The sequence below is a fragment of the Streptosporangium amethystogenes subsp. fukuiense genome (assembly GCF_042665875.1).
GTDB classification, from domain to species: Bacteria; Actinomycetota; Actinomycetes; order Streptosporangiales; family Streptosporangiaceae; genus Streptosporangium; species Streptosporangium fukuiense.
In genome coordinates this window covers 3,492,090-3,549,760 of sequence record NZ_JBHTEE010000001.1, presented here as the reverse complement: position 1 = coordinate 3,549,760, position 57,671 = coordinate 3,492,090, and the positions used below count along the sequence as shown (strand labels likewise).

Below are 57,671 nucleotides of genomic sequence, written 5' to 3'. Positions count from 1 at the left end.
GTGGAGGTGCGGCGGGAGTTCCGCGAGTTGGGCTTCGACTCCCTGACCGCGGTCGAGCTGCGCAACCGGCTGAACGGGGTGAGCGGGCTGCGCCTCCCGGCGACGCTGGTGTTCGACTACCCGACGCCGGCCACGCTGGCGGAGTTCCTGCTGGCCGAGCTGCTCGGTGAGGACGCCGACGTGGTCATCCCCGCGTCGGTGGTACCGGTCGCGGACGATCCGATCGTGATCGTGGGCATGGCATGCCGCTATCCGGGCGGGGTCACCTCGCCGGAGGATCTGTGGCGACTGGTCAGTGAAGGCGGGGACGCGATCTCTCCCTTCCCGACGACGCGCGGCTGGAGTCGTGGCTCCCTTGAGGGGGGTACCGAGGGCCGAGCCGTCAACTACGTGGAAGCGGGCGGCTTCCTGCACGAGGCCGGAGAGTTCGATCCGGGCTTCTTCGGGATCTCGCCGCGTGAGGCGCTGGCGATGGATCCGCAGCAGCGTCTGCTGCTGGAGACCACCTGGGAGGCGATCGAGCGCACCGGGATCGACCCGACCTCGCTGCGCGGCAGCCGTACGGGCGTGTTCGCCGGAGTCATGTACCACGACTATGCGACCAGCATGCCGTTCCCGGCGGACGTGGTGGGCTTCATGGGTACCGGCACCGCGGGAAGCGTGGCGACCGGGCGTATCTCCTACACGCTGGGCCTGGAGGGCCCGGCGGTGACGGTGGACACCGCCTGTTCGTCGTCCCTGGTCGCGCTGCACCTGGCCGCGCAGGCGCTGCGCGGCGGTGACTGCTCGCTGGCCCTGGCCGGTGGCGTGACCGTGATGGCCACTCCGAGCCCGTTCATCGACTTCACCGGGCAGGGCGGCCTGGCCGGCGACGGGCGGTGCAAGTCCTACTCGGACGCGGCCGACGGCGCGGGTTGGTCCGAGGGTGTGGGCATGCTGGTGCTGGAGCGGTTGTCGGACGCGCGCCGCAACGGCCATGAGGTGCTGGCGGTGGTGCGGGGTTCGGCGGTGAACCAGGACGGTGCGTCCAACGGGTTGACCGCGCCGAACGGTCCTTCGCAGCAGCGGGTGATCCGTCAGGCGCTGGCCGGTGCGAGGTTGTCGCCGTCGGAGGTGGACGCGGTCGAGGGGCACGGGACCGGCACGGTTCTGGGTGACCCGATCGAGGCTCAGGCGCTGCTGGCCACCTACGGTCAGGACCGGGATCGGCCGTTGCTGCTGGGGTCGATCAAGTCGAACCTCGGCCACACCCAGGCCGCCGCCGGTGCGGCGGGTGTGATCAAGATGATTATGGCGATGCGGCACGGGGTGCTGCCCAGGACGTTGCACGTGGACGCGCCGTCGTCGCATGTGGACTGGGCCTCGGGTGCGGTGGAGCTGCTGAGTGAGCCGGTGGAGTGGCCGGACACGGGTCGTCCGCGTCGGGCGGGGGTGTCGTCGTTCGGGATCAGCGGCACCAACGCGCATGTGATCATCGAGCAGCCCGAGGCCGCGACGGTGGCCCGTCCGCAGGACCGTGCACCGGACGCGGGCGTGGTTCCGGTGGTGGTGTCGGGTCGTACGGGCGAGGCGCTGCGGGCGCAGGCCGGGCGGCTGGTCTCGCACATGGAGGGGCGCGATGTCGCGCTGACCGATGTGGCGTTCTCGCTGGTGGTGTCGCGGTCGGTGTTCGAGCACCGTGCGGTGGTGGTCGGCGGGGATCGTGCGGGTCTGCTGGCGGGGGTGGTTGCGGTTGCCTCGGGTGAGTCGGTGCCCGGGGTGGTCGCAGGTGTGGCCGATGTGGTTGGGAAGTCGGTGTGGGTGTTCCCGGGTCAGGGGGCGCAGTGGGTGGGGATGGGGGCGGCTCTGCTGGAGGAGTCGGCGGTCTTCGCCGGGCGGATGGCGGAGTGCGCGGCGGCGTTGGAGCCGTTCGTGGACTGGTCGTTGCTGGAGGTGATCCGGCAGAGCGAGGGTGCTCCGTCGTTGGAGCGGGTGGATGTGGTGCAGCCGGTGTCGTTCGCGGTGATGGTGTCGCTGGCGGCGGTGTGGGAGTCGCTGGGGGTTCGTCCGGACGCGGTGGTGGGGCATTCGCAGGGTGAGATCGCCGCCGCGGTGGTGGCCGGTGGCCTGTCGTTGTCCGACGGTGCCCGGGTGGTGGCGTTGCGCAGCCGTCTGATCGCCGAGCGGTTGGCTGGGGGTGGGGCGATGGCGTCGGTGGCGTTGCCGGCCGAGCGGGTGGCGGAGTCTGTGGCGGCCTGGGATGGGCGGGTGTCGGTGGCGGCGGTGAACGGCCCGAACTCGGTGGTGGTGGCCGGTGAGGTCGCGGCGGTGGAGGAGCTGGTCGAGCGGCTGACCGCTGAGAACGTGCGGGTGCGGCGGATCGCGGTGGATTACGCCTCGCATTCGGCGCAGGTGGATCTGATCGGTGATGAGCTGGCCCAGGTCCTGGCGGGGGTGGAGCCGGGGCCGGTGCGGGTGCCGATGCTGTCGACAGTGACCGGCGAGTGGGTGGAGGGTCCGGAGCTGGACGCGGGGTACTGGTGTGAGAACCTGCGGCGCACGGTGGCCTTCGCTCCGGCGGTCGGGCAGCTGCTGGAGCAGCGGTATCGGGTGTTCGTGGAGGTGAGTCCGCACCCCGTACTGACGGTCGGGGTCCAGGAGTGCGTGGACGAGACCGACGCCACCACCGTGGTCGCCGGGACGTTGCGCCGCGAGGACGGTGGCCTGGAGCGGGTGCTGGTCTCGGCGGCCGAGCTGTTCGTCCGCGGCGTGGCGGTGGACTGGCAGGCTCTGTTCTCTGGCGCGCGCCGGGTGGAACTGCCCACCTACGCCTTCCAGCACCGGTGGTTCTGGCCCGAGAGCACCGGCTCCGGTGCGGGGAATGTGGCGGCGGCGGGATTGGCCGCGACGGATCATCCGCTGCTGGGTGCCGCGGTGGGTCTGGCCGACTTCGACGGGGTGGTGCTGACCGGGCGGCTGGCGCTCTCGTCGCATCCGTGGCTGGCCGATCACTCGGTGGCCGGCATGGTGTTCTTCCCGGGGACGGGGTTCCTTGAGCTGGCGATCCGGGCCGGTGACCAGGTCGGTTGTGAAGTGGTCGAAGAGCTGACCCTGGCCGCTCCGCTGGTGCTGGGCGAGGACGATGCGGTCGTGGTGCAGATCGCGGTGGGGGCGCCGGAGGAGGCCGGCCGGCGTGTTGTGAACGTCTATTCCCGGCCGGCGCAGGCCGGTGATGATGTGTCGTGGGTGCGGCACGCCACCGGTACGCTCGCCACGGGCAGCCGGGTCGCCGCACCGTTCGACACGGCGGCATGGCCTCCGGCCGGCGCGACCGCGATCGAGCTGGACGGCCTCTATGACGAGCTGGCCACCCGAGGGCTGGGGTACGGGCCGGTCTTCCAGGGCCTGCGGGCCGTATGGCAGCACGATGGGGAGATCCTCGCCGAGGTCGCGCTGCCCGAGCAGGCGGCGTCGAACGCGGGCTCGTTCGGGTTGCATCCGGCTCTGCTGGACGCCGCGCTGCACGCGGTGAGCTTCGCCGGCCTGGACGTGGTCGAGGGGGGCTTGCTGCCGTTCTCCTGGGAAGAGGTGTGCCTGCACGCCGGTGGGGCGGCACTGCTGCGGGTGCGGCTGACCAGGACGGGTGCCGACTCGGTCTCGCTGACGGCGGTGGATCAGGAGGGGGCGCCGGTGCTGTCGGCACGCTCGCTGATCGTGCGTCCCTTCACACCCGACCAGTTCTCCAGTGCGGACGGCAGCCGTGGAGTGGAGCGGAATTCCCTCTTCGGACTGGACTGGAGCTCGCTGCCGGAGATGCCGGACACGAAGGCCGATGCGAGCGTGGTCGAGCTGACCGGAGAGCTCGCCTCGCTGGATCCGGTACCGGACGTGGTCATGGCCACCGTGGGATCGGCCGATGCCGAGAACGTGGTGGAGTCGACGCACGAGCTGGTCGCGCATGTCCTGGGCCTGCTGCAGCGGTGGCTGGCCGATGAGCGGTTCGAGGCTTCGCGGCTGGTGTTCGTCACCCGGGGTGCGGTCGAGGCGCGGGAAGGCGATGTGGTCGCCGATCTGGCGGCCGCGGCGGTGTGGGGTCTGGTGCGGTCGGCGCAGTGGGAGAACCCGGGCCGGTTCGTGCTGGTCGATGTCGACGGTGAGCTTTCCTCGTCCGTGCTGGCCGGGGTCCTGGCCTCTGGTGAGCCGCAGGCGGCGGTGCGTGAGGGCGGAGTGTGGGTTCCGCGTCTGGCGCGGGTGGCACCGGCGGAGGAGACCGAGCGGCCGTGGGAGCCCGAGGGCACGGTGTTGATCACCGGCGGGACCGGTGGTCTGGGAGGCAGTCTGGCCCGGCATCTGGTGGCCGGGCGAGGTGTGCGGCATCTGCTGCTGACCAGCCGGCGGGGCCCGGATGCCCCGGGCGCGCTGGAGTTGCGGGCCGAGCTGATCGCGCACGGCGTCGAGGTCACGGTCGCCGCCTGTGACATGGCGGACCGGGACGCGGTGGCGGCCCTGCTGGCCGGGATCGACACCGAGCACCCGCTGACCGCGGTCATCCACACCGCCGGTGTGCTGGAAGACTCGACGATTCCGACCCTGACCCTGGAGCGGCTCGGCAGGGTCCTGCGTCCGAAGGTGGACGCGGCCTGGCATCTGCACGAGCTCACCCGGGACCTGGACCTCGCGGCGTTCATCACCTACTCATCCCTGTCGGGCGTCATGGGAGCGCCCGGGCAGGGTAACTACGCGGCCGCGAACACATTCCTCAACGCCTTGGCGCAGGCGCGCCGGGCAGAGGGGCTGCCCGCACAGTCGCTGGCCTGGGGGGCCTGGACCCAGGACACCGGAATGACCGGCACGCTGAGCGACGCCGACATGCGGCGGATCACCCGTACGGGCATGCCGCCGCTCTCGGTGGAGCAAGGACTGGCACTGTTCGACGCCGCCGGACGGGTGGCCCGGTCGGTGGTGATCCCGCTCCGGTTGGAGCTCGCTGTGCTGCGTGCCCACGGCGAGGTGCCGGCGCTGTTGCGCGGGCTGGTGCGAGGTGGGCGCCGGTCGGCGGCGTCGGGCTCGGTGGTGGCCGCGACGTTGCTGCAGCGGTTGGCTCCGCTGGGGGCGGCCGAGCGCGCCGAGGTCCTGGTGGACCTGGTGCGTACCGAGGTGGCCATGGTCTTGGGCCATGCCTCGTCCGACACGGTGGAGGTGCGCCGGGAGTTCCGCGAACTGGGCTTTGACTCCCTCACCGCCGTCGAGTTGCGCAACCGGCTGAACACGGTGACCGGGCTGCGGCTGCCGTCCACGCTGGTGTTCGACTACCCCACGCCGAGCACGCTGGCGGACTTCCTGCTGGCCGAGCTGCTCGGCGAGCACGCCGACGCGATCATTCCCGCGCCCGCCATGCCCCTGAACGACGATCCCATCGTGATCGTGGGCATGGCCTGCCACTTCCCGGGTGAGGTGGACTCTCCTGAGGATCTGTGGCGGCTGGTCTCCGAGGGCGGGGACGCGATCGGTGAGTTCCCGACCACGCGTGGCTGGGATCTGGGGGCGCTGTACAACCCGGATCCGGAGAAGCGGGGCACCAGCTACGTGCGCGAGGGTGGTTTCCTGGAGGGTGCCACGCAGTTCGACCCTGGGTTCTTCGGGATCTCGCCGCGTGAGGCGCTGGCGATGGACCCGCAGCAGCGTCTGCTGCTGGAGACCTCGTGGGAGGCGATCGAGCGGACGGGTGTGGACCCGACCTCGCTGCGCGGTAGCCGTACCGGCGTGTTCGCCGGCATCTTCTACCACGACTACGGGATGGGTGCCCAGTTCCCGCCGGAGGCGATGGGCTTCATCGGCACCGGCACCGCGGGAAGCGTCGCGACCGGGCGTATCTCCTACACGCTGGGTCTGGAGGGCCCGGCGGTGACGGTGGACACCGCCTGTTCGTCGTCGCTGGTCGCGCTGCACATGGCGGCGCAGGCACTGCGTACGGGTGACTGCGATCTGGCGCTGGCCGGTGGCGCGACCGTGATGGCCACCCCGGTGGCGTTCATCGACTTCAGCGCACAGGGCGGGCTGGCGCCTGATGGCCGATCCAAGGCGTTCTCCGATGCCGCGGACGGCACCAGCTACTCCGAGGGTGTGGGCATGCTGGTGCTGGAGCGGCTGTCGGACGCGCGCCGCAACGGCCACGAGGTGCTCGCGGTCGTGCGCGGTTCCGCGGTGAACCAGGACGGTGCGTCCAATGGCCTGACCGCGCCGAACGGTCCTTCGCAGCAGCGGGTGATCCGTCAGGCGCTCGCCGGGGCGAGGCTGTCACCGTCCGAGGTGGACGCGGTCGAGGCGCACGGCACGGGGACGACGCTGGGTGACCCGATCGAGGCGCAGGCACTCCTGGCCACCTACGGCAAGGATCGGGACGAGGACCGTCCGCTGCTGCTGGGGTCGATCAAGTCGAACCTGGGGCACACGCAGGCGGCGGCGGGTGTGGCGGGTGTGATCAAGATGGTCATGGCGATGCGGCACGGGGTGCTGCCCAGGACGTTGCACGTGGACGCGCCGTCCTCGCACGTGGACTGGGCCTCGGGTGCGGTGGAGCTGCTGACCGAGCAGGTCGAGTGGCCGCGGACGGATCGTCCGCGTCGGGCGGGGGTGTCGTCGTTCGGGATCAGCGGCACCAACGCGCATGTGATCATCGAGCAGCCCGAGGCCGCGACGGTGGCCCGTCCGCAGGACCGTGCACCGGACGCGGGCGTGGTTCCGGTGGTGGTGTCGGGTCGTACGGGCGAGGCGCTGCGGGCCCAGGCCGGGCGGCTGGTCTCGCACATGGAGAGCCGCGATGTCGCGCTGACCGATGTGGCGTTCTCGCTGGTGGCGTCGCGGTCGGTGTTCGAGCATCGTGCGGTGGTGGTCGGTGCCGGCCGTGAGGGGTTGCCGGCGGGGTTGGGTGCGGTGGCTTCGGGTGAGCCCATGGCGGGTGTGGTGCGGGGTGTGGCCGATGTGGACGGTCGGATGGTGTGGGTGTTCCCGGGTCAGGGGGCGCAGTGGGTGGGGATGGGGGCGGCTCTGCTGGAGGAGTCGGCGGTCTTCGCGGGGCGGATGGCGGAGTGCGCGGCGGCGTTGGAGCCGTTCGTGGACTGGTCGCTGCTGGAGGTGGTCCGTCAGGTGGAGGGTGCTCCGTCGCTGGAGCGGGTGGATGTGGTGCAGCCGGTGTCGTTCGCGGTGATGGTGTCGCTGGCGGCGGTGTGGGAGTCGCTGGGGGTTCGTCCGGACGCGGTGGTGGGGCATTCGCAGGGTGAGATCGCCGCCGCGGTGGTGGCCGGTGGCCTGTCGTTGTCCGACGGTGCCCGAGTGGTGGCGTTGCGCAGCCGTCTGATCGCCGAGCGGTTGGCTGGGGGTGGGGCGATGGCGTCGGTGGCGTTGCCGGTGGAGCGGGTGCGGGCCGCTTTGCTGGAGGGGGTGTCGGTGGCGGCGGTGAACGGCCCGAACTCGGTGGTGGTGGCCGGTGAGGTCGCGGCGGTGGAGGAGCTGGTCGAGCGTCTTGCCGCCGAGGGGGTGCGGGTGCGGCGGATCGCGGTGGATTACGCCTCGCATTCGGCGCAGGTGGATCTGATCGCCGAGGAGTTGGCCCAGGTGTTGGCGGCGGTGGCGCCGGGTGCGGTGCGGGTGCCGATGCTGTCGACGGTGACGGGTCAGTGGGTGGAGGGTCCGGAGCTGGACGCGGGGTACTGGTGTGAGAACCTACGGCGCACGGTGGCTTTCGCTCCGGCGGTCGGTCGGTTGCTGGAGCAGCGGTATCGGGTGTTCGTCGAGGTGAGTTCGCATCCGGTGCTGACGGTCGGTATCGGCGAGTGTGTGGAGGAGACCGACGCCACCACTGTGATCGCCGGGACGCTGCGCCGCGACGAGGGCGGTCTGGAGCGGGTGCTGGTCTCGGCGGCCGAGCTGTTCGTGCGCGGTGTGCTGGTGAACTGGCAGGCCGTCTTCTCGGGCGCGCGCCGGGTCGATCTGCCCACGTACGCCTTCCAGCACCAGCGGTACTGGCCGAACGCGCGGCAGGGTGGGGACGCCCGAGGGCTGGGCCTGGCCGCGACGGATCACCCGTTGCTGGGCGCGACAGTGGGCCTGGCCGATTCCGACGGTGTGCTGCTGACCGGCCGTCTGTCGCTCTCGTCGCAGTCGTGGCTGGCCGATCATGTGGTGGCGGGTTCGGTGGTGGTGCCGGGTTCGGCGTTCGTGGAGCTGGCGGTGCGTGCCGGTGACCAGGTCGACTGTGACGTGGTGGAGGGTTTGACGCTGGACGCGCCGTTGGTGCTGGGCGAGAACGACGCGGTCGCGGTGCAGGTCTGGGTCGGCGCCTCTCAGGAATCGGGTCGTCGGACGGTGAACGTCTACGCCCGGTCGGCCGAGGCGGCCGACGATGTGCCGTGGGTGCGGTACGCGACCGGCACGCTCGCGGCCGGTGTCGGGGAGGTCGTGCCGTTCGACGCGGCGGTGTGGCCGCCGGCCGGGGCGACCGCGATCGAGCTGGACGGGTTGTACGAGGAACTGGCCGAGGACGGTTTCGCCTACGGCCCGGCGTTCCAAGGGCTGCGGGCGGCGTGGCGGCGCGACGACGAGGTGTTCGCCGAGCTGAGGCTGTCGGAGCAGACCGGTGGGGCCGCTTCGTTCGGGCTGCATCCGGCGTTGCTGGACGCGGCGCTGCACGCGGTGCCGTTCGCCGGGCTGGAGCCGGTGGAAGGTGGCCGTTTGCCGTCTTCGTGGGGACAGGTGTGCCTGCACGCGGCCGGCGCCTCGGTACTGCGGGTGCGGCTGGCCAGGACGGGGCCGGACACGGTTTCGCTGAACGCGGTGGACGCGGCAGGGGAGCCGGTGCTGTCGGCGCGGTCGGTGGTGTTGCGACCGGTCTCGACCGAGCTGCTGGAAGCCGCCTCCGATGACCGCGGAGCCGGTCGGGACGCGTTGTTCCGAGTGGAGTGGGTGCCCGCGGCCGCCTTGCCGGAGACCGGCGGGGTATCGGTGGGAGTGCTCGGCCTGGACACGTTGGGTGTCGCCTCCGCGTTGCGGACGGCCGGGGAGGCCGGCGGCCTTCCGGTGCCGGTGCACGCGGAGCTGTCGTCGCTGGCGGAGGCGGGTACGGTGCCGGCCGTGGTGGTGGCCGAGATGGTCCCTGATCCGGAGGGCGGGGTGGTGGAGTCGGCGCACGCGCTGACCGCCCGCGTTCTGGACATGCTGCAGGGCTGGCTGGCCGATGACCGGTTCGCCGATTCGCGGCTGGTGTTCCTCACCCGAGGCGCGATCGCGATCGATGCCGCCGTGGAGGATGAGGCGGGTCCGGACCCGGTCGTGGCCGCGGCGTGCGGGCTTGTCCGCAGCGCCCAGTCGGAGAACCCGGGCCGGTTCGGGTTGGTCGACGTGGACGGACAGGAGTCCTCGCTGCCGTTCTTGCTCGACGTGCTGCCAGGGGTGTCGGCGTCGGGTGAGCCGCGGGTGGCCTTGCGCGGAGGCGAGGTGTGGGTGCCGCGTCTGGCGCGGGTGGCGTTCGGCTCCGGTGCAGGCCCCGACTCTGAGCGTGTCTCCGCCCTCCCGTCCGACTCGGTCTCCGGTTCCGGTTCCGGCGGGGACAGCCGGGTCTGGAACCCGGAGGGCACGGTGTTGATCACCGGTGGTACCGGTGGTCTGGGCGCGCTGTTCGCGCGGCATGTGGTGGCCGAGCGGGGTGTGCGGCGTCTGCTGCTGACCAGCCGGAGGGGGCTGGACGCTCCCGGCGCGGTGGAGTTGCGGGCCGAGCTGATCGCGCACGGGGTCGAGGTCACGGTCGCGGCGTGTGACATGGCGGATCGGGATGCGGTGGCGGCCCTGCTGGCCGGGGTGGATGCCGAGCATCCGCTGACCGCGGTGATCCACACCGCCGGTGTGCTGGCCGACGGCACGATCCCGTCGCTGACGCCCGAGCGGCTGGACACCGTGCTGCGGCCCAAGGTCGATGCCGCCTGGTACCTGCACGAGTTCACCAGGGACCTGGACCTCGCGGCGTTCGTGGTGTTCTCCTCCATGGCGGAGGTGATGGGCAACGCCGGGCAGGGTAACTACGCGGCGGCGAACGCGTTCATGGACGCGCTGGTTCAGGCGCGTCGGGCCATGGGACTGTCGGGGCTGTCGCTGGCCTGGGGTTTGTGGGCGCAGGAGAGCGGGATGACCGGTGGGCTGGGGGCGATAGATCTGCAGCGGATGGCGCGGGCGGGGATGCCGGCGTTGTCGGCCGGGCAGGGGCTCGCGTTGTTCGAGTCGGCCGCCGTGTCGGATCACGCGGCGGTGGTGGCCGCGCGGCTGGAGCTGTCGGTGCTGCGCACGTTCCCCGAGGTGCCGCATCTGATGCGTGGTCTGGTGCGTGCGGGGCGTCGTCTGGCGGTCTCCGCGTCGGCGAGTGGGGACGCGGAGCTGGTACGGCGGTTGGCGGGGTTGGGCGAGGCCGAGCGGGTGCGGCTGGTGGTGGAGTTGGTGCGGGTTCAGGCTGCGGCGGTGCTGGGTCATGCCTCGGGAGAGGCCGTCCAGCCCGGCCGTGAGTTCCGCGAGTTGGGCTTCGACTCTCTTACCGCCGTCGAGCTGCGTAACCGGCTCAACGCGGTCACCGGGCTGCGGCTGCCGGCGACACTGGTGTTCGACTACCCGACGCCGACCGTGCTGGCGCGGTTCCTGGTGTCGGAACTGCTCGGCCGGCAGGACCAGGCCGCCGGGTCGGGTGTGGTGGCCGGGCCGAGGACGTCGGTGGCGGATGATCCGATCGTGATCGTGGGGATGAGCTGCAGGTTCCCCGGCGGGGTGAACTCGCCGGAAGAGCTGTGGCGGTTGCTGTCCGAGGGCGAGGACGCGATCTCGCCCTTCCCCGCCGATCGAGGCTGGGATCTGGAGATGCTGTCGGCGGCGGGCTCCAACGGTCAGGGTGGTAGCGCGACCGGTCAGGGCGGGTTCCTGGCGGATGCGGCCGGATTTGACGCCGGATTCTTCGGGATCTCGCCGCGTGAGGCGCTGGCGATGGACCCGCAGCAGCGGCTGCTGCTGGAGGGGGTGTGGGAGGCGGTCGAGCGGGCCGGTATCGACCCGGTCTCGCTGAAGGGCAGCTCCACCGGGGTGTTCGTGGGCACCAACGGCCAGGACTACGCGAGCCTGGTGATGAACGCGCAGGCGGATGTTCAGGGTCACGCCATCACCGGCATGGCGGCCAGCGTGCTGTCGGGTCGCCTGTCCTACACGCTGGGTCTGGAGGGCCCGGCGGTGACGGTGGACACCGCCTGCTCGTCGTCGCTGGTGGCGTTGCACATGGCGGCGCAGGCGCTGCGTTCGGGCGAGTGCGGCCTGGCGCTGGCAGGTGGTGTCACGGTGATGACCACCCCGCTCGGGTTCATCGGCTTCAGCGCCCAGGGAGGGCTGGCGCCCGATGGCCGGTGCAAGGCGTTCTCCGACGGCGCGGACGGCACCAGCTGGTCCGAGGGCCTGGGAGTGCTGGTGCTGGAGCGGTTGTCGGACGCGCGCCGCAACGGCCATGAGGTGCTGGCGGTGGTGCGGGGTTCGGCGGTCAACCAGGACGGTGCGTCCAACGGGTTGACCGCGCCGAACGGTCCTTCGCAGCAGCGGGTGATCCGCCAGGCGCTGGCCGGCGCGGGCTTGTCGCCGTCCGAGGTGGACGCGGTCGAGGCGCACGGCACCGGCACCAGGCTGGGTGACCCGATCGAGGCCCAGGCGCTGCTGGCCACCTACGGGCAGAACCGTGAGGCCGACCGGCCGCTGCTGCTGGGCGCGATCAAGTCGAACCTCGGTCACACGCAGGCGGCCGCGGGTGTGGCCGGTGTGATCAAGATGGTGATGGCTCTCCGGAACGGGGTCCTGCCTCGGACGTTGCACGTGGACGCGCCGTCGTCGCATGTGGACTGGGCCTCGGGTGCGGTGGAGTTGCTGACCGAGGCGACGGAGTGGCCGAGGAACGGTCGTCCGCGTCGGGCGGGGGTGTCGTCGTTCGGAATCAGTGGCACCAACGCGCACGTGATCCTGGAGCAGGGGCCGGAGGCCGCTGAGACGGAGTCGCGGGGCGAGGAGCGGGCGCCGGCCGCGGGTGTGCTGCCGGTGCTGGTGTCGGCCCGTACGGCGCAGGCGTTGCGGGCGCAGGCCGGGCGGCTGGCCTCGCACGTGGGGGATCGCAGTGAGGTGGCACTGGCCGACACCGCGTTCTCGCTGGCCACGATGCGGTCGGTGTTCGAGCATCGGGCGGTGGTGCTGGCCGCCGACCGTGATGGGGTGCTGGCCGGGCTGGAGGCTCTGGCCGAGGGCCGGCCGAGCGCGGGTGTGGTGCGCGGCGCGGCGGGAGCGGAGCCGAGGCTCGCGGTGCTGTTCACCGGTCAGGGCAGCCAGCGGGCCGGGATGGGCCGGGAGTTGTACGGCCGGTTCCCGGTGTTCGCGGCGGCGTTGGACGAGGTGCTCGCCGAGCTGGAGCCGATGCTGGAGGGGTCGCTGCGCGAGGTGCTGTTCGCCGAGCCGGGGTCGGCCGGGGCGGAGGCGCTGGATCGGACCGGGTGGGCGCAGCCGGCGCTGTTCGCGGTGGAGACCGCCTTGTTCCGGTTGGTGTCCTCGTGGGGGGTGCGGCCGAACGTGCTGGCCGGGCACTCGGTCGGGGAGATCACGGCGGCGCATGTGGCGGGGGTGTTGTCGCTGAGTGACGCGTGCGCGTTGGTGGCGGGTCGGGCGCGGTTGATGCAGGCGCTGCCGCAAGGTGGGGCGATGGTGTCGGTGCGGACCTCCGAGGAGGAGGTCGCAGAGCTGCTGGCCGGGCACGAGGACCAGGTGTCGATCGCGGCGGTGAACGGTCCGGCCTCGGTGGTGATCGCCGGGGTCGAGGAGCCGGTGCTCGCGATCGTCGCGGCGCTGGAGGAGCGTGGGGTTCGGGCGAAGCGGCTGCGGGTGTCGCACGCGTTCCACTCGCCGTTGATGGAGCCGATGCTGGAGGACTTCCGTGCCCTGGCGAGCAGGCTCACCTACCGTGTGCCGAGGATCCCGATCGTGTCCACGCTGACCGGGCGGGCGGCCGAAGCCGAGCGGCTGTGTTCGCCGGACTACTGGGTGGACCAGGTGCGAGGCGCGGTCCGTTTCGCCGACGGCGTCCGCACCCTGCACTCCCAGGGGGTGCGGGCCTACCTGGAGCTCGGCCCCGACGGCGTGCTGACCGCCATGGCCCAGGACACGCTCGCGGCCGACCCGGGCCAGAGCGGAACGGACCAGAGTTCGGACTCCGGCGCGGACGTGGTGCTGGTGCCGGTTCTGCGCGGGGACCGGGACGAGCACGAGGCCGCTACCGAGGCGCTGGCTCGCCTGCATGTGCACGGCGTACCGGTGGACTGGCGGGCGGTGCTGCCGCGCGGACGCCGGGTCGACCTGCCCACCTACCCCTTCGAGCACCGGCGGTTCTGGCCGGAGAGCGGTGCCCCCGCCAAGGGGGCCGCCGTGGCCGACCCGGTGGACGCGGAGTTCTGGGCCACCATCGAGCGTGAGGACCTTCAGTCCCTCGCGGCCAGGCTGGACGTGGAGCAGGAGACGCTCGGCGCGGTACTGCCGGCGCTGACGTCGTGGCGCCGGGCCCGGCGCGAGACGTCCGTCGCGGACTCCTGGCGATACCGCGTCATCTGGAAGCCGCTGACCAGCGTCTCGGCCGCCGTCGTGCCGGGCACCTGGCTGGTCGTGGTCCCCGCGGAGCTGGCCGGCGATGCCTGGGCGGAGTCCGTGGTCCAGATGGCAGGGGCGGCGGCCATCCGGCTGGACGTATCCGGCCAGGACCGGGCCGCGCTCGCCGAGCGGGTACGCGAGAGCCTCGGCGCCGACACGGAGCCGGCCGGGGTGGTATCGCTGCTGGCGCTGCGTGAGGCCACGGAGCCGAACGTCTCGGACGGCTCGGCGCTGACGGTGACCCTGCTGCAGGCGCTGGGCGATGCCGGTGTCGAGGCGCCGCTGTGGTGCGTCACGAAGGGCGCGGTCTCGCTCGGGCGGTCCGACACGGCGCCGAGCCCGGCCCAGGCGGCCGTGTGGGGCCTCGGCCGGGTGGCCGCGCTGGAGCACCCCCAGCGCTGGGGCGGACTGATCGACCTTCCCCAGACGCTGGACCAGCGGGTGGTGACCTGGCTGGCGGGCGTCCTCACCGTGCCCGGCTCCGAGGATCAGGTGGTGATCCGCTCGACCGGCGTCTACGGTCGCAGGCTGGCCCACGCTCCTTACCGTGGCACTGACGCCACGCCGCGACCGCGCGGCACGGTCCTGATCACCGGTGGCACCGGCGCGCTCGGTGCTCATGTGGCCCGAGGGCTGGCCGCCCAGGGTGTCGAACATCTCGTACTGACCAGCAGGCGGGGCGCGGAAGCCGGCGGTGCGGCCGAGCTGCGCGACGAGCTGACCGCGCTGGGCGCCCGGGTGAGCATCGTGGCATGCGACGTGGCCGACACGGACGCGCTCGCGGCCGTGCTGGCCGATATCCCGGCCGAGTACCCGCTGACCGGGGTGGTCCACGCCGCCGGCGTCAGCCCGGCGAACAGCCTGGACGGGCTGGCCGCCGCCGAACTGGCAGAGGTGATGCGGGCGAAGGTCGTCGGCGCGCTGAATCTCGACGCGCTGCTGGGCGACCGCGAACTCGACTTCTTCGTGCTGTTCTCCTCGATCGCCGCGGTGTGGGGCAGCGGTGGCCAGGCGGCCTACGCCGCCGCCAACGCCTCCCTCGACGCTCTCGCCGACCGGCGGCGGGCGCGCGGAGCCGCGGCGACCTCGGTCGCCTGGGGCCCGTGGGCCGGGGACGGCATGGCCGCCGCTGACGGGGCACAGGACTACCTGTCCAGGCGCGGTGTGCGGGCTATGGCGCCGGGAGCGGCCGTCACCGCGCTGTGGCGGGCGGTCGCCCACCGGGACACGACGGTGGCGGTCGCCGACATCGCATGGGAGCAGTTCGCCCCGACGTTCACCGCCGCACGGCAGAGCGCTCTGCTCGGCGATCTGCCGGAGGTGCTGAGCCTGGTCGAGGCGGGCCTCAGCCTCCGGGAGGACGAGCAGTCGGCCGCCTCCGCCCTGCGGACGCGGCTGCGTGAGCTGCCGGCGGGCGAGCGGTCGCAGGTCCTGCGCGACATGGTCCGCGAGCAGATCGCCGTGGTGCTGCGGCACTCCGGCGCGGATGCGGTCGAGGTCGAGCGGGCCTTCAAGGACCTCGGGTTCGACTCGCTGACCGCGGTCGAACTTCGCAACGCGCTCCGCGCCGCGACCGGTTTGAGCCTGCCGGCGACGATGGTGTTCGACTACCCGACGCCGGCCGTCCTGGCGGACTTCCTGCTGGCCGAGTTGCTGGGCGAGCAGGCGAACGCGGGGGTGCCGTCGGCGGTGCTGCCGGTGGCGGACGATCCGATCGTGATCGTGTCGATGGCCTGCCGCTATCCGGGCGGGGTGAGCTCTCCGGAGGATCTGTGGCGGCTGGTCGCCGAGGATCGGGACGCCATCACCCCGCTGCCACGGGACCGGGGCTGGCAGACGCGTGGCGAGCTGGACTTCCAAGGTGGATTCCTCCTCGACGCGGCCGACTTCGACCCGGGGTTCTTCGGGATCTCGCCGCGTGAGGCGCTGGCGATGGACCCGCAGCAGCGGCTGCTGCTGGAGACGTCCTGGGAGGCGATCGAGCGGGCCGGGATCGACCCGACCTCGCTGCGCGGTAGCCGTACCGGCGTGTTCGCCGGGGTGATCTACCACGACTACGGGACGAGCGCCGAGTTCCCGCCGGACGTGATGACCTTCGTCAGCAACGGCAGCGCCGGGAGCGTCGTCACCGGCCGGGTCTCGTACGCGCTGGGGCTGGAGGGCCCGGCGGTGACGGTGGACACGGCGTGTTCGTCGTCGCTGGTGGCGATGCACATGGCCGCGCAGGCCCTGCGATCGGGTGAATGCAGCCTGGCCTTGGCCGGCGGCGTGACGGTGATGGCGTCGCCGTTGGTGTTCGTCGATTTCAGCGGTCAGGGCGGGTTGTCGCCTGACGGCCGGTGCAAGGCGTTCTCCGACGCCGCGGACGGTACGACCTGGTCCGAGGGCGTGGGCATGCTGGTGCTGGAGCGGCTGTCGGACGCACGGCGCAACGGTCACCAGGTCCTGGCGGTCCTGCGTGGGTCGGCGATCAACCAGGACGGCGCGTCCAACGGTCTGACCGCGCCGAACGGCCCGTCGCAACAGCGGGTGATCCGCCAGGCGCTGGCCGCCTCCGGGCTGTCGTCGGCCGAGGTGGACATGGTCGAGGCGCACGGTACGGGCACGACGTTGGGCGACCCGATCGAGGCGCAGGCGCTGCTGGCCACCTACGGTAAGGAGCGAGATGAGGACCGTCCGCTGCTGCTGGGGTCGATCAAGTCCAACATCGGTCACACGCAGGCCGCGGCCGGTGTCGCGGGTGTGATCAAGGTGGTCATGGCGATGCGGCACGGGATCCTGCCCAGGACGCTGCATGTGGATACGCCGTCGTCGCACGTGGACTGGGCATCGGGTGCGGTGGAGCTGCTGGCCGAGCCGGTCGAGTGGCCGCGGAACGGTCACCCGCGCCGGGCCGGGGTGTCGTCGTTCGGGGTCAGCGGAACGAACGCGCACATGATCCTGGAGCAGGGTTCCGAGGCGCCGCAGGCCGAACCGCGCGCGGAGTACATGGCGCCGGCGACAAGCGTGGTGCCGTGGGTGATCTCGGGCAAGACCGGTCAGGCGCTGCACGATCAGGCTCGTCGTCTGGGTGCGCACCTGGAGGCGCACGGCGGGCTTGACCCGGCGGATGTGGGGTCGTCGCTGGTGTCGTCGCGGTCGGTGTTCGAGCACCGGGCGGTGGTGGTCGGGCGTAAGCGGGAGGGGTTGCTGGCGGGGTTGGGCGCGGTGGCTTCCGGTGAGTCGGTGCCCGGGGTGGTGTCCGGGGTGGCGGACATCGACGGTAGGTCGGTGTGGGTGTTCCCGGGTCAGGGGGCGCAGTGGGCGGGGATGGGGGCGGCTCTGCTGGAGGAGTCGGCGGTGTTCGCGGGGCGGATGGCGGAGTGTGCGGCGGCGTTGGAGCCGTTCGTGGACTGGTCGGGGTGGTCGTTGCTGGATGTGGTGCGGGGTGTGGAGGGTGCTCCGGGGTTGGAGCGGGTGGATGTGGTGCAGCCGGTGTCGTTCGCGGTGATGGTGTCGCTGGCGGCGGTGTGGGAGTCGCTGGGGTTGCGTCCGGATGCGGTGGTGGGGCATTCGCAGGGTGAGATCGCGGCGGCGGTGGTGGCCGGGGCGTTGTCGGTGCAGGACGGGGCGCGGGTGGTGGCGTTGCGCAGCCGGTTGATCGCCGAGCGGTTGTCGGGGCGCGGGGTGATGTTGTCGGTGATGGCGCCGGTGGAGTGGGTGCGTGCGGCGCTGGCCGAGGAGGGTCTGCTGGATCGGGTGGCGATCGCGGCGGTCAACGGTCCTCGGGTGGTCACCGTGGCCGGTGATGGGGAGGCTGTGCGGGTGCTGGAGCGGCGGCTGTCGGCAGAAGGCTTGATGCGCTGGCAGTTGGCCGGTGCGGACTTCGCCGCGCATTCGCCGCAGGTGGAGCGGTTCCGTGAGGATCTGCTGGTGGATCTGGCGGGGGTGGAGGCGCGGGTGGCGCGGGTGGCGATGTTGTCGACGGTGACCGGGCGGTGGTTGGACGGTACGGAGTTGGATGCCGGTTACTGGTATGAGAACGTGCGGCGGACGGTGGGGTTCGCGTCGGCGGTCGAGCGGTTGCTGGCGGAGCGGTATCGGGTGTTCGTCGAGGTGGGTCCGCATCCGTTGTTGACGTTGGGGATCGAGCAGGCGGTGGACGCGGCGGGGGTGGCCGCGGTGGTGGCGGGGACGTTGCGTCGTGACGAGGGTGGTTTGGAGCGGGTGCTGGTCTCGGCGGCCGAGCTGTTCGTCCGTGGGGTGAAGGTGGACTGGCGGCAGGTGCTGACCGGCGGTCGACGGGTCGACCTGCCCACCTACGCCTTCCAGCACCAGAGGTTCTGGCCGGGCCCGAGGCAGGGTGGTGACGCTCGTGCACTGGGGCAGGCGGCGACGGGGCATCCGTTGCTGGGGGCGGCGGTGGGGTTGGCCGACTCGGACGGCGTGCTGCTGACCGGGCGTCTGTCGCTCGCGTCGCATTCGTGGCTCGCCGATCACGCGGTGGCCGGTACGGCGCTGTTCGCCGGCACCGGGTTCCTTGAGCTGGCGATCCGGGCGGCGGACCAGGTCGGCTGCGACCGGGTGGAAGAACTCACCCTGGCCGCCCCGCTGGTGCTCGGTGCGGACGATGCCGTCACAGTCCAGGTGGCGGTGAGCGCACCCGACGAGACAGGCCGCAGGAACCTGACGATCTACGCCCGGTCGGCCGACGCGCTGGACCAGCCCTGGGTGCGGCACGCGACCGGTGTTCTCGCCACGGGTGCTTCGCCTGCCGAGCCGTTCGATGTGGCGGTGTGGCCGCCGGCCGGCGCGTTCATGATCGAGCTGGACGGGCTGTACGAGGAGTTGGCGGAGGAGGGCTTGGGGTACGGTCCGGCGTTCCAGGGGTTGCGGGCGGCTTGGCGGGGTTCTGAGGGTGAGATCTTCGCTGAGGTGAGTCTGCCCGAGCAGGTCAGCGGGGCGGGTGCGTTCGGGTTGCATCCGGCGCTGCTGGACGCGGCGATGCATGCGGTGGGTTTCGCCGGGCTGGATGCGGTGGATCGTGGCCGGGTGCCGTTGTCGTGGGCTGAGGTGTGCCTGCACGCGTCCGGTGCTTCGGTGTTGCGGGTGCGGTTGGTGCGGTCGGGTGGCGATTCGGTGTCGCTGACGGCGGTGGATGGGGCGGGTGCGCCGGTGGTCTCGGCGGGGTCGGTGGTGGTGCGACCGGTTCCGGCTGACTGGCTCGCGGTTGTTTCCGCTGGTCGTGCTGCTGGGCGGGATGCGTTGTTCGGGGTGGAGTGGGTTGCGGTGGGTGGTCTGCCGGTGGTTGAGCCGGTGCCGGTAGCGGTGCTGGGCGTGGACGCGTTGGGGGTCGCGGCGGCATTTGAGGTTGTTGGGGAGGTGGTCGGGGAGCCTGCGCCGGTGTATGCGGATCTGGTGTCGCTGGTGGAGGCGGGTCCGGTACCGGGTGTGGTGGTGGCACAGGTGGTGTCGGATCCTGCCGCGGGTGTGGTGGAGTCGGCGCATACCTTGACCACTCGCGTTCTGGGCCTGTTGCAGGGGTGGCTGGCCGATGACCGGTTGGCTGATTCCCGTCTGGTCGTCGTCACTCGGGGTGCGGTCGCGGCGGACGATGGTGAGACGGTCACTGATCTGGCGGCTGCGGCGGTGGGGGGTCTGGTTCGTAGCGCGCAGTCGGAGAATCCGGGCCGGTTCGTCCTGGTCGACGTGGATGTGGTCGGCGGGCACTCGGTCGCCCGCCGTGACGGCGGCGATGGTGTGGAGCTGGGCCGGTCGGTGCCGGCGGCCACGGTAGTGGCCTCGATGCTGGCTTCGGTGCTGGTGTCGGGTGAGCCGCAGGCGGCGGTCCGTGGGGGCGAGATGTTGGTGCCGCGGCTGGTACGGGCGATCGTGCGCGATGCCGCCTCCGATACCTCCGCGGATGTCACCGATGATGTCATCGCCGATGACGGTGGCCGGGTCTGGGATCCGGAGGGGACGGTGTTGATCACCGGTGGGACCGGTGGTCTGGGCGGGTTGTTCGCGCGGCATGTGGTGGCCGAGCGTGGGGTGCGGCGTCTGCTGCTGACCAGCCGGCGGGGCCTGGAAGCGCCCGGCGCGGTGGAGTTGCGGGCGGAGCTGATCGCGCACGGTGCGGAGGTCGAGATCGTCGCGTGTGATGTGTCCGATCGGGAGCAGGTGGCGGGGCTGCTGGCCGGGGTGGATGCCGACCATCCGCTGACCGCGGTCATTCACACCGCCGGTGTGCTGGCCGACGGCACGATCCCGTCGCTGACCCCCGAGGGGCTGGAGGCGGTGCTGCGGCCGAAGGTGGACGCGGCCTGGCACCTGCACGAGCTCACCCAGGACCTGGATCTCGCCGGCTTTGTGGTGTTCTCCTCGTTCGCCGGGGTGATAGGCAACGCCGGGCAGGGCAACTACGCGGCGGCGAACACGTTCTTGGACGCGCTGGTTCAGTCGCGGCGTGCCGCGGGTCTTTCGGGTCTGTCACTGGCCTGGGCGCTGTGGGCGCAGGAGACCGGGATGAGCAGCTCGTTGAGCGAGATCGACCTGCGGCGGATGGCGCGGGCCGGGATGCCGGCGCTGTCGGCCGAGCAGGGGCTGGCCGCGTTCGAGACATGCCTCGCGTTGGATCGCCCGGTGGTGGCGGTGGCCCGACTGGATCTGTCGGTGTTGCGGGCGGTTCCCGAGGTGCCGCACCTGCTGCGAGGTCTGGTGCGCGCGGGCCGCCGCCTGGCCGCTTCCGCGTCGGCCGGCGGGGACGCGGAGTTGGTGCGGCGGCTGGCGGGGCTGGAGCAGGCCGAGCAGGTGCGGCTGGTACTCGAGCTGGTGCGGGCACAGGCCGCGGTGGTGCTGGGGCACGCGTCGGCGGAGACGGTCCAGGTGCGGCGGGAGTTCCGCGAGCTGGGCTTCGACTCCCTCACCGCCGTCGAGCTGCGTAACCGGCTCAATGCCGTCACCGGGTTGCGGCTGCCCGCGACACTGGTGTTCGACTATCCGACACCGACGGTGCTGGCGGAGTTCGTACTCTCGGAGCTGCTGGGCCGGCAGGACCTGGCCGTCATGCCGGGTGTGGTGGCCGGGCCGAGGGGGTCGGTGGCGGACGATCCGATCGTGATCGTGAGCATGAGCTGCAGGTTCCCCGGCGGGGTGGACTCTCCGGAGGATCTGTGGCGGTTGCTGGTCGACGGTGAGGACGCGATCTCGCCGGTCCCGGCCGATCGGGGCTGGGATCTGGGGATGCTGTCCGGGACGAGCCTCAATGTCCAGGGCGGGTTCCTGGCGGACGCGGTGGGATTTGACGCGGGCTTCTTCCGGATCTCGCCGCGTGAGGCGCTGGCGATGGACCCGCAGCAGCGGCTGCTGCTGGAGACGTCCTGGGAGGCGGTCGAGCGGGCGGGGATCGACCCGGCCTCGCTGAAGGGCAGCTCGACCGGCGTTTTCGTGGGTACCAGCGGCCAGGATTACGCGAGCCTGATCGTGAGTGCCCAGGCGGATGTGGGAGGTCATGGCGTCACGGGTCTGGCGGCCAGTGTGCTGTCGGGTCGCCTGTCCTACACGCTGGGGCTGGAGGGTCCGGCGGTGACGGTGGACACCGCCTGCTCGTCGTCGCTGGTGGCGTTGCACATGGCGGCGCAGGCGCTGCGTTCGGGTGAGTGTGATCTCGCGCTGGCCGGTGGAGTGACCGTGATGACCACCTCGCTGGGATTCATCGGTTTCAGCGCGCAGGGTGGGCTGTCGCCTGACGGCCGGTGCAAGGCGTTCTCCGACGCCGCGGACGGCACCAGCTGGGGCGAGGGCATCGGCGTGCTGATGCTGGAACGGCTGTCGGACGCGCGCCGCAACGGCCACGAGGTGCTCGCGGTCGTGCGTGGGTCCGCGGTGAACCAGGACGGTGCGTCCAATGGTCTGACGGCGCCGAACGGTCCGTCTCAGCAGCGGGTGATCCGCCAGGCGCTCGCCAGTGCCGGGCTGTCGCCCGCGGAGGTTGACGCGGTGGAGGCGCACGGTACCGGCACCCGGCTGGGCGACCCGATCGAGGCACAGGCACTGCTGGCCACCTACGGTCAGGAGCGGAACGAGGAACGGCCGCTTCTGCTCGGGGCCGTCAAGTCGAACATCGGTCACACCCAGGCGGCGGCCGGTGTGGCGGGTGTGATCAAGATGGTCATGGCGATGCGGCATGGGGTGCTGCCCAGGACGTTGCATGTGGATGAGCCGTCGTCGCATGTGGACTGGGCGTCGGGTGCGGTGGAGTTGCTGACCGAGGCGACGGAGTGGCCGAGGAACGGTCGTCCGCGTCGGGCGGGGGTGTCGTCGTTCGGGATCAGTGGCACCAACGCGCATGTGATCCTGGAGCAGGGGCCGGAGGCTCCGCCGATCGAGGTGGGAACGGCGGCGCCGGACGAGGCGCCGGCCGCGGGTGTGGTGCCGGTGCTGGTGTCGGCCCGTACGGCGGAGGCGTTGCGGGCGCAGGCCGGGCGGTTGGTCTCGCACCTGGAGGAAAGCGGTGCCGCGCTGGTCGATGTGGCGTTCTCGCTGGCCACGATGCGGTCGGCGTTCGAGCATCGGGCGGTGGTGCTGGCCGCCGACCGTGACGGTGCGCTGGCCGGGCTGGAGGCTCTGGCCGAGGACCGTTCGAGCGCGGGTGTGGTGCGCGGGGTGGCGGCGGAGCCGAGGCTCGCGGTGTTGTTCACCGGTCAGGGCAGCCAGCGGGCCGGGATGGGCCGGGAGTTGTACGGCCGTTTCCCGGTGTTCGCGACGGCGTTGGACGAGGTGATCGCGGAGCTGGACCCGCTGCTTGGCGGGTCGCTGCGCGAGGTGCTGTTCGCCGAGCCGGGGTCGGCCGGGGCGGAGGCGCTGGATCGGACCGGGTGGGCGCAGCCGGCGCTGTTCGCGGTGGAGACGGCGTTGTTCCGGTTGGTGTCCTCGTGGGGGGTGCGGCCGGACGTGCTGGCCGGCCACTCGGTCGGGGAGATCACGGCGGCGCATGTGGCGGGGGTGTTGTCGCTGAGTGACGCGTGCGCGCTGGTGGCGGCGCGGGCGCGACTGATGCAGGCGCTGCCGCAAGGTGGGGCGATGGTGTCGGTGCAGACCTCTGAGGAGGGGGTCGCAGAGCTGCTGGCCGGACGCGAGAACGAGGTGTCGATCGCGGCGGTGAACGGTCCGTCCTCGGTGGTGCTCTCCGGGGTGGAGGAGGCGGTTCTTGAGGTCGCCGCCACGCTGGAGGAGCAGGGGGTCAAGTCGCGGCGGTTGCGGGTGTCACACGCCTTCCACTCGCCGCTGATGGACCCGATGCTGGCGGACTTCCGTGCCCTGGCGAGCAGGCTCACCTACGGCCCGCCGCGGATCCCCGTGGTGTCCACCCTCACCGGGGAGCAGGCGACGGCCGAGCAGCTGGGCTCGCCGGACTACTGGGTGGAGCAGGTCCGAGGCGCGGTCCGCTTCGCCGACGGCGTCCGCACCCTGCACTCCCAGGGCGTGCGGGCCTATCTGGAGCTCGGCCCCGACGGCGTGCTGACCGCCATGGCCGCCGGCACGCTGGAGGCGGACGCGTACGGCGCTGACGCGGTGCTGGTACCGGCGCTGCGCAGGGATCGTGATGAGCACCTGGCGGTGCTGGCGGCGCTGGCCGAGCTGCACGCGAACGGGGTTCCGGTCGACTGGCGGGCGGTAATGCCGGGTGGACGCCGGGTCGACCTGCCCACCTATCCCTTCGAGCATCGGCGGTACTGGCCCGAGACCTCCGGTCCTCGCGTGGGGAACGTGGCGGCCGCGGGGCTCGCGTCCACGGGGCATCCGCTGCTGGGTGCGGCCGTGGGGCTGGCGGATTCGGATGGGGCGTTGTTGACGGGGCGCCTGTCGCTCGCGTCGCATGCGTGGCTGGCCGATCACGTGGTGGCGGGTTCGGCGGTGGTGCCGGGTTCGGCGTTCGTGGAGATGGCGATCCGGGCCGGTGACCAGGTCGGTTGCGACCTGGTGGAGGAGCTGGTCCTGGACGCGCCATTGGTGCTGGGTGCGGCTGACGCGGTCGCGGTGCAGGTGTGGGTGGGGGCCGCGGAGGAGTCGGGGCGCCGGACGGTGAGTGTGTACGGTCGTCCGGTCGCGGCCGATGACGCTCAGCCGTGGGTGCGGTACGCGACCGGCACGCTCGCGACCGGTGTCGCGGAGGTCGCGCCGTTCGACGTGGCGGTGTGGCCGCCGGCCGGGGCGTCCGTGATCGAGCTGGAGGGGCTGTACGAGGAGTTGGCCGAGGACGGGTTCGTCTACGGTCCGGTGTTCCAGGGGTTGCGGGCGGCGTGGCGGGGTGCTGATGGTGAGGTGTTCGCCGAGGTGGCGTTGCCCGAGCAGGCGGTTTCGGGGGCGGAGGCGTTCGGGGTGCATCCGGCGTTGCTGGATGCGGCGTTGCATGGGGTGGCGTTCGCGGGGCTGGGTGGTTCCGGTGGTGGTCTGTCGGCGTTCTCCTGGGGTGGGGTGTGCCTTCGGGCGGTCGGGGCGTCGGTGGTGCGGGTGCGGTTGGTGAAGGTGGGTGAGGACGCGGTGTCGTTGAGTGTGGTGGACGCGGCCGGGGAGGCGGTGGTGGCGGCGCGGTCGGTCGTGGTGCGGCCGGTTTCCGCTGAGCGGTTGGCGCTCTCCGATGGTGCGAGTGCGGGGGGGAGGTTGTTGTTCGGGGTTGAGTGGGTGTCGATGGGGGGTGTGGCGCAGGCGGGTCAGGTGCCGTCGACTCCGGTGGCGGTGCTGGGGGCGGACAGGTCGGGTGTCGCTTCGGCGTCGCAAGTGGCCGGGGAGGCGGGTGGCCTTCTGGTGCCGGTGCACGCGGAGCTGTCGTCGCTGGCGGAAGCGGGAGCGGTGCCGGCCGTTGTGATGATGGAGGCACTTTCGGATCCGGAGGGCGGGGTGGTGGAGTCGGCGCACGCGCTCACCGCGCACGTCCTGAACCTGCTGCAGGAATGGCTCGCCGACGACCGGTTCGCCGATTCCCGTCTGGTGGTCCTCACCCGGGGCGCGGTCGCGGTGGGCGACGAGGAGGCGGCTACCGATCTGGCGGGTGCGGCGGTGGGGGGTCTGATTCGTAGCGCCCAGGCGGAGAACCCCGGCCGGTTCGTCCTGCTCGACGTGGATGACCGGGAGACCTCGTTCGCGATCTTGTCTGACATCCTGTCCGAGGTTCCGGCCTCGGGCGAGCCGCAGGTGGCGGTGCGCGATGGTGAGGTGTGGGTGCCGCGCCTGGCGCGGGTGACGCCGGGATCCGACCTCGCCGATGACGGTGGCCGGGTCTGGGATCCGGAGGGGACGGTGTTGATCACCGGTGGGACCGGTGGTCTGGGCGGGTTGTTCGCGCGGCATGTGGTGGCCGAGCGGGGGGTGCGGCGTCTGCTGCTGACCAGCCGGCGGGGCCTGGACGCGCCCGGCGCGGTGGAGTTGCGGGCGGAGCTGATCGCGCACGGTGCGGAGGTCGAGATCGTCGCGTGTGATGTGTCCGATCGGGAGCAGGTGGCGGGGCTGCTGGCCGGGGTGGATGCCGATCATCCGCTGACGGCGGTGGTTCACACCGCCGGTGTGCTGGCCGACGGCACGATTCCTTCGCTGACGGTGGAAGGCCTGGAGGCGGTGCTGCGGCCGAAGGTGGACGCGGCCTGGCATCTGCACGAGCTCACCCAGGACCTGGATCTCGCGGCGTTCGTGCTGTTCTCCTCGATGGCAGGTGTCGTGGGAGCTCCAGGGCAGGGTAACTACGCGGCGGCGAACACCTTCTTGGACGCGCTGGCGGAGGCGCGCCAGGCCAAGGGGCTGGCGGCGTTGTCGCTGGCCTGGGGGGCCTGGGCGCAGGACGCGGGGATGACCGGCACACTGAGTGAGATCGAGATGCGGCGGATCAACCGGACAGGAATGCCTCCGCTGTCGGCCGAGCAGGGGCTGGCGATGTTCGAGACGGCCGCCGCGTCGGACCGTCCGATGGTGGTGGCGGTGCCGCTGGACCTGTCGGTGTTGCGGACGGTTCCCGAGGTGCCGCACCTGCTGCGAGGGCTGGTGCGCGCGGGCCGCCGGTCGGCGGTCGCCACCCAGACGGGCGGTGTCGCCGATGTCGTCGAGCGGCTGGCGGGGCTGGAGCAGGCCGAGCAGATTCAGCTGGTGCTCGAACTGGTGCGGGCACAGGCCGCAGTGGTGCTGGGGCACGCGTCGATGGACGCGATCCAGGCGGGACGGGAGTTCCGCGAGCTGGGCTTCGACTCCCTCACCACGGTGGAACTGCGCAACCGGCTCAACGCGGCGACGGGGCTGCGGCTGCCGGCGACCCTCGTCTTCGACTACCCCACCCCCGCCATCCTCGCCGAACACCTCCTGGCGGAAATCGCTCCGGGAGAGAGCAAGGCCACGGAGCTGTCACTACTGGCCGATCTCAACCGGTTCGAGACCGCTCTTTCCGATACCGCGCTCGACGAGCTCGCCAGGAACGGCATCGTCACCCGGTTGCGGCAGCTGCTGGCGAAGATGAGCGAGAGCGGCACGGAAACTAGTGAAATCGCTGTCACCGACATGCTCGAATCGGCGAGTACCAAGGACATCCTTGGCTTCATCGAAAGCGAACTGGGCCGCCTCAAAGACCTGTGATCTCCCGGCTCGTGCGCGAACACCCTGGAGGGCTTCTCCCATGTCGGAAGACCTGAAGCTCGTCGAGTACCTCAAGTCGGTCGCCACCGACCTGCACGAGACTCGGCGGCGGCTCGAAGAGGTGGAGTCGGGCAAGCGCGAGCCGATCGCCATCGTGTCGATGTCGTGCCGCTTTCCAGGTGGGGTCGGCTCTCCAGAGGATCTGTGGCGGTTGCTGGCCGATGGTGGGGACGCGATCTCCTCGTTCCCCACCGATCGAGGCTGGGATCAGGGGATGTGGTCAGGGCTGGGATTCGACGGGGAGACCCAGGGCGGGTTCCTTGCGGATGCGGCGGGGTTTGATGCGGGGTTCTTCGGGATCTCGCCGCGTGAGGCGCTGGCGATGGACCCGCAGCAGCGGCTGCTGCTGGAGACGTCCTGGGAGGCGGTCGAGCGGGCGGGGATCGACCCGGTCTCGCTGAAGGGCAGCCACACCGGGGTGTTCGTGGGCACCAACGGCCAGGACTACATGAATCTGATCATGAGTAATCAGATGGACACGCAGGGCCATGGCGTCACGGGTCTGGCGGCCAGTGTGCTGTCGGGTCGCCTGTCCTACACGCTGGGGCTGGAGGGTCCGGCGGTGACGGTGGACACCGCCTGCTCGTCCTCGCTGGTGACGTTGCATCTCGCGGCGCAGGCGCTGCGGCAGGGGGAGTGCTCGCTGGCCCTGGCCGGTGGTATCACGGTGATGACGTCGCCGATGGTGTTCGTCGGTTTCAGCGCGCAGGGCGGAATGGCGCCCGACGGGCGGTGCAAGGCGTTCTCCGACGAGGCGGACGGCACCAGCTGGTCCGAGGGTGTGGGCATGCTGGTGCTGGAGCGGTTGTCGGACGCTCAGCGCAACGGTCACCAGGTCCTGGCGGTTCTGCGCGGGTCCGCGGTGAACCAGGACGGTGCGTCGAACGGGTTGACGGCGCCGAACGGTCCGTCGCAGCAGCGGGTGATCCGCCAGGCTTTGGCCGGCGCGGGGCTCTCGGTGTCCGAGGTGGACGCGGTGGAGGCGCACGGTACGGGGACGGTCCTGGGTGACCCGATCGAGGCGCAGGCGCTGCTGGCGACGTACGGCCAGGACCGGGACGAGGGCCGCCCGTTGCTGCTGGGGTCGATCAAGTCGAACCTCGGTCACACCCAGGCGGCGGCCGGTGTGGCGGGTGTGATCAAGATGGTCATGGCGATGCGGCATGGGGTGCTGCCTCGGACGTTGCATGTGGATGAGCCGTCGTCGCACGTGGACTGGGCGTCGGGTGCGGTGGAGTTGCTGACCGAGGCGACGGAGTGGCCGAGGAACGGTCGTCCGCGTCGGGCGGGGGTGTCGTCGTTCGGAATCAGTGGCACCAACGCGCACGTGATCCTGGAGCAGGGGCCGGAGGCTCCGCCGATCGAGGCGGGAACGGCGGCGCCGGACGAGGCGCCGGCCGCGGGTGTGGTGCCGGTGCTGGTGTCGGCCCGTACGGCGGAGGCGTTGCGGGCGCAGGCCGGGCGGTTGGTCTCGCACCTGGAGGAAAGCGGTGCCGCGCTGGTCGATGTGGCGTTCTCGCTGGCCACGATGCGGTCGGCGTTCGAGCATCGGGCGGTGATGCTGGCCGCCGACCGTGATGGGGTGCTGGCCGGGCTGGGGGCGCTGGCCGAGGACCTACCGGGGGCCGGTGTGGTGCGCGGGGTGGCAGCGACGCAGCAGCTCGCGGTGTTGTTCACCGGTCAGGGCAGCCAGCGGGTGGGGATGGGCCGGGAGTTGTACGACCGTTTCCCGGTGTTCGCGGCGGCGTTGGACGAGGTGGTCGCGGAGCTGGACCCGCTGCTTGGCGGGTCGTTGCGTGAGGTGTTGTTCGCCGAGCCGGGGTCGGCCAAGGCGGAGGCGGAGGCGCTGGATCAGACGGGGTGGGCGCAGCCCGCGCTGTTCGCGGTGGAGACCGCCCTGTTCCGGTTGGTGTCCTCGTGGGGGGTGCGGCCGAACGTGCTGGCCGGCCACTCGATCGGAGAGATCACCGCGGCGCATGTGGCGGGGGTGCTGTCGCTGAAGGACGCGTGTGTGCTGGTGGCGGCGCGGGCCAGGCTGATGCAGGCGCTGCCTGCCGGTGGGGCGATGGTGTCGGTGCGGGCGTCGGAGGATGAGGTCGCCGAGCTGCTGGCGGGGCGCGAGGACCAGGTGTCGATCGCGGCGGTGAACGGTCCGTCCTCGGTGGTGGTCTCCGGGGTGGAGGAGGCGGTGCTGGAAGTGGCCGCCGCTCTGGAGGAGCGGGGGGTTCGGGCGAAGCGGTTGCGGGTGTCGCACGCGTTCCATTCGCCGTTGATGGAGCCGATGCTGGAGAGCTTCCGTGCCCTGGCGAGCAGGCTCACCTACGGCCCGCCGAGGATCCCGATCGTGTCCACCCTGACCGGGGAGGTGGCCTCGGCCGAGCAGGTGTGCTCGCCGGACTATTGGGTGGACCAGGTCCGTGGCACGGTCCGCTTCGCCGACGGGGTCCGCGCCCTGCACGCGCGGGGCGTGCGAACCTATCTGGAACTCGGCCCCGACGGAGTTCTCACCGCCATGGCCGCCGGCACTCTGGACGCCGACCGTGACGTGGATGAGTACGACACAGGCGTGGTGCTGGTGCCGATGCTGCGCGGGGATCGGGACGAGCGGATGGCGGTGATGACGGCGCTGGCCGAGCTGCACGTGCACGGGGTACCGGTCGACTGGCGGACGGTGCTGCCGGGCGGGCGCCGGGTCGACCTGCCCACCTACGCCTTCGAGCACCAGTGGTTCTGGCCCTGGAGCAGCGGGTCCGGTACGGGGAACGTGGCGGCGGCGGGGTCTGGCCGCAGCCGGGACATCCCGCTGCTGGGCGCGGCAGTCGGGCTGGCCGATTCCGACGGGGTGCTGCTGACCGGGTCGCCTGTCGCTCTCGTCGCATCCCGTGGCTGGCCGATCACGCGGTGGCCGGGATGGTGATCTTTCCGGGTACCGGGTTCCTTGAGCTGGCGATCCGGGCGGGTGATCAGGTCGGTTGTGACGTGGTGGAGGAGTTGACGCTGGCCGCGCCGTTGGTGCTGGGTGCGGATGACGCGGTTGTGGTGCAGATCGCGGTGGGTGCGCCGGAGGAGAGTGGTCGGCGTGTTGTGAACGTCTATTCCCGGTCGGCGTCGGCCGGTGAGGATGTGCCGTGGGTGCGGCATGCCACCGGCACGCTCGCCACGGGTGGCGGGGTCGCCGTGCCGTTCGACGCGTCGGTGTGGCCTCCGGCGGGTGCGACCGCGATCGAGCTGGACGGGTTTTATGACGAGCTGGCCGATCGGGGGTCTGGGTCTACGGTCCGGTGTTCCAGGGGCTGCGGGCGGTATGGCACGGTGCCGGCGGGAGGTGTTCGCCGAGGTCGCGCTGCCCGAGCAGGCGGCGTCGGGTGCGGGCTCGTTCGGGGTGCATCCGGCGTTGCTGGACGCGGCGTTGCACGCGGTGGGCCTTCTGCCGGTTGGACGCTGCGGCGGGTACGCGGTTGCCGTTCTCCTGGGGAGAGGTGAGCCTGCACGCCGCCGGGGCGGCGATGTTGCGGGTCCGGCTGGTGCCGGCCGCTGCCGATGCGGTGTCGCTGGTGGCGGTGGACGCCGCCGGGGAGCCGGTGGTGTCGGCGCGGTCGCTGGTGTTGCGTCCGTTCTCGCCTGAGCAGCTGGTTGGCGCCGGTGGTGGCCGTGGTGTGGAGCGGGACTCTCTTTTCGGGGTGGACTGGATCTCGCTGCCGGAGGTGGCGGGTGCGGAGTCCGGTGTGGGGGTGGTCGAGCTGAGCGGAGAGCGTCGCGCTCGCTGGATGCGGTGCCGGAGGTGGTGACGTTCGCCGTCGGTTCGTTCGAGGACAGCGGTGTGGTGGAGTCGACGCACGCGGTGGTCGCGCGTGTCCTGGGGTTGTTGCAGGGGTGGTTGGCCGATGAGCGGTTCGAGGCTTCGCGGCTGGTGTTCGTCACCCGGGGTGCGGTCGAGGCGCGGGAAGGCGATGTGGTCGCCGATCTGGCGGCCGCGGCGGTGTGGGGGTCTGGTGCGGTCGGCGCAGTGGGAGAACCCGGGCCGGTTCGTGCTGGTCGATGTCGACGGTGAGCTTTCCTCGCCCGTGCTGGCCGGGGTCCTGGCCTCTGGTGAGCCGCAGGCGGCGGTGCGTGAGGGTGGGGTGCGGGTTCCGCGTCTGGCGCGGGTGGCGCCCGGGGAGGAGGCCGGAGGGGCGTGGGAGCCTGAGGGGACGGTGTTGATCACTGGTGGGACGGGTGGTCTGGGTGGGCATCTGGCTCGGCATGTGGTGGCCGAGCGTGGGGTGCGGCATCTGCTGCTGGCCGGCCGCCGAGGGTTGGACGCCCCGGGTGCGGTGGAGTTGCGGGCGGAGCTGATCGCGCACGGTGTCGAGGTCGAGATCGTCGCGTGTGATGTGGCCGACCGGGATCAGGTGGCGGCGCTGCTGGCCGGGATCGATGCCGACCATCCGCTGACCGCGGTCGTTCACACCGCGGGTGTGCTGGCCGATGGGACGATTCCGTCGTTGACGCCGGAGCGGCTGGACGCGGTGTTGCGGCCGAAGGTGGATGCGGCCTGGCATCTGCACGAGCTGACCCGGGGCCTGGATCTGGCGGCGTTCGTGGTGTTCTCCTCGCTGGCCGGGGTGATGGGTGCGGCGGGGCAGGGCAACTACGCGGCGGCGAACACGTTCTTGGACGCGCTGGCTCAGTTGCGGCGGGCCGAGGGGTTGCCCGCGTTGTCGTTGGCGTGGGGGGCCTGGACCCAGGAGACCGGATTGACCGGCACGCTGAGTGACGCCGACATGCGGCGGATCACCCGTACGGGTATGCCGATGCTGTCGGTGGAGCAGGGTTTGGCGTTGTTCGAGGCGGCGGTCGCGCTTGAGCATGCGGTGCTGGTTCCGGTCAGGCTGGATCTGCCGTCGATGCGTGGTTTTGGCGAGGTGCCGGCGTTGTTGCGCGGGCTGGTGCGGGGTGGGCGGCGGTCGGCGGCGTCGGGTTCGGTGGTGGCGACGTTGCTGGGGCGGCTGGCTCCGCTCACAGCGGCCGAGCGTGTCGAAGTCCTGGTCGATCTGGTGCGCATCGAGGCGGCCGTGGTCTTGGGACATGCTTCACCCGACGCGGTGGAGGTGCGCCGGGAGTTCCGCGAGCTGGGCTTCGACTCCCTTACCGCCGTTGAGCTGCGCAACCGGCTGAATGTGGTGACCGGGTTGCGGTTGCCGTCCACGCTGGTGTTCGACTACCCGACACCGGCCGTGCTGGCGGACTTCCTGCTGGCCGAGCTGCTCGGCGAGCAGGCCGACGTGATCATCCCCGCGTCCGTGGTGCCGGTGGCGGACGATCCGATCGTGATCGTGGGCATGGCCTGCCGTTATCCGGGCGGGGTCGAATCGCCGGGGGATCTGTGGCGGTTGGTGGCCGAAGGCGGGGACGGGATCGGTGAGTTCCCGACCACGCGAGGCTGGGATCTCGGGGCGCTGTACAACCCGGATAGGGAGAGCCCGGGCACCAGCTATGTGCTCGAGGGCGGTTTCCTGGAGAGCGCCACACAGTTCGACCCGGGGTTCTTCGGGATCTCGCCGCGTGAGGCGCTGGCGATGGACCCGCAGCAGAGACTGCTGCTGGAGACGTCCTGGGAGGCCTTCGAGCGGGCCGGAATCGACCCGACTTCCCTGCGAGGCAGCCATACGGGTGTGTTCGCCGGTGTGATGTATGGCGACTACGGGATGAGCGTCGACCTCCCGCCGGAGGCGATGGGCTTCATCGGCACCGGTACGGCGGGCAGCGTCGCGACCGGCCGGATCTCTTACACGCTGGGGTTGGAGGGGCCGGCGGTGACGGTGGACACGGCGTGTTCGTCGTCGCTGGTGGCGACGCATATGGCGGCGCAGGCGCTGCGTTCGGGTGAGTGTGATCTGGCGTTGGCGGGTGGGGTGACGGTGATGGCCACGCCGGGGGTGTTCATTGGTTTCAGTGCGCAGGGTGGGCTGGCCGGCGATGGCCGGTGCAAGTCCTTCGCTGACGCGGCGGACGGCACGAGCTATTCCGAGGGCGTGGGCATGCTGGTGCTGGAGCGGCTGTCGGACGCGCGCCGCAACGGCCATGAGGTGCTGGCGGTGGTGCGCGGCTCGGCGATCAACCAGGACGGTGCGTCGAACGGCCTGACCGCGCCGAACGGTCCCTCGCAGCAGCGGGTGATCCGCCAGGCGCTGGCCGTCGCCGGTTTGTCGCCGGTCGAGGTTGACGCGGTGGAGGCGCACGGCACCGGCACCCGGCTGGGTGACCCGATCGAGGCGCAGGCGCTGCTGGCGACGTACGGCCAGGACCGGCCGGAGGACCGTCCGCTGCTGCTGGGGTCGATCAAGTCGAACCTCGGTCACACGCAGGCGGCGGCCGGTGTGGCGGGTGTGATCAAGATGGTCATGGCTCTCCGGCACGGGGTCCTGCCCAGGACGCTGCACGTGGACGAGCCGTCGTCGCACGTGGACTGGGCGTCGGGTGCGGTGGAGCTGCTGACCGAGACCACGCCCTGGCCTCAGACGGATCGTCCGCGTCGGGCGGGGGTGTCGTCGTTCGGGATCAGTGGCACCAACGCGCACGTGATCCTGGAGCAGGGGCCGGAGGCTCCGCCGATCGAGGCGGGAACGGCGGCGCCGGACGAGGCGCCGGCCGCGGGGGTGGTGCCGGTGCTGGTGTCGGCCCGTACGGCGGAGGCGTTGCGGGCGCAGGCCGGGCGGTTGGTCTCGCACCTGGAGGAAAGCGGTGCCGCGCTGGTCGATGTTGCGTTCTCGCTGGCCACGATGCGGTCGGTGTTCGAGCATCGGGCGGTGGTGCTGGCCGATGGCCGTGATGGGGTGCTGGCCGGGCTGGGTGCGCTGGCCGAGGACCTACCGGGGGCCGGTGTGGTGTGCGGGGTGGCCGCGACGCAGCAGCTCGCGGTGTTGTTCACCGGTCAGGGTAGCCAGCGGGCCGGGATGGGCCGGGAGTTGTACGGCCGTTTCCCGGTGTTCGCGACGGCGTTGGACGAGGTGATCGCGGAGCTGGACCCGCTGCTGGAGAGGTTTGACCGGGAGCCGATCGAGGGGACGGACAGCGAGGCGGCTGAGCGGGCGGGGCGTTACCGGGGTCGTTCGTTGCGTGAGGTGTTGTTCGCCGAGCCGGGGTCGGCCAAGGCGGAGGCGGAGGCGCTGGATCAGACGGGGTGGGCGCAGCCCGCGCTGTTCGCGGTGGAGACGGCGCTGTTCCGGTTGGTGTCCTCGTGGGGGGTGCGGCCGAACGTGCTGGCCGGCCACTCGATCGGGGAGATCACCGCCGCCCATGTGGCGGGGGTGCTGTCGCTGAGTGACGCGTGCGCGTTGGTGGCGGGTCGGGCGCGGTTGATGCAGGCGCTGCCGCAAGGTGGGGCGATGGTGTCGGTGCGGACCTCCGAGGAGGAGGTCGTCGAGCTGCTGGCCGGGCGTGAGAAGGAGGTGTCGATCGCCGCCGTCAACGGTCCGGCCTCGGTGGTGGTCTCCGGGGTGGAGGAGGCGGTGCTGGAAGTGGCCGCCGCTCTGGAGGAGCGGGGGGTTCGGGCGAAGCGGTTGCGGGTGTCGCACGCGTTCCATTCGCCGTTGATGGAGCCGATGCTGGAGAGCTTCCGTGCCCTGGCGAGCAGGCTCACCTACGGCCCGCCGAGGATCCCGATCGTGTCCACCCTGACCGGGGAGGTGGCCTCGGCCGAGCAGGTGTGCTCGCCGGACTACTGGGTGGACCAGGTCCGTGGCGCGGTCCGCTTCGCCGACGGGGTCCGCGCCCTGCACGCGCGGGGCGTGCGGGCGTATTTGGAGCTGGGCCCTGACGGGGTGCTGAGTGCCATGGCCGCCGATACCTTGGCCGCCGGCGCGGAGGTGCCCGGGTCGGATGCGGTGTTCGTGCCGATGTTGCGTAAGGACCGCGACGAGCGGATCGTGTCCATGACGGCGCTGGCCGAGCTGTATGTGCGTGGGGTGCCGGTGGAGTGGCGTGCGGTGCTGCCGGGTGGGCGCCGGGTCGATCTGCCGACCTACGCTTTCCAGCACCGGTCGTTCTGGCCGAACCCCAGGCAGAGCGGTGATGCCCGTGTTCTGGGCCTGGCCGCGACGAGGCATCCGCTGCTGGGTGCGACGGTCGGGCTGGCCGATTCCGATGGGGTGGTGCTGACCGGGCGTATCTCGCTGCGGACCCATTCGTGGCTGGCCGATCACATGGTGGCCGGGATGGTGTTCTTCCCGGGGACCGGGTTCCTGGAGCTGGCGATTCAGGCGGGGGATCAGGCCGGTTGTGATCTGGTGGAGGAGTTGACGCTGGCGGCTCCGCTGGTGCTGGGTGCGGATGACGCGGTTGTGGTTCAGATCGCGGTGGGGGCGCCGGAGGAGACCGGTCGGCGTGCTTTGGGGGTCTATTCCCGGCCGGCGCAGGCCGGGGAGGAGGTGCCGTGGGTGCGGCACGCGACCGGCACGCTGGCCATGGGTGGCCGGGCCGCCGCGTCGTTCGATGCGACGGTGTGGCCACCGGTCGGGGCGACCGCGATCGAGCTGGACGGGTTGTACGAGGAGCTGGCCGTTCGGGGGTTGGGTTACGGTCCGGTGTTCCAGGGGTTGCGGGCGGCCTGGCACGGTGCCGGTGGTGAGGTGTTCGCCGAGGTCGCGCTGCCCGAGCAGGTGACGTCGAGTGCGGGTTCGTTCGGGGTGCATCCGGCGTTGCTGGACGCGGCGCTGCATGGTGTGGCCTTTGTGGGGCTGGACGATGCCGAGGGCGGCCGGTTGCCGTTCTCCTGGCAGGAGGTGAGCCTGCACGCGGGTGGTGCGGCGGTGTTGCGGGTCCGGCTGGCCAAGGTGGGCGAGGATTCGGCGTCGCTGGTCGCGGTGGATGCGGCCGGAGAGCCGGTGGTGTCGGCGCGGTCGCTGGTGTTGCGCCCGTTCTCGCCCGACCAACTTGTCGGCGGTGGTCGTGGTGTGGAGCGGGATTCGTTGTTCGGGCTGGAGTGGACCGCGCTGGCGGAGGTGCCGGACGTGGAGAGCGGTGCGAGTGTGGTCGAGCTGAGCGGGGATCTCGCCGCGCTGGAGTCGGTGCCGGACGTGGTGACGTTCACGATCGGTTCCTCCGAGAGCACCGGCGTGGTGGGGGCGACTCACGAGCTGGTCGCTCATGCCCTCGGCCTGTTGCAGGGGTGGTTGGCCGATGAGCGGTTTGAGGCTTCGCGTCTGGTGTTCGTGACCAGGGGTGCGGTCGAGGCGCGGGAAGGCGATGTGGTCGCTGATCTGGCGGCCGCGGCGGTGTGGGGTCTGGTGCGGTCGGCGCAGTGGGAGAACCCGGGCCGGTTCGTGCTGGTCGATGTGGACGCGGAGTTGTCCTCGTCGTCGCTGGCTGCGGTGCTGGCCGGTGGGGAGCCGCAGGCGGCGGTCCGTGAGGGTGGGGTGCGGGTGCCTCGTCTGGCCCGGGTGGCACCGGCCGAGGAGGCGGGGCGGCCGTGGGATCCGGACGGGACGGTGCTGATCACCGGTGGCACCGGCGGCCTGGGCGCGGAGGTTGCCCGGCATCTGGTGGCCCGGCGCGGGATGCGGCATCTGCTGCTGGCCGGCCGCCGAGGGTTGGACGCCCCGGGTGCGGTGGAGTTGCGGGCGGAGCTGATCGCGCACGGTGTCGAGGTCGAGATCGTCGCGTGTGATGTGGCCGACCGGGATCAGGTGGCGGCGCTGCTGGCCGGGATCGATGCCGACCATCCGCTGACCGCGGTCGTTCACACCGCGGGTGTGCTGGCCGATGGGACGATTCCGTCGTTGACGCCGGAGCGGCTGGACGCGGTGTTGCGGCCGAAGGTGGATGCGGCCTGGCATCTGCACGAGCTGACCCGGGGCCTGGATCTGGCGGCGTTCGTGGTGTTCTCCTCGCTGGCCGGGGTGATGGGTGCGGCGGGGCAGGGCAACTACGCGGCGGCGAACACGTTCTTGGACGCGCTGGCTCAGTTGCGGCGGGCCGAGGGGTTGCCCGCGTTGTCGTTGGCGTGGGGGGCCTGGACCCAGGAGACCGGATTGACCGGCACGCTGAGTGACGCCGACATGCGGCGGATCACCCGTACGGGTATGCCGATGCTGTCGGTGGAGCAGGGTTTGGCGTTGTTCGAGGCGGCGGTCGCGCTTGAGCATGCGGTGCTGGTTCCGGTCAGGCTGGATCTGCCGTCGATGCGTGGTTTTGGCGAGGTGCCGGCGTTGTTGCGCGGGCTGGTGCGGGGTGGGCGGCGGTCGGCGGCGTCGGGTTCGGTGGTGGCGACGTTGCTGGGGCGGCTGGCTCCGCTCACAGCGGCCGAGCGTGTCGAAGTCCTGGTGGACCTGGTGCGCATCGAGGTGGCCATGGTGCTGGGGCATGCCTCGCCGGAGACGGTGGAGGTGCGGCGGGAGTTCCGCGAGCTGGGCTTCGACTCCCTCACCGCGGTTGAGCTGCGCAACCGGCTGACCGCGGCGACCGGGTTGCGGCTGCCGGCGACACTGGTGTTCGACTACCCGACACCGGCCGTGCTGGCGGACTTCCTGCTGGCCGAGCTGCTCGGCGAGAACGCCGATGTGGTGGCTCCCACCGAGGTCCGGCCGGTGGCCGATGACCCCATCGTGATCGTGGGCATGGCCTGCCGTTATCCGGGTGGGGTCGAATCGCCGGAGGATCTGTGGCGGTTGGTGGCCGAGGGCGGGGACGGGATCTCGCCGTTCCCGACGACGCGAGGCTGGGATCTGGCGACCTTCTACAGCTCGGATCGGGAGAGTCAGGGCATCAACTATGTGCGCGAGGGCGGGTTCCTGCACGAGGCCGGGGAGTTCGACCCGGGGTTCTTTGGGATCTCGCCGCGTGAGGCGCTCGCGATGGACCCGCAACAGAGACTGCTGCTGGAGACGTCCTGGGAGGCCTTCGAGCGGGCCGGGATCGACCCGACCTCCTTGCGGGGCAGCCACACGGGGGTGTTCGCCGGACTGATGTACCACGACTACGCGACGAGCGCCGATCTCCCGCTGGAGGCGATGGGCTTCATCAGCACCGGTACGTCGGGCAGTGTCGCGACCGGCCGGGTCTCGTACGCGCTGGGCTTGGAGGGCCCGGCGGTGACGGTGGACACCGCGTGTTCGTCGTCGCTGGTGGCGATGCACATGGCGGCGCAGGCGCTGCGTTCGGGTGAGTGCACTCTGGCGCTGGCCGGTGGTGTGACCGTGATGGCCACCCCGGGAGCGTTCATCGGTTTCAGCGCACAAGGTGCGATGGCCGATGATGGCCGGTGCAAGTCCTATGCGGACGCGGCGGACGGGGTGAGCTGGTCCGAGGGTGTGGGCATGCTGGTGCTGGAGCGGCTGTCGGACGCGCGCCGCAACGGCCATGAGGTGTTGGCGGTGGTGCGCGGCTCGGCGGTGAACCAGGACGGTGCGTCGAACGGGTTGACGGCGCCGAACGGTCCGTCTCAGCGGCGGGTGATCCGCCAGGCGCTCGCCGTCGCGGGCTTGAACCCGGTCGAGGTGGACGCGGTGGAGGGTCACGGGACCGGTACCACGTTGGGTGACCCGATCGAGGCGCAGGCGCTGCTGGCCACCTACGGTCAGGACCGGGATCGGCCGTTGCTGCTGGGGTCGATCAAGTCGAACATCGGCCACACCCAGGCCGCCGCGGGTGTGGCGGGTGTGATCAAGATGGTCATGGCGATGCGGCACGGGGTGCTACCCAGGACGTTGCACGTGGATGCGCCGTCGTCGCATGTGGACTGGTCCATGGGTGCGGTGGAGGTGCTGGCCGAGGCCAGGGTGTGGCCGGAGGCCGGCCGTCCGCGTCGGGCGGGAGTGTCGTCGTTCGGGATCAGCGGCACCAACGCGCACGTGATCCTGGAGCAGGGGCCGGAGCCTGCTGAGGCGGAGCCGCGTGACCAGGGCCAGGCGCCGGGGGTGGTGCCGTGGGTGGTGTCGGGCAAGTCCGAGGAGTCGTTGCGTGGGCAGGCACGCCGTCTGGGCGCGCACCTCGATGTAGTCAGCGATCTCGACCCGGTGGATGTGGGCTTCTCGCTGGTGTCGTCGCGGTCGGTGTTCGACCACCGTGCGGTGGTGGTCGGCGGGGATCGTGCGGGTCTGCTGGCGGGGCTGGCCGTGGTCGGCTCGGATGAGCCGGTGCCCGGTGTGGTCCAGGGTGTGGCGGATGTCGAGGGCAGGACGGTTTTCCTGTTCCCTGGTCAGGGGGCGCAGTGGGCGGGGATGGGGGCGGCTCTGCTGGAGGAGTCGGCGGTGTTCGCGGGGCGGATGGCGGAGTGTGCGGCGGCGTTGGAGCCGTTCGTGGAGTGGTCGTTGCTGGAGGTGGTCCGGCAGAGCGAGGGTGCTCCGTCGTTGGAGCGGGTGGATGTGGTGCAGCCGGTGTCGTTCGCGGTGATGGTGTCGCTGGCGGCGGTGTGGGAGTCGCTGGGGGTTCGTCCGGATGCGGTGGTGGGGCATTCGCAGGGTGAGATCGCGGCGGCGGTGGTGGCCGGGGCGTTGTCGGTGCAGGACGGGGCGCGGGTGGTGGCGTTGCGCAGCCGGTTGATCGCCGAGCGGTTGTCCGGGCACGGGGTGATGTTGTCGGTGATGGCGCCGGTGGAGTGGGTGCGTGCGGCGCTGGCCGAGGAGGGCCTGCTGGATCGGGTGGCGATCGCGGCGGTCAACGGTCCTCGGGTGGTCACCGTGGCCGGTGACGGGGAGGCTGTGCGGGTGCTGGAGCGGCGGCTGTCGGCAGAAGGCGTGATGCGCTGGCAGTTGGCCGGTGCGGACTTCGCCGCGCATTCGCCGCAGGTGGAGCGGTTCCGTGAGGATCTGCTGGTGGATCTGGCGGGGATGGAGCCGCGGGTGGCGCGGGTGGCGATGTTGTCGACGGCGACCGGGCGGTGGTTGGACGGTACGGAGTTGGATGCCGGTTACTGGTATGAGAACGTGCGGCGGACGGTGGGGTTCGCGTCGGCGGTCGAGCGGTTGCTGGCGGAGCGGTATCGGGTGTTCGTCGAGGTGGGTCCGCATCCGTTGTTGACGTTGGGGATCGAGCAGGCGGTGGACGCGGCGGGGGTGGCCGCGGTGGTGGCGGGGACGTTGCGTCGTGACGAGGGTGGTTTGGAGCGGGTGCTGGTCTCGGCGGCCGAGCTGTTCGTCCGTGGGGTGAAGGTGGACTGGCGGCAGGTGCTGACCGGCGGTCGACGGGTCGACCTGCCCACCTACGCCTTCCAGCATCAGTGGTTCTGGCCGAATGCACGGCAGAGCGGGGACGCTCGGATGCTGGGGCAGGCGGCGACGGGGCATCCGTTGCTGGGGGCGGCGGTGGAATTGGCCGACTCGGACGGCGTGCTGCTGACCGGCCGCGTGTCGGTGAGTGCGCAGCCGTGGCTGGCCGATCATGTGGTGGCGGGTTCGGTGCTGGTGCCGGGGTCGGTGTTCGTGGAGCTGGCGGTGCGGGCGGGTGACCAGGTCGGCTGTGACCTGGTGGAGGAGTTGACGCTGGACGCTCCGCTGGTGCTGGGCGAGGACGACGCGGTCGTGGTTCAGATCGCGGTGGGCGCGCCGGAGGAGACCGGTCGCCGAACCTTGAGTGTGTACGGCCGTTCGGCGGACGCGGCCGACGAGGTGCCGTGGGTGCGGTACGCGACCGGTACGCTCGCGGCCGGTGTCGGGGAGGTCGTGCCGTTCGACGCGGCGGTGTGGCCGCCGGCCGGGGCGACCGCGATCGAGCTGGAGGGGTTGTACGAGGAACTGGCCGAGGACGGTTTCGCCTACGGTCCGGTCTTCCAGGGGTTGCGGGCGGCCTGGCGGCGTGATGACGAGGTGTTCGCCGAGCTGAGCCTGCCGGAGCGGGCCGGTGACGCGGCTCTGTTCGGGTTGCACCCGGCACTGCTGGACGCGGCGTTGCACGTGGTGCCGTTCGCCGGGCTGGACGATGCCGCGGGCGGCCGGTTGCCACTGTCCTGGGCTGGGGTGTGCCTGCACGCGGGCGGGGCGTCGGTGCTGCGGGTACGGCTGGCCAGGGCGGGCGGCGATGCGTTGTCGCTGAGCGCGATGGACGCGGCAGGGGAGCCGGTGCTGTCGGCTCGGTCGGTGGTGCTGCGGCCGATGGCCGCCGAGCACCTGGCCGGCTCCGCCCCTCGTGGGGCCGGACGGGACGCGCTGTTCCGGGTGGAGTGGCCTGCCGTGACCGGCCTGCCGCAGGCCGACCAGCTACCGGCGGCCGTGCTCGGCTTGGACTCCCTGGGTCTTGCCCCCGCGTTGCGGGCAGCCGGCGATCCGGCCACGGAGCCTGGCGGGCACCTGGTGCCGGTGCACGCGGATCTGGCGTCGCTGGTCGAGGCGGGTCCGGTCCCGGCGGTGGTGGTGACGGAGGTGGCCTCCGACCCGGCGGCCGGGGTGGTGGGGGCGGCGCACGCGCTGACCGCCCACGTGCTGGATCTGCTGCAGCGGTGGCTGGCGGATGAGCGGTACGCCGATTCGCGCTTGGTGTTCGTCACCCGGGGCGCGGTCGCGACCGATGACGGTGAGGTGGTGGCCGACCTTCCAGCCGCTGGGGTGTGGGGCCTGGTCCGCAGTGCCCAGTCGGAGAACCCGGGCCGGTTCGTGCTGGTCGACGTGGATGATCAGGAGTCCTCGCGGCAGGCTCTGCTCGGGGTGCCGGCCTCGGGTGAGCCGCAGGCGGCGGTACGCGAGGGTGAGATGCGGGTTCCGCGGATGGTGCGGGTGGCACCCGGATCTGACGTTGGCGACGTGGCGGGCCGGGTCTGGGATCCGGAGGGCACGGTGTTGATCACCGGTGGGACCGGTGGTCTGGGCGCGCTGTTCGCGCGGCATGTGGTGGCCGAGCGGGGTGTGCGGCGTCTGCTGCTGACCAGCCGGAGGGGGCTGGACGCCCCGGGTGCGGTGGAGTTGCGGGCCGAGCTGATCGCGTACGGGGTCGAGGTCACGGTCGCGGCGTGTGACATGGCGGATCGGGATGCGGTGGCGGCCCTGCTGGCCGGGGTGGATGCCGAGCATCCGCTGACCGCGGTGATCCACACCGCCGGTGTGCTGGCCGACGGCACGATCCCGTCGCTGACGCCCGAGCGGCTGGACACCGTGCTGCGGCCCAAGGTCGATGCCGCCTGGCATCTGCACGAGCTGACCCAGGGCCTGGACCTGGCCGGGTTCGTCATGTTCTCCTCGCTTGCCGCGGTGATGGGCAACGCCGGGCAGGGTAACTACGCGGCGGCGAACGCGTTCATGGACGCGCTGGTTCAGGCGCGTCGGGCCATGGGGCTGTCGGGGCTGTCGCTGGCCTGGGGTTTGTGGGCGCAGGAGAGCGGGATGACCGGTGGGCTGGGGGTGATAGATCTGCAGCGGATGGCGCGGGCGGGGATGCCGGCGTTGTCGGCCGGGCAGGGGCTCGCGTTGTTCGAGTCGGCCGCCGTGTCGGATCACGCGGCGGTGGTGGCCGCGCGGCTGGAGCTGTCGGTGCTGCGCACGTTCCCCGAGGTGCCGCATCTGATGCGTGGTCTGGTGCGTGCGGGGCGTCGTCTGGCGGTCTCCGCGTCGGCGAGTGGGGACGCGGAGCTGGTACGGCGGTTGGCGGGGTTGGGCGAGGCCGAGCGGGTGCGGCTGGTGGTGGAGTTGGTGCGGGTTCAGGCTGCGGTGGTGCTGGGTCATGCCTCGGGAGAGGCCGTCCAGCCCGGCCGTGAGTTCCGCGAGTTGGGCTTCGACTCTCTTACCGCCGTCGAGCTGCGTAACCGGCTCAACGCGGTCACCGGGCTGCGGCTGCCGGCGACCGTCATCTTCGACCACCCCACCCCGGCCAGCCTCGCCGAGCGCCTTCTGGAGGAGATCGCGCCCGGAGCGAACACCGTGGTGGAGCTGTCGTTGCTGGCCGATCTCGACCGGTTCGAGACCGCGCTTTCCGGCTACGCGCTCGACGGTCTCGCCCGGAACGGCATCGCGACCCGGCTGCGGCACCTGCTGGTGAAGGTGAGCGAGAGCGGTACGGAAACTAGTGAAATCGCTGTCGCAGGCATGCTCGAATCGGCGAGTACCGAGGAAATTCTCAGCTTCATCGACAACGAACTGGGCCGCTCGAAAGATCTGTGATTCGAGCCCGCGTCTGAACAATGTGAAGGGCCACTCTCATGTCCGAAGACCGGAAGCTCGTCGAGTACCTGAAGTGGGTCACCGCCGATCTGCACGAGACCCGTCGGCGGCTCGAAGAGGTGGAGTCGGGCAGGCACGAGCCGATCGCCATCGTGTCGATGTCATGCCGCTTCCCAGGTGGGGTCGGCTCTCCTGAGGATCTGTGGCGGCTGCTGTCCGAGGGACAGGACGCGATCTCTTCGTTCCCGGCCGATCGGGGCTGGGAGGTGGAGGCGATGTCGGCGATGGGTATTGTGTGTCAGGGCGGGTTCCTGGCGGATATGGCCGGGTTTGATGCGGGGTTCTTCGGGATCTCGCCGCGTGAGGCGATGGCGACGGATCCGCAGCAGCGGCTGCTGCTGGAGACCACCTGGGAGGCGGTCGAGCGGGCGGGGATCGACCCGGTCTCGCTGAAGGGCAGCCACACCGGGGTGTTCGTGGGCACCAACGGCCAGGACTACATGAACCTGCTCATGAGCAATCAGGTGGATACGCAGGGCTATGGTGTCACGGGTCTGGCGGCCAGCGTGTTGTCGGGCCGCCTGTCCTACACGCTGGGGCTGGAGGGTCCGGCGGTGACGGTGGACACCGCCTGCTCGTCCTCGCTGGTGGCGTTGCACATGGCGGCACAGGCGCTGCGGCAGGGGGAGTGCTCGCTGGCGCTGGCCGGCGGCGTCACGGTGATGACGTCGCCGTTGGCGTTCGTCGGGTTCAACGGGCAGGGCGGAATGGCGCCCGACGGGCGGTGCAAGGCGTTCTCCGACACCGCGGACGGCACCAATTGGGGCGAGGGTGTCGGCGTGCTCGTGCTGGAGCGGCTGTCGGACGCGCGCCGCAACGGCCACCAGGTGCTGGCGGTGGTTCGAGGTTCGGCGGTCAACCAGGACGGTGCGTCCAACGGGTTGACCGCGCCGAACGGTCCCTCGCAGCAACGGGTGATCCGCCAGGCGCTGGTCAGCGCCGGTTTGTCGTCGGCCGAGGTGGACGCGGTCGAGGCGCACGGGACCGGCACGGTTCTGGGTGACCCGATCGAGGCGCAGGCGCTGCTGGCGACCTATGGCAAGGATCGACCGGAGGACCGGCCGCTGCTGCTGGGGTCGATCAAATCGAATCTCGGTCACACCCAGGCCGCCGCGGGCGTGGCCGGTGTGATCAAGATGGTGCTGGCGATGCGGAACGGCATGCTGCCCAAGACGCTACATGTCGATACTCCCTCCTCGCACGTGGACTGGTCGGCCGGCGCGGTGGAGTTGCTGACCGAGTCGGCGGAGTGGCCGGAGACCGGTCGTCCGCGCCGGGCGGGTGTGTCGTCGTTCGGCATCAGCGGCACCAACGCACACATCATTCTTGAGCAGGGGCCGGAAGCACCGGTAGGAGAAAAGGCTCCGCAGGACCGGGTACCGGGTGTGGTGCCGGTGCTGGTGTCGGCCAAGACGGGGCGGGCGTTGCGGGCGCAGGCCGAGCGGCTGGTGTCGTTCCTGGACGATGAGCCTGGTCCGGGTCTGGCCGACACCGCGTTCTCGCTGGCCACGACGCGGTCGGCGTTCGAGCATCGGGCGGTGGTGCTGGCCGAGGGCCGTGATGGGGTGTTGGCCGGGCTGCGGAGTGTGGTCGAGGACCGCCCGGGTGTGGGGGTGGTGTGCGGGGTGGCCGGGGTGGAGCCGCAGCTCGCCTTCCTGTTCACCGGTCAGGGCAGTCAGCGGGCCGGGATGGGCCGGGAGCTGTATGACCGCTTCCCGGTGTTCGCGGCGGCGTTGGACGAGGTGGTCGCGGAGCTGGACCCGCTGCTGGACGGGTCGTTGCGGGAGGTGTTGTTCGCCGAGCCGGGCACGGCCGAGGCGGAGGCGCTCGACCAGACCGGGTGGGCGCAGCCGGCGTTGTTCGCGCTTGAGGTGGCGTTGTTCCGGTTGGTGTCCTCGTGGGGTGTCAAGCCGGATGTGCTGGCCGGGCATTCGATCGGGGAGATCACCGCGGCCCATGTCGCCGAGGTGTTGTCCCTGAGTGACGCGTGTGCGCTGGTGGCGGGCCGGGCGCGGTTGATGCAGGCGCTGCCGCCGGGCGGGGCGATGGTGTCGGTGCAGGCCTACGAGGAGGAGATCGAGTCGTTGCTCGCCGAGCGCGAGGGCGAGGTGTCGGTCGCCGCGATCAACGGCCCGGGTTCGGTGGTGATCGCGGGCGTGGAAAAGGGGGTCCTCGATGTCGCCGCCGCGTTGGAGGAGCGCGGGGTGCGGACGAAGCGGTTGCGGGTGTCGCACGCGTTCCACTCGCCGCTGATGGACCCGATGCTGGAGGACTTCCGCACGCTGGCGAGCAGGCTCACCTACCGTGCGCCGAAGGTTCCGATCGTGTCCACCCTGACCGGGCAGGCGGCCACGGCCGAGCAGCTGTGCTCGCCCGGCTACTGGGTCGAGCAGGTCCGCGGCGCGGTCCGGTTCGCCGACGGCATCCGCACCCTGCGCGCACAGGGTGTGCGGGCGTACCTGGAACTCGGCCCCGACGGCGTACTGACCGCCATGGCCCAGGACACCGTCGCGACCGAGCCGGAGGCACATGCGCACGAGTCGCACACGGTGCTGGTGCCGGTACTGCGTAAGGATCGGGACGAGCATGTGGCGGTGATGACGGCGCTGGCCCGGCTGCATGTGCACGGGGTGCCGGTGGACTGGCGGGCGGTGCTGCCGGGCGGGCGCCGGGTCGACCTGCCCACCTACCCCTTCGAGCACCAGCGGTTCTGGTTCGAGAGCACCGGCTCCGGCATAGGGAACGTGGCGGCGGCGGGACTGGCCGCGACGGATCATCCGCTGCTGGGTGCTGCGATGTCGCCGGCCAACTCCGACGGGGCGGTACTGACCGGGCGGTTGTCGGTGAAAGCGCAGTCGTGGCTGGCCGATCACGTGGTGGCGGGCTCGGTGGTGGTGCCGGGTTCGGCGTTCGTGGAGCTGGCGGTGCGGGCGGGCGACCAGGTTGGTTGCGACCTGGTGGAGGAGTTGACGCTGGACGCTCCGCTGGTGCTGGGTGCGGGTGACGCGGTCGCGGTGCAGGTGTGGGTGGATGCCGCGGAGGAGTCGGGCCGTCGGAGCGTGAATGTGTATGCCCGTTCGGCGGACGCGGCCGACGAGGTGCCGTGGGTGCGGTACGCGACCGGTACGCTCGCCACCGGGATTCCGGAGGTCGTGCCGTTCGATGCGGCGGTGTGGCCGCCGGCCGGGGCGACCGCGATCGAGCTGGAGGGGTTGTACGAGGAACTGGCCGAGGACGGCTTCGCCTACGGCCCGGTCTTCCAGGGGCTGCGGGCGGCCTGGCGGCGAGATGACGAGGTGTTCGCCGAGGTCGCGCTGCCGGAGCAGGCGGTGTCGGACTCCGGTTCGTTCGGGGTGCATCCCGCGCTGCTGGACGCGGCGCTGCACGGGGTGACCTTCGCCGGGCTGGACGATTCCGAGGGCGGTTTGTTGCCGTTCTCCTGGGGTGAGGTGTGCCTGCGGGCCGCCGGGGCGTCGGTGTTGCGGGTGCGGCTGGTCGGAACGGGGCCGGATGCGGTGTCGCTGAGCGCGGTGGACGCTGCCGGGGAGCCGGTGCTGTCGGCGCGCTCGGTGGTGTTGCGGCCGGTCTCGGCCGAGCAGTTGGCGGTCTCCGATGGTGTCGGCGCGGGCCGGGAGTCGTTGTTCGGGGTGGAGTGGGCGTCCGTGGGCGGTATGCCGGAGGCCGGTCAGGTGCCGTCGATACCGGTGGCTGTGCTGGGGGTGGACGCGTTGGGTGTCGCTTCCGCGTTGCGGGCGGCCGGGGAGCCGGGCGGCCTTCCGGTGCCGGTGCACGCGGAGCTGTCGTCGCTGGCTGAGGAGGGTGCGGTTCCGGCCGTCGTGATGGTGGAGGCGGTCTCCGATCCGGCGGCCGGGGTGGTGGAGTCGGCGCACGCGCTGACCGCTCGCGTTCTGGACCTGTTGCAGGGCTGGCTGGCCGATGACCGGTTCGCCGATTCGCGTCTGGTGTTCATCACCCGGGGCGCGGTCACAGCGGGTGGCGGCGAGGTGGTCACCGATCTGCCGGCTGCGGCGGTGTGGGGCCTCGTCCGTAGTGCTCAGTCGGAGAACCCGGGCCGGTTCCTGCTGATCGATGTGAATCGGGAATCCCCGCTGTCAGGACTGCCAGGGGTGCTGGCCAAGGCGTTCTCCTCAGGCGAGTCGCAAACCGTGGTGCGCGATGGTGAGGTATGGGTGCCGCGCCTGGCGCGAGTGGCGCCCGGCGCTGACCCGGAGGGGGAGGCGAGTCGGGTCTGGAACCCGGAGGGCACGGTGTTGATCACCGGTGGCACCGGTGGTCTGGGCGCGCTGTTCGCGCGGCATGTGGTGGCCGAGCGGGGTGTGCGGCGTCTGCTGCTGACCAGCCGCCGGGGTCTGGACGCCCCGGGCGCGGTGGAGTTGCAGGCCGAGCTGATCGCACACGGGGTCGAGGTCACGGTCGCCGCCTGTGACATGGCCGACCGCGACCAGGTCGCGGATCTGCTGGCCGGGATCGATGCCGACCATCCGCTGACCGCGGTCATCCACACCGCCGGTGTGCTGGCCGACGGCACGATCCCGTCGCTGACCCCCGAGGGGCTGGACGCGGTGCTGCGGCCGAAGGTGGACGCGGCCTGGCACCTGCACGAGCTCACCCAGGACATGGATCTCGCGGCGTTCGTGCTGTTCTCCTCGTTCGCGGGTGTCATGGGAGCGCTCGGGCAGGGTAACTACGCGGCGGCGAACGTGTTCCTGGACGCGCTGGCGGAGGCGCGCCGGGCCGGAGGACTGGCCGGGCTGTCGCTGGCCTGGGGTGCCTGGGCGCAGGACGCGGGAATGACCGGCACGCTGAGTGAGATCGAGATGCGGCGGATCAGCCGACCGGGGATGCCGCCGCTGTCGGCCGAGCAGGGGCTCGCGACGTTCGAGGCGGCGACCGAGGTGGATCGGGCGACGGTGGTGGCCGCGCGGCTGGAGCTGCCGGTGCTGCGGGCGATGGGCGAGGCGCCGCCTTTGCTGCGCGGCCTGGTGCGTGTGGGGCGCCGGTCGGCGGTATCCGCCTCCATGGGCGGGGACGGGGAGTTGGTGCAGCGGCTGGCGGGGCTGGAGCAGGCCGAGCAGGTACGGCTGATGGTGGAGTTGGTGCGCGCTCAGGCGGCGGTGGTGCTGGGACACGAGTCGGTGGACGCGATCCAGCCGGGACGGGAGTTCCGTGAGCTGGGCTTCAACTCCCTGAGCACCGTTGAGCTGCGTAACCGGCTCAACGCGGTCACCGGGCTGCGGCTGCCGGCGACCATCATCTTCGACTACCCCACTCCGGCCAGCCTCGCCGAATGCCTTCTGGAGGAGATCGCGCCCGGAGCGAACACCGTGGTGGAACTGTCGTTGCTGGCCGATCTCGACCGGTTGGAGACCGCGCTTTCCGGCAACGCGCTCGACGACCTCACCCGGAACGGCATCGCGACCCGGCTGCGGCACCTGCTGGTGAAGGTGAGCGAGAGCGGCACGGAAACCAGTGAAATCGCTGTCGCAGGCATGCTCGAATCGGCGAGTACCGAGGAGATCCTCAACTTCATCGACAACGAACTGGGCCGCTCGAAAGACCTGTGATTCGAGCCCGCGTCTGAACAATGTGAAGGGCCACTCTCATGTCCGAAGACCGGAAGCTCGTCGAGTACCTGAAGTGGGTCACCGCCGATCTGCACGAGACCCGTCGACGGCTCGAAGAGGTGGAGTCGGGCAGGCACGAGCCGATCGCCATCGTGTCGATGTCATGCCGCTATCCGGGCGGGGTCGGCTCTCCTGAGGATCTGTGGCGGCTGCTGTCCGAGGGACAGGACGCGATCTCTTCGTTCCCGGCCGATCGGGGCTGGGACATGGAGGCGATGTCGGCGGTGGGTTTCGAGTGTCAGGGCGGGTTCCTGTCCGATGTGGCGGAGTTCGATGCGGGGTTCTTCGGGATCTCGCCGCGTGAGGCGCTGGCGACGGATCCGCAGCAGCGGTTGCTGCTGGAGGGGGTGTGGGAGGCGGTCGAGCGGGCCGGGATCGATCCGGTCTCGCTGAGAGGTAGCCACACCGGGGTGTTCGTGGGCACCAACGGCCAGGACTACATGAATCTGTGCCTGGAAACCGGGACAGACGTGACGAACTATTTCCTCACCGGTGCGGCGGCCAGCGTGCTGTCGGGTCGCCTGTCCTACACCCTGGGCCTGGAGGGCCCGACGATGACAGTCGACACCGCGTGCTCGTCGTCCTTGGTGGCCGTGCACCTGGCGGCGCAGGCGCTGCGGTCGGGCGAGTGCGGCCTGGCGCTGGCAGGCGGCGTCACGGTGATGGCCACCCCGCTCAGGTTCCTCGGCTTCGGCGTGGAGAGCGGAATGGCGCCCGATGGCCGGTGCAAGGCGTTCTCCGACACCGCGGACGGCACCACCTGGTCCGAGGGCATGGGCATGCTGCTGCTGGAGCGGTTGTCGGACGCCCGCCGCAACGGCCATCAGGTGCTGGCGGTGCTGCGCGGTTCGGCGATCAACCAGGACGGTGCGTCCAACGGGCTGACCGCGCCGAACGGCCCGTCGCAGCGGCGGGTGATCCGCCAGGCGCTGGCCGGTGCCGGGCTGACTCCCGCCGAGGTGGACGCGGTCGAGGCGCACGGCACCGGTACCAGGCTGGGTGACCCGATCGAGGCGCAGGCACTGCTGGCCACCTACGGCCAGAACCGTGAAGCCGACCGGCCGCTGCTGCTGGGCTCGATCAAGTCGAACCTCGGGCACACGCAGGCGGCCGCGGGTGTGGCCGGTGTGATCAAGATGGTCATGGCGATGCGGCACGGAGTGCTGCCCAGGACACTGCACATCGACACCCCGTCGTCGCACGTGGATTGGACCTCCGGCACGGTGGAACTGCTGACCGAGCAGGCCGAGTGGCCGCAGACCGGCCGTCCGCGCCGGGCGGGGGTGTCATCGTTCGGAATCAGTGGCACTAACGCGCACGTGATCATCGAACAGGGACCGGAGGCGCCGCAGGCCGAGCCAGGTATGCAGGACCCGGCGTCGGCGGCGGGTTCGGTGCCGTGGGTGGTGTCCGCCAGAAGTGGCGGGGCGTTGCGTGCGCAGGCGCGACGGCTGGCGGCGCATGTCAGTGCGCACCGTGAGCTGAAGCAGGGGGATGTGGGTTTCTCACTGGCCACGACTCGGTCGGCGTTCGAGCATCGGGCGGTGGTGCTGGCCGGCGATCGTGATGGTGTGCTGGCCGGCCTGCGGGCCGTTGCCGAGGACCTGCCGGGTGCGGGTGTGGTGCGCGGTGTGGCACGGGCGGAGCCGAAGCTCGCGGTGTTGTTCACCGGTCAGGGGAGCCAGCGGGCGGGGATGGGCCAGGAGTTGTATGGGCGGTTCCCGGTGTTCGCGCAGGCGTTGGACGAGGTGATCGCGGAGCTGGATCCGAGGCTGGAGCGGGAACAGGCCGGGCAGCCGGACGGTGGGTCGGTCGAGTGGGTGGGCCGTTCGGTGCGGGAGGTGCTGTTCGCCGAGCCGGGTAGTGAGCGGGCCGGGTTGCTGGATCGGACCGGGTGGGCGCAGCCGGCGTTGTTCGCGGTGGAGACGGCGTTGTTCCGGTTGGTGTCCTCGTGGGGGGTTCGGCCGGCTGCTTTGGCGGGGCATTCGATCGGGGAGATCACCGCGGCGCATGTGGCCGGGGTGCTGTCGCTTTCGGATGCGTGTGCGTTGGTGGCGGCACGGGCGCGGTTGATGCAGGCGCTGCCGTCGGGTGGGGCGATGGTCGCGGTGCGGGCCGCCGAGAAGGAGGTCGCCGAGCTGCTGGCGGGACGCGAGGGTGAGGTGTCGGTCGCGGCGGTGAACGGCTCGTCCTCGGTGGTGATCGCCGGGGTCGAGGAGGCGGTGCTCGCGCTCGCCGCGGTCCTCGAAGGGCGCGGGGTGCGGACCAGGCGGTTGCGGGTGTCGCACGCGTTCCACTCGCCGCTGATGGACCCGATGCTGGCGGACTTTCGCGCCCTGGCCCGGACGCTCACCTACAGCCCGCCACGGATTCCGCTGGTGTCGACGGTGACCGGGGAGGCGGCCCCGGCCGAGCGGTTGTGCTCGCCGGACTACTGGGTGGACCAGGTGCGCGGCACGGTCCGGTTCGCCGACGGGGTGCGCACCCTGCACCATCAGGGCGTACGGGCCTACCTGGAGCTGGGCCCCGACGGCGTGCTCACCGCCATGGCGGGAGACACCCTCGCGGCGGAGCCGGACGTGGTGCTGGTGCCGGTACTGCGCAAGGACCGTGATGAGCAGACCGCGGCGATGACGGCGCTGGCCGAGCTGCACGTGCGCGGGGTGCCGGTGGATTGGCGAGCGGTGCTGCCGGCCGGGCGCCAGGTCGAGCTGCCGACGTACGCTTTCGAGCACCGACGCTTCTGGCCCGAGGCGACCGGTTTCCGTACAGGGGACGTGGCGGTGGCGGGATCGGTCGCGGCGGATCATTCGCTGTCGGCTGCCGCGGTGGGCCCGGCCGTGTCGATACCCGAGGCCGACACGGCGCGGGAGCGGTTGCGCGGGCTTGGAGAAGCGCAGCAGTACGAGGTGCTACAGGAACTGGTGCAGCGTCATGCGGCTGCCGTTCTCGGCCACGGCGACCTCTCAGCAGTCGATTTCGAACGTGATTTCTTCGAGCTGGGCTTCGACTCGCTCACCGCGACCGAATTGCGTAACTCCCTTGTCAAGGCGGTCGGCTGGGAATTCCCGCTGATGGCGGTGTTCGAGAACAAGAATTCCGCTGGTCTCGCCCGTTGGTTGCGGCATGAGCTCGCCACCCGGGCGAATACCGGCCAGGCGACTGCGACCTCGGCGGCCCATGGGGACGACACCCTGGCGGAGTTGTTCCGCGGCGCTTTCCGCGCCGGGAAGGCGCAGGAGGCGTTCGGATTGCTGTACGCCGTGGCGCGGACCCGGCCCATGTACGACGCACCCGTCGACCCGCGGGAAATCCCTCGACCGGTGCCACTGGCCAGTGGCGCGGCTCGGCCCCGCCTGATCTGCGTGAGTTCGGCCACGGTGACCGGTGGAGTTCATCAATACGCTCGGTTCGCCGCGCACTTTCGTGGGGAGAGACATGTCTCGGCGCTTCCCCTGCTCGGCTACGCCCTCGGTGAGGGCCTGCCCGCCACGATCGACATCGCCCTCGGGAGCATCGCGGAGAGCGTCGTGCAGGCCAGTGAGGGGGAACCGTTCGTGCTCGTCGGTCATTCGGCCGGCGGCGTTCTCGCTTACGGCGCGGCCGGTGTACTGGAGAAGTCGGGCATCTCCCCGGAGGCGGTGGTGATGATGGATTCTTTCCATCCCCGCGCAGGTGGCGACTCGCAGATGCTGTCCGAGCAGGTGCTGCAGTACATCCTGCAGATGGAGACGGTTTTCGGCGAGTTCAACAGCGCGCGACTGTCCGCTATGGGGTATTGGTCGGCAATTATGGCCGACATCAAACTGGCAGACGTGAACGCGCCCGTGCTGTTCGTGCAGTGCGCCGAGCCGTTCTCCGACGTCGAACCTGAATCGGACTACTGGCGGGCGACGCCGTTCGACCCGTCGCATGCCGTACGGACGATCGAGGCGAACCACTTTTCGATGCTCGCCGAGAAGGCGGCGGACACGGCCCGTCTGATCGACGGCTGGTTTCGGCGGGAACACTGACCGTCGCGAAACCGGCAGGGAGGACCGGCCGGACCTGAAACGATCACAAGTGTGAGTCGCCCGGAGCGCCGGACCGGCCGTCACCGGAGGCCGGTTCACCGGGGCGGCGCGGCGGCCCTCGGGGGTGTGGAAACCGGTGGCCACTAGTGATTGTGCGAGTCGCTTCCGCGGTTCACTGTGTCCAGGTGGCACAGGAGGGGTTGTCAGGCCAATGGATAGTGTGGTTCCGCCCAGTGAAGAACAGACGGATCGCCGGCCGGTGGATGGTGGTGCGGCGGGTCTCGAACTGTCCACGTTGCGGCTTGAGCAGTCGGGCCGGGTACTGACGGTGCGGGTTGACGCCCCGCCGTTCAACTACATGACCTCGCCGATGCAACGGGACTTCATCCGGCTCGCCGAGGCGGTGGAGCACGACGTCTCGATCGGTGCGGTCGTCGTCACCGGCGCGCTGCCCGGCCGGTTCATCACGCACTTCGACATCTCCCACATGTCCTCGCAGGTGGATGGCACGCCAGAGATCTCCCACGCGGCCGCGCAGAACCTGTACCGGACTGTGCGGGCCATGACAGGTTTGGGGGGTGAACGTCTACTCGCCCGTTCCTCGCTCAAAGGACTGCTCACGGTAGCCCGGTTCCATGACATGGCGCTGCGGCTGATGCACTCCCCGGCGGTGTGGATCGCCGCGGTGAACGGGCCGTGCGGTGGCGGTGGCCTGGAGATGTCGGTCTTCTTCGACATGCGCGTGTCGGCTGATCGTGATGCCTGCTTCGGCCTGCCCGAACTGTCGTTGGGGCTGAACACCGCCCTGGGCGGGCAGCGACTCGTCCAGCTCGTCGGGCCGTCCCGAGCTTTGGAGATGATGCTCGAAGCGCGTTTCTACGCACCGCAGGAGGCTCTGGAACTGGGTTTGGTGAACCGGGTGGTGCCGGCCGAGGAACTGCTGGACACGGTCCAGCGGATGGCGGAACGCTATGCCAGGCGACCGCGGAAGGCTGTGGCCCTGCAGAAGCGGATCTTCAACGACGCCCATTCCACCTCGGCCCGGGCCAGCCTTACCCAAGAGGCCATCGCCGCGTTGATGAGCATGTCATCACCGACCACCCAGGCCGCTATGCGGCGGTGGTCGCAGATGCAGGAGGGCACCAACGGCGACTCGGTGTTCCTTACCCAGCCCGAACCCTGGACCGAGGGCACCGCGCTCGACATGAACGTTCCTACGAGCGGACCGACGCCGCCATGATCGGTACCTTCTCGCCACGGTGGGGAAGGCGGGAGCGCGCCCCGTCCCGGTCTCGCTTTGATCGGCGCCACCGAGCGCATCGCAGTGCGGCCTCGGACGCCGGTAAAAGGGGCCCTGCGCCCCCGGTACGCGGGCGCCCGCTGTCAGAGGATCTCGCGGTTGAAGGTTCGAGTGCCCCACCAGAGTGACATCACGGTTATCGCCACAAGTAGGGTGCCGCCGATGACCACTGGCTGGAAGGCGTAGTAACCGGTGAAGGTCGCCCTTGCGAGATCGGCGACCCACGTAAGCGGATTGCATCGCGACAGGATGTAGAGCCACTCAGGTGCCAGTCCGGGTGTTATGGGCATCAGAATGCCTGACAGGAGCGTCAGCGGCAGCAGGCCTGTGCTGATCATCGTGGTGAAGATCGGCTCGTTCTTGGCCAACAGCGCCACTGTGACCGAGCATGAGGTGAGTGTGAGGGTGAGCAGTGCCCCGACGGCCAGGGTCAACAGCGTGCCGATGACGGTTATGGGAAGATCGAAGAGTATCCAGGCCATCAGGAACACCAGCATGCTCTGGATCGTCGTCTGGAACATGCGCATCATGACATTGCCCAGCAGGAGCGCCGTGCGGCTGGCCGGAGTGACCCGCATGCGCTCGAGCACCCCGGTGCTCAGGTCGCTCAGGAGTTTGTATCCGGTGAACGCGCTGCCCATGAGCACCAGATAGATCGTGATGGCGGGTGTCATGACCATCCAGGCGTTCCCGGTCAGGAAGCCCGGCGAATCCTTCATGACTCCGACCATCAGCGGGGCGAAGAGCAACAGCCAGGTTATGGGCTGGGCGATCTCCAGACCCATCCGTAGCAGGGACCTGCGTGCGAGGAGCAGCTCGCTCCGGAAGATCAGCGTTGCGTCGCGAAACACGGGTCACGTCCTGTCGGGGGTCGACGCCTTGGCGATGGCGTCCTCACGGATGCTCCGGCCGGTCAGCAGCAGGAATATGTCGTCAAGGGTCGGTCGTACGACTTGGATCGAGAGAGCGGGGATGCTCGCGAAGTCCAGGGCGCGTATCAGATCAGGGATCACTGCCTCTCCCTTTGGCACCTGAAACCGCACGCTGTCTCCCCTGACCAGAGGTTCGCTCGCATCGGGGAGGCGCGCGGCGATGGCGGCCGTGGCCTGGACCATGTCCGTCGGCACCGTGATCTCGACGCGGTGTCCGGACACCTTCGCCTTGAGGGCCTCGGGAGTGCCTTCCGCGATGATTCGCCCGTGGTCGATGATGAGCACACGGTCGGAGAAGGCATCGGCCTCCTCCAGGTAGTGGGTCGTGACGAACACGGTGGTGCCCAGTTCGGCGCGTAGCATGTGGACGCGCTTCCACAGGGCCGCCCTGCTCTGTGGGTCCAGTCCGCTCGTCGGCTCGTCGAGGAACACGACAGGAGGCGAGTGCACGAGCCCGAGAGCGACGTCCAGGCGGCGGCGCTGTCCACCGGACAGCGTGCTGGCCAGCCGCTTCTCCAGAGCGGTCAGCTCAAGCTGCTCCATCACCTCTCCGCAGCGGCGCCGTGCCTCGGCCTTCGACAGTCCGTACAGCCTGCCCTGCAACTCGAGTTCCTCGAAGACCGTGTGCTCGCCGCTGGTGCCGCCGCCCTGCGCTATGTAACCGATGTGTCTGCGGACGCCCGCCGGATCGGCCAGCAGATCACAACCCGCGACGATGGCGGTGCCGGCGGTCGGTCGGAGCAGCGTGGTGAGCATCCGAAAGGAGGTGGTCTTACCCGCTCCGTTGGGACCCAGCAAGGTGACGCATTCACCTGCCAGCACATCGATGTCGATACCCTTGACCGCGTCGACCTGCTGACCGTTCGCGTGGAAACTGCGTGCCAGCCCACGGGTTGTAATCATGGAAACCCCTTTCGCCGCAGATGGCTAGCAGTGACACTAGGTCTCCAAAACCCGTGAAATCACCGGAGTTCGTGGCGTGTGGATGGGGTGGCGGGCATCCCGGCCGGGTTTTCCGTACCGGCCTGGACCTGCCGCCGACGTACGGCGGGTCCGGGTCGCCGCCCCTGAACCGCGTCGTCAGGCGTGCCAGGTGCTCCACGCGTCGGCGATCAGCTCGGTGAGGCCCGATCGCTCGGGAAGCCAGCCGAGCTCTTTCATCGCTCGGCTGTTATCAGCCGTGAGGATCTGCGGCTCCGGTTTGGGCGGCGCCTTGCGGACCGGTACCTGAAGACCGGTCACGGCTTCCGCTGTCGCCACGACCTGCGCCATGCTGGACGCGATGCCGCTGCCTATGTTGTAGACACGGTGCTCGCCCACCCTCGCGGCGGCGAGCGACAGTCGCAGCGCCGCCGCCACGTCGAGGATGTGGACGAAGTCGCGAATCGCGGATCCGTCGCCGTTGAGTGTGATGTACGGCAACTCACCGGTGAGCGCGCGGAATACGTTCGGGATGATACGTGCGGTGTCGGTGTCGGTGCGCCCATTGGCCGTCCCGGCGATGTTGAAGCACCGCAACGTGATCGCGCCGATCGCTCCAGTGGCGGCGTACGCCGCGACGAGCTGTTCCGCCCCGACCTTCGATGCCGCGTAGGGACTTTCCGGGCGGGGTTCCAGATCCTCGCCCAGGGCTCCGACGTACCGCGAGCCGTAGATCTTGTCGGTCGACGCGAACACGAATCGAGCCGGCGGCATCGATTCACGAACGTTGTCGAGCGCCATGAGGAGGTTGAGGGTGCCGACCACGTTCACGTCGTAATACGTCAGCGGGTCGGCGAACGAGTCCCGCCCTCGGGACACCGCGGCGAGGTGGCATACCGCGTCGAAGCGCCCGGCGGCGACTATTTCCCGGATTCGGCCGCGGTCCCGGACATCGCCTTCCACCAGGCCGGCGTCGGCGTGCCGCCGCGCGTCCGCGCGGCTCCGGCTCAGGACGGTGACCCGGTGCTCGGCGGCGAGAAGATCATGGGTGACCGCATGGCCGAGATAGCCCAGACCTCCGGTGACCAGGACGTGCACGTCAGTTCCTCCAGACGATCGTCATGCGACATTCCAGGCCAATAGGATCATCTGGCTAACCGCTTCACCTGATGGACAGCTCCGGGAACGGCACGACGAACGCACCGCCGGCCGCCGAGAAAGCCGCCGACCGGGCGCGGATACTGGCCTCGAAGTTCCAGGCGAACAGCACGCAGTAGTCGGTCGCGTCCGCGACCAGCCGTTCGGAGCTCACGATGGGGATGCCGTCGCCCGGCGTGAACTTGCCCACCTTGCGCGGGTTGTCGTCGACGATCCAGGCGATCTCAGCGCCCACCCCGGCCTGGGAGAGCAGGGTGACGGCCCGTGCCGACGCGCCGTACCCGCAGATCCGCCGACCGACTCTCGACAGACCGCCCAGCACGTCGTTGAGGGTCGTGCAGACCCGGTCGACGCGGTTCGCGAAGCCGTCGAGAAAACCGCCGTCGGGCACCCCCGCGTCGACCTCGGCCCGCAGGATCCGGTCGAACCCCGCCGTCGAGGGGCGGGCATCGTCATCGCGGCCTATCCAGCAGCGCAATGAGCCTCCCTGGGTCGGGATGAGCTCGGCGTCGAACACCGTGAGGCCGTTCGCCTTGGCGGCCTGTACCAGCACATGCAGGGAGAAGTACGAAAGGTGTTCGTGGTAGACGAACTCGAAGATGCCGTGCTGGACCATCGGCAGGACGTGCGCGACCTCGATGACGGCGCAGCCGCCCGGTTTGAGGAGCAGGCGGATCGCGCGGAGGACTCCGTTCACGTCGTTGACATGGGCGAGCACATTGCTGCCCAACACCGCGTCGACGGGTCCGATGTCACTCAGTATCTTCTCGACCGTCTCCACACCGAAATGTGTGGTCAGTGTCGGAATCCCCTGTTCCTGCGCGTAGACCCCCAGCTCGACCGCCGGGTCGACACCGAGTACCCGCATGCCGCGCTCGGCGAAGAAGCCCAGTTGGGTGCCGTCGTTCGAGCCGATTTCGAGCACCTTCGCCCCGGCGGTCAGCCCCAGTCGATCCGTGACCCGGGTGGCCAGCACGCGGCAGTGGTCGACGAGGGCGGGAGCGGCACCCGTGGCGTACCGGTAGTCGGCGAACAGCACCGACCGGGGAACGACGTCCACGAGCTGGACCAGGCCGCACCCGGCGCAGCGCACCAGGTCCAACGGGTACCGGCACTGAGATCGGGCCGCCTCGGCCGTGGGCGCGATGTCGTTGGCGGGCGGAGTCGGGGTGAGCGCGACCACCCGTTCCAGACGGTCGGTCCCGCACACCAGGCACCGGCTGGTGGTGTCCATCAGCGTTCTCCCCTTCCACCTA

12 protein-coding genes and 2 pseudogenes (1 of these 14 only partly in view) are annotated in these 57,671 nt (G+C 70.8%); 10 read left to right on the top strand and 4 right to left on the bottom strand.

Features of this window, described 5'->3' with window-relative positions; genetic code table 11:
* The 10 genes and pseudogenes from ACFQVD_RS15165 to ACFQVD_RS15120 all read left to right on the top strand — a co-directional run.
* Positions 1–26,265, top strand: partial view of a type I polyketide synthase gene (locus ACFQVD_RS15165; RefSeq protein ID WP_386368531.1) — the 3' portion only. 10,773 nt of this gene lie to the left of the window's left edge; the window shows 26,265 of its 37,038 coding nt (coding positions 10,774–37,038); the start codon falls outside the window, past its left edge; it ends in the stop codon at positions 26,263–26,265.
* Positions 26,266–26,305: 40 nt separating this feature from the next.
* Positions 26,306–29,242, top strand: a complete 2,937-nt coding sequence (locus tag ACFQVD_RS15160; RefSeq protein WP_386368529.1) for a type I polyketide synthase — start codon at positions 26,306–26,308, stop codon at positions 29,240–29,242.
* Positions 29,236–29,367, top strand: a pseudogene (locus tag ACFQVD_RS15155) (hypothetical protein); the annotation flags it as partial. The gene ACFQVD_RS15160 and the pseudogene ACFQVD_RS15155, both read left to right, overlap by 7 nt.
* A 79-nt stretch (positions 29,368–29,446) precedes the next feature.
* Positions 29,447–29,740 (top strand): annotated as a pseudogene (locus ACFQVD_RS15150) (polyketide synthase dehydratase domain-containing protein); the annotation flags it as partial.
* Positions 29,741–29,759: 19 nt separating this feature from the next.
* Positions 29,760–30,113: a hypothetical protein gene (locus ACFQVD_RS15145; RefSeq protein ID WP_386368868.1), complete on the top strand. Its 354-nt coding sequence runs from the start codon at positions 29,760–29,762 to the stop codon at positions 30,111–30,113.
* Entirely contained in the window at positions 30,107–30,376 is a 270-nt protein-coding gene (locus ACFQVD_RS15140) for a SpnB-like Rossmann fold domain-containing protein (RefSeq protein ID WP_386368527.1), read from the top strand. Before ACFQVD_RS15145 ends, ACFQVD_RS15140 begins: the two co-directional genes overlap by 7 nt.
* Positions 30,318–42,386 (top strand): SDR family NAD(P)-dependent oxidoreductase, encoded by a 12,069-nt coding sequence (locus ACFQVD_RS15135; protein ID WP_386368524.1) that lies wholly within the window; start codon positions 30,318–30,320, stop codon positions 42,384–42,386. The genes ACFQVD_RS15140 and ACFQVD_RS15135 overlap by 59 nt, the downstream gene beginning before the upstream one ends.
* 38 nt (positions 42,387–42,424) lie before the next feature.
* The gene (locus ACFQVD_RS15130) at positions 42,425–48,031 is read left to right on the top strand and encodes a type I polyketide synthase (RefSeq protein WP_343967966.1); all 5,607 of its coding nucleotides are present in this window, start codon (positions 42,425–42,427) and stop codon (positions 48,029–48,031) included.
* 38 nt (positions 48,032–48,069) lie between these two features.
* The gene (locus ACFQVD_RS15125; RefSeq protein WP_343967964.1) at positions 48,070–52,104 is read left to right on the top strand and encodes a type I polyketide synthase; all 4,035 of its coding nucleotides are present in this window, start codon (positions 48,070–48,072) and stop codon (positions 52,102–52,104) included.
* A 259-nt stretch (positions 52,105–52,363) separates the two neighbouring features.
* Positions 52,364–53,344, top strand: coding sequence for an enoyl-CoA hydratase/isomerase family protein (locus ACFQVD_RS15120; protein ID WP_343967962.1), 981 nt, complete (start codon positions 52,364–52,366; stop codon positions 53,342–53,344).
* A 143-nt stretch (positions 53,345–53,487) separates the two neighbouring features.
* Here the strand turns inward: ACFQVD_RS15120 and ACFQVD_RS15115 are convergent, their stop codons facing one another.
* The 4 genes from ACFQVD_RS15115 to ACFQVD_RS15100 all read right to left on the bottom strand — a co-directional run bounded on the left by ACFQVD_RS15115 (position 53,488) and on the right by ACFQVD_RS15100 (position 57,649).
* Positions 53,488–54,255, bottom strand: a complete 768-nt coding sequence (locus ACFQVD_RS15115; protein ID WP_343967959.1) for an ABC transporter permease — start codon at positions 54,253–54,255, stop codon at positions 53,488–53,490.
* A gap of 3 nt (positions 54,256–54,258) precedes the next feature.
* Entirely contained in the window at positions 54,259–55,239 is a 981-nt protein-coding gene (locus ACFQVD_RS15110) for an ATP-binding cassette domain-containing protein (protein WP_343967957.1), read from the bottom strand.
* A 177-nt stretch (positions 55,240–55,416) separates the two neighbouring features.
* Positions 55,417–56,355, bottom strand: a complete 939-nt coding sequence (locus tag ACFQVD_RS15105; protein WP_343967955.1) for an NAD-dependent epimerase/dehydratase family protein — start codon at positions 56,353–56,355, stop codon at positions 55,417–55,419.
* 64 nt (positions 56,356–56,419) lie between these two features.
* A complete protein-coding gene (locus ACFQVD_RS15100; RefSeq protein WP_343967952.1) occupies positions 56,420–57,649 on the bottom strand; it encodes a class I SAM-dependent methyltransferase in 1,230 nt (409 codons plus the stop codon).
* Between the last annotated feature and the right edge of the window lie 22 nt (positions 57,650–57,671).

What these genes read in the sequence shown, in the direction of transcription:
- ACFQVD_RS15160 (WP_386368529.1), top strand. Translation starts at nt 26,306, where the DNA reads ATGTCGGAAGACCTGAAGCTCGTCGAGTACCTCAAGTCGGTCGCCACC.
- ACFQVD_RS15130 (WP_343967966.1), top strand. Translation starts at nt 42,425, where the DNA reads ATGTCCGAAGACCGGAAGCTCGTCGAGTACCTGAAGTGGGTCACCGCC.
- ACFQVD_RS15125 (WP_343967964.1), top strand. Translation starts at nt 48,070, where the DNA reads ATGTCCGAAGACCGGAAGCTCGTCGAGTACCTGAAGTGGGTCACCGCC.
- ACFQVD_RS15110 (WP_343967957.1), bottom strand. Translation starts at nt 55,239, where the DNA reads ATGATTACAACCCGTGGGCTGGCACGCAGTTTCCACGCGAACGGTCAG.
- ACFQVD_RS15100 (WP_343967952.1), bottom strand. Translation starts at nt 57,649, where the DNA reads ATGGACACCACCAGCCGGTGCCTGGTGTGCGGGACCGACCGTCTGGAA.